The 56,899-nt window shown below is 55.2% G+C and carries 54 protein-coding genes and 5 pseudogenes; 5 read left to right on the plus strand and 54 right to left on the minus strand.

Features of this window, described 5'->3' with window-relative positions:
- Positions 1-103: 103 nt before the first annotated feature.
- Positions 104-475 (minus strand): annotated as a pseudogene (locus H6B51_RS04925) (relaxase/mobilization nuclease domain-containing protein); the annotation flags it as partial.
- A 582-nt stretch (positions 476-1,057) separates the two neighbouring features.
- Between H6B51_RS04925 and H6B51_RS04930 the strand changes: the two are divergent.
- Positions 1,058-1,303 (plus strand): helix-turn-helix domain-containing protein, encoded by a 246-nt coding sequence (locus H6B51_RS04930; RefSeq protein ID WP_335342109.1) that lies wholly within the window; start codon positions 1,058-1,060, stop codon positions 1,301-1,303.
- A gap of 36 nt (positions 1,304-1,339) precedes the next feature.
- Here the strand turns inward: H6B51_RS04930 and H6B51_RS04935 are convergent, their stop codons facing one another.
- The 6 genes and pseudogenes from H6B51_RS04935 to H6B51_RS17615 all read right to left on the minus strand — a co-directional run bounded on the left by H6B51_RS04935 (position 1,340) and on the right by H6B51_RS17615 (position 10,200).
- Positions 1,340-1,555 (minus strand): hypothetical protein, encoded by a 216-nt coding sequence (locus H6B51_RS04935; protein ID WP_204882633.1) that lies wholly within the window; start codon positions 1,553-1,555, stop codon positions 1,340-1,342.
- Between the two features lie 11 nt (positions 1,556-1,566).
- Complete coding sequence (locus tag H6B51_RS04940; RefSeq protein ID WP_204882634.1) at positions 1,567-1,878, minus strand: CD1845 family protein; 312 nt, start codon at positions 1,876-1,878, stop codon at positions 1,567-1,569.
- A 145-nt stretch (positions 1,879-2,023) separates the two neighbouring features.
- Positions 2,024-2,368, minus strand: coding sequence for a plasmid mobilization protein (locus tag H6B51_RS04945; protein WP_204882635.1), 345 nt, complete (start codon positions 2,366-2,368; stop codon positions 2,024-2,026).
- Positions 2,365-3,171, minus strand: coding sequence for a DUF3848 domain-containing protein (locus tag H6B51_RS04950; protein WP_204882636.1), 807 nt, complete (start codon positions 3,169-3,171; stop codon positions 2,365-2,367). The genes H6B51_RS04945 and H6B51_RS04950 overlap by 4 nt, the downstream gene beginning before the upstream one ends.
- A 1-nt stretch (position 3,172) precedes the next feature.
- Positions 3,173-9,832 (minus strand): annotated as a pseudogene (locus H6B51_RS04955) (SNF2-related protein); the annotation flags it as partial.
- Between the two features lie 11 nt (positions 9,833-9,843).
- The gene (locus tag H6B51_RS17615) at positions 9,844-10,200 is read right to left on the minus strand and encodes a TnpV protein (RefSeq protein ID WP_243421142.1); all 357 of its coding nucleotides are present in this window, start codon (positions 10,198-10,200) and stop codon (positions 9,844-9,846) included.
- Between H6B51_RS17615 and H6B51_RS17620 the strand changes: the two genes are divergently transcribed.
- Positions 10,199-11,047: a hypothetical protein gene (locus H6B51_RS17620; protein ID WP_243421143.1), complete on the plus strand. Its 849-nt coding sequence runs from the start codon at positions 10,199-10,201 to the stop codon at positions 11,045-11,047. The two genes, H6B51_RS17615 and H6B51_RS17620, sit on opposite strands and share 2 nt — an antisense overlap.
- On the opposite strand, the gene H6B51_RS04960 is transcribed toward H6B51_RS17620, so the two are convergent.
- From H6B51_RS04960 to rplM, 47 genes and pseudogenes are all read right to left on the minus strand, one after another.
- Complete coding sequence (locus H6B51_RS04960; protein ID WP_118426175.1) at positions 11,019-11,624, minus strand: hypothetical protein; 606 nt, start codon at positions 11,622-11,624, stop codon at positions 11,019-11,021. The genes H6B51_RS17620 and H6B51_RS04960 overlap by 29 nt on opposite strands.
- A gap of 68 nt (positions 11,625-11,692) precedes the next feature.
- Positions 11,693-11,908, minus strand: a complete 216-nt coding sequence (locus H6B51_RS04965) for a transposon-transfer assisting family protein (RefSeq protein ID WP_118426174.1) — start codon at positions 11,906-11,908, stop codon at positions 11,693-11,695.
- Between the two features lies 1 nt (position 11,909).
- Positions 11,910-14,894, minus strand: coding sequence for a YodL domain-containing protein (locus H6B51_RS04970; RefSeq protein WP_204882638.1), 2,985 nt, complete (start codon positions 14,892-14,894; stop codon positions 11,910-11,912).
- 2 nt (positions 14,895-14,896) lie between these two features.
- Positions 14,897-15,178, minus strand: coding sequence for an immunoglobulin (locus H6B51_RS04975; RefSeq protein ID WP_204882639.1), 282 nt, complete (start codon positions 15,176-15,178; stop codon positions 14,897-14,899).
- On the minus strand, positions 15,175-17,274 hold the full coding sequence (locus H6B51_RS04980; RefSeq protein ID WP_204882640.1) for a type IA DNA topoisomerase: 2,100 nt from the start codon (positions 17,272-17,274) through the stop codon (positions 15,175-15,177). The genes H6B51_RS04975 and H6B51_RS04980 overlap by 4 nt, the downstream gene beginning before the upstream one ends.
- A gap of 195 nt (positions 17,275-17,469) precedes the next feature.
- Positions 17,470-18,243 carry a DUF4366 domain-containing protein gene (locus H6B51_RS04985; protein WP_204882641.1) on the minus strand — a complete coding sequence of 258 codons (774 nt, stop codon included), beginning with the start codon at positions 18,241-18,243 and terminating at the stop codon, positions 17,470-17,472.
- A complete protein-coding gene (locus tag H6B51_RS04990) occupies positions 18,233-18,490 on the minus strand; it encodes a DUF4315 family protein (RefSeq protein ID WP_204882642.1) in 258 nt (85 codons plus the stop codon). Before H6B51_RS04990 ends, H6B51_RS04985 begins: the two co-directional genes overlap by 11 nt.
- A gap of 30 nt (positions 18,491-18,520) precedes the next feature.
- A complete protein-coding gene (locus tag H6B51_RS04995; RefSeq protein ID WP_204882643.1) occupies positions 18,521-20,254 on the minus strand; it encodes a C40 family peptidase in 1,734 nt (577 codons plus the stop codon).
- A complete protein-coding gene (locus H6B51_RS05000) occupies positions 20,247-20,627 on the minus strand; it encodes a DUF3851 family protein (protein ID WP_054334883.1) in 381 nt (126 codons plus the stop codon). The genes H6B51_RS04995 and H6B51_RS05000 overlap by 8 nt, the downstream gene beginning before the upstream one ends.
- Complete coding sequence (locus H6B51_RS05005) at positions 20,624-23,077, minus strand: VirB4-like conjugal transfer ATPase, CD1110 family (RefSeq protein WP_418055057.1); 2,454 nt, start codon at positions 23,075-23,077, stop codon at positions 20,624-20,626. The genes H6B51_RS05000 and H6B51_RS05005 overlap by 4 nt, the downstream gene beginning before the upstream one ends.
- Positions 23,037-23,423, minus strand: a complete 387-nt coding sequence (locus H6B51_RS05010; protein ID WP_204882644.1) for a PrgI family protein — start codon at positions 23,421-23,423, stop codon at positions 23,037-23,039. Before H6B51_RS05010 ends, H6B51_RS05005 begins: the two co-directional genes overlap by 41 nt.
- Positions 23,424-23,425: 2 nt before the next feature.
- Positions 23,426-24,733, minus strand: a complete 1,308-nt coding sequence (locus tag H6B51_RS05015; protein ID WP_118426165.1) for a DNA cytosine methyltransferase — start codon at positions 24,731-24,733, stop codon at positions 23,426-23,428.
- Positions 24,734-24,747: 14 nt separating this feature from the next.
- Positions 24,748-25,617: a VirB6/TrbL-like conjugal transfer protein, CD1112 family gene (locus H6B51_RS05020; protein ID WP_118426164.1), complete on the minus strand. Its 870-nt coding sequence runs from the start codon at positions 25,615-25,617 to the stop codon at positions 24,748-24,750.
- An 83-nt stretch (positions 25,618-25,700) separates the two neighbouring features.
- On the minus strand, positions 25,701-25,919 hold the full coding sequence (locus H6B51_RS05025; protein ID WP_204882645.1) for a Maff2 family mobile element protein: 219 nt from the start codon (positions 25,917-25,919) through the stop codon (positions 25,701-25,703).
- Between the two features lie 213 nt (positions 25,920-26,132).
- Positions 26,133-26,957, minus strand: a pseudogene (locus tag H6B51_RS05030) (VirD4-like conjugal transfer protein, CD1115 family); the annotation flags it as partial.
- Positions 26,958-27,044: 87 nt separating this feature from the next.
- Positions 27,045-27,410 (minus strand): hypothetical protein, encoded by a 366-nt coding sequence (locus H6B51_RS05035; protein ID WP_204882646.1) that lies wholly within the window; start codon positions 27,408-27,410, stop codon positions 27,045-27,047.
- A gap of 78 nt (positions 27,411-27,488) precedes the next feature.
- Entirely contained in the window at positions 27,489-27,659 is a 171-nt protein-coding gene (locus H6B51_RS05040; protein ID WP_178627770.1) for a transposon-encoded TnpW family protein, read from the minus strand.
- Between the two features lie 64 nt (positions 27,660-27,723).
- A complete protein-coding gene (locus tag H6B51_RS05045) occupies positions 27,724-28,587 on the minus strand; it encodes an ATP-binding protein (RefSeq protein ID WP_204882648.1) in 864 nt (287 codons plus the stop codon).
- Positions 28,584-29,336 carry a phage replisome organizer N-terminal domain-containing protein gene (locus H6B51_RS05050; RefSeq protein ID WP_110441039.1) on the minus strand — a complete coding sequence of 251 codons (753 nt, stop codon included), beginning with the start codon at positions 29,334-29,336 and terminating at the stop codon, positions 28,584-28,586. Before H6B51_RS05050 ends, H6B51_RS05045 begins: the two co-directional genes overlap by 4 nt.
- A 113-nt stretch (positions 29,337-29,449) precedes the next feature.
- Positions 29,450-29,848 carry a cysteine-rich VLP domain-containing protein gene (locus tag H6B51_RS05055; RefSeq protein ID WP_044992645.1) on the minus strand — a complete coding sequence of 133 codons (399 nt, stop codon included), beginning with the start codon at positions 29,846-29,848 and terminating at the stop codon, positions 29,450-29,452.
- Entirely contained in the window at positions 29,835-30,005 is a 171-nt protein-coding gene (locus H6B51_RS05060; protein WP_204882649.1) for a hypothetical protein, read from the minus strand. Before H6B51_RS05060 ends, H6B51_RS05055 begins: the two co-directional genes overlap by 14 nt.
- Positions 30,006-30,104: 99 nt before the next feature.
- The gene (gene mobQ / locus H6B51_RS05065) at positions 30,105-31,550 is read right to left on the minus strand and encodes a MobQ family relaxase (RefSeq protein ID WP_204882650.1); all 1,446 of its coding nucleotides are present in this window, start codon (positions 31,548-31,550) and stop codon (positions 30,105-30,107) included.
- Positions 31,551-31,850: 300 nt separating this feature from the next.
- Positions 31,851-32,147 (minus strand): DUF3847 domain-containing protein, encoded by a 297-nt coding sequence (locus tag H6B51_RS05070; protein ID WP_204882651.1) that lies wholly within the window; start codon positions 32,145-32,147, stop codon positions 31,851-31,853.
- Positions 32,087-32,626, minus strand: coding sequence for an RNA polymerase sigma factor (locus H6B51_RS05075; RefSeq protein WP_204882652.1), 540 nt, complete (start codon positions 32,624-32,626; stop codon positions 32,087-32,089). The genes H6B51_RS05070 and H6B51_RS05075 overlap by 61 nt, the downstream gene beginning before the upstream one ends.
- Positions 32,623-33,084 (minus strand): RNA polymerase sigma factor, encoded by a 462-nt coding sequence (locus H6B51_RS05080; RefSeq protein ID WP_204882653.1) that lies wholly within the window; start codon positions 33,082-33,084, stop codon positions 32,623-32,625. The genes H6B51_RS05075 and H6B51_RS05080 overlap by 4 nt, the downstream gene beginning before the upstream one ends.
- 10 nt (positions 33,085-33,094) lie before the next feature.
- On the minus strand, positions 33,095-33,547 hold the full coding sequence (locus H6B51_RS05085; protein WP_204882654.1) for a sigma-70 RNA polymerase sigma factor region 4 domain-containing protein: 453 nt from the start codon (positions 33,545-33,547) through the stop codon (positions 33,095-33,097).
- Positions 33,548-33,650: 103 nt separating this feature from the next.
- Positions 33,651-34,064, minus strand: coding sequence for an RNA polymerase sigma factor (locus tag H6B51_RS05090; protein WP_204882655.1), 414 nt, complete (start codon positions 34,062-34,064; stop codon positions 33,651-33,653).
- Between the two features lie 528 nt (positions 34,065-34,592).
- Positions 34,593-35,000 (minus strand): hypothetical protein, encoded by a 408-nt coding sequence (locus H6B51_RS05100; RefSeq protein ID WP_204882656.1) that lies wholly within the window; start codon positions 34,998-35,000, stop codon positions 34,593-34,595.
- Positions 34,987-35,667 (minus strand): ABC transporter ATP-binding protein, encoded by a 681-nt coding sequence (locus H6B51_RS05105; RefSeq protein WP_204882657.1) that lies wholly within the window; start codon positions 35,665-35,667, stop codon positions 34,987-34,989. Before H6B51_RS05105 ends, H6B51_RS05100 begins: the two co-directional genes overlap by 14 nt.
- Positions 35,654-36,916, minus strand: coding sequence for a hypothetical protein (locus tag H6B51_RS05110; RefSeq protein WP_204882658.1), 1,263 nt, complete (start codon positions 36,914-36,916; stop codon positions 35,654-35,656). Before H6B51_RS05110 ends, H6B51_RS05105 begins: the two co-directional genes overlap by 14 nt.
- Positions 36,917-37,447, minus strand: a complete 531-nt coding sequence (locus H6B51_RS05115) for an FtsX-like permease family protein (protein ID WP_204882659.1) — start codon at positions 37,445-37,447, stop codon at positions 36,917-36,919.
- A gap of 108 nt (positions 37,448-37,555) precedes the next feature.
- A complete protein-coding gene (locus H6B51_RS05120; protein ID WP_204882660.1) occupies positions 37,556-38,218 on the minus strand; it encodes a zf-HC2 domain-containing protein in 663 nt (220 codons plus the stop codon).
- A complete protein-coding gene (locus H6B51_RS05125) occupies positions 38,215-38,688 on the minus strand; it encodes an RNA polymerase sigma factor (RefSeq protein WP_204882661.1) in 474 nt (157 codons plus the stop codon). Before H6B51_RS05125 ends, H6B51_RS05120 begins: the two co-directional genes overlap by 4 nt.
- 35 nt (positions 38,689-38,723) lie before the next feature.
- Positions 38,724-39,242, minus strand: coding sequence for a DUF6518 family protein (locus H6B51_RS05130; RefSeq protein WP_204882662.1), 519 nt, complete (start codon positions 39,240-39,242; stop codon positions 38,724-38,726).
- Positions 39,243-39,294: 52 nt separating this feature from the next.
- Positions 39,295-39,468, minus strand: a complete 174-nt coding sequence (locus tag H6B51_RS05135) for a helix-turn-helix domain-containing protein (protein ID WP_204882663.1) — start codon at positions 39,466-39,468, stop codon at positions 39,295-39,297.
- Between the two features lie 123 nt (positions 39,469-39,591).
- Positions 39,592-39,945, minus strand: a pseudogene (locus tag H6B51_RS05140) (TnpV protein).
- 26 nt (positions 39,946-39,971) lie between these two features.
- A complete protein-coding gene (locus tag H6B51_RS05145; RefSeq protein WP_204882664.1) occupies positions 39,972-41,852 on the minus strand; it encodes a recombinase family protein in 1,881 nt (626 codons plus the stop codon).
- A 91-nt stretch (positions 41,853-41,943) separates the two neighbouring features.
- A pseudogene (locus H6B51_RS05150) lies at positions 41,944-42,963 on the minus strand (type IV secretory system conjugative DNA transfer family protein); the annotation flags it as partial.
- Positions 42,960-43,460: a PcfB family protein gene (locus tag H6B51_RS05155; RefSeq protein WP_118426138.1), complete on the minus strand. Its 501-nt coding sequence runs from the start codon at positions 43,458-43,460 to the stop codon at positions 42,960-42,962. The pseudogene H6B51_RS05150 and the gene H6B51_RS05155, both read right to left, overlap by 4 nt.
- Before the next feature lie 58 nt (positions 43,461-43,518).
- On the minus strand, positions 43,519-47,325 hold the full coding sequence (locus H6B51_RS05160; protein ID WP_204882665.1) for an S-layer homology domain-containing protein: 3,807 nt from the start codon (positions 47,323-47,325) through the stop codon (positions 43,519-43,521).
- Between the two features lie 95 nt (positions 47,326-47,420).
- Positions 47,421-48,167 (minus strand): BRO family protein, encoded by a 747-nt coding sequence (locus tag H6B51_RS05165; protein ID WP_118426136.1) that lies wholly within the window; start codon positions 48,165-48,167, stop codon positions 47,421-47,423.
- Positions 48,168-48,201: 34 nt separating this feature from the next.
- On the minus strand, positions 48,202-49,095 hold the full coding sequence (locus tag H6B51_RS05170) for a DUF6017 domain-containing protein (RefSeq protein WP_204882666.1): 894 nt from the start codon (positions 49,093-49,095) through the stop codon (positions 48,202-48,204).
- 289 nt (positions 49,096-49,384) lie between these two features.
- Entirely contained in the window at positions 49,385-49,660 is a 276-nt protein-coding gene (locus tag H6B51_RS05175) for a DUF5720 family protein (RefSeq protein WP_204882667.1), read from the minus strand.
- Positions 49,661-49,672: 12 nt separating this feature from the next.
- Positions 49,673-50,608 carry a ParB/RepB/Spo0J family partition protein gene (locus tag H6B51_RS05180; protein ID WP_204882668.1) on the minus strand — a complete coding sequence of 312 codons (936 nt, stop codon included), beginning with the start codon at positions 50,606-50,608 and terminating at the stop codon, positions 49,673-49,675.
- Entirely contained in the window at positions 50,565-51,386 is an 822-nt protein-coding gene (locus tag H6B51_RS05185) for a ParA family protein (protein ID WP_204882669.1), read from the minus strand. Before H6B51_RS05185 ends, H6B51_RS05180 begins: the two co-directional genes overlap by 44 nt.
- A 454-nt stretch (positions 51,387-51,840) precedes the next feature.
- Positions 51,841-52,245, minus strand: coding sequence for a 30S ribosomal protein S9 (rpsI, locus tag H6B51_RS05190; protein ID WP_204882670.1), 405 nt, complete (start codon positions 52,243-52,245; stop codon positions 51,841-51,843).
- 17 nt (positions 52,246-52,262) lie between these two features.
- Positions 52,263-52,694 (minus strand): 50S ribosomal protein L13, encoded by a 432-nt coding sequence (gene rplM / locus H6B51_RS05195; protein WP_204882671.1) that lies wholly within the window; start codon positions 52,692-52,694, stop codon positions 52,263-52,265.
- 222 nt (positions 52,695-52,916) lie between these two features.
- Here rplM and H6B51_RS05200 point away from each other — a divergent pair, with 222 nt between their 5' ends.
- The 3 genes from H6B51_RS05200 (at position 52,917) to H6B51_RS05210 (ending at position 56,773) form a co-directional block, all read left to right on the plus strand.
- Entirely contained in the window at positions 52,917-53,672 is a 756-nt protein-coding gene (locus H6B51_RS05200) for a tRNA lysidine(34) synthetase (protein WP_204882672.1), read from the plus strand.
- A 208-nt stretch (positions 53,673-53,880) separates the two neighbouring features.
- Positions 53,881-54,492, plus strand: coding sequence for a substrate-binding periplasmic protein (locus tag H6B51_RS05205; protein WP_204882673.1), 612 nt, complete (start codon positions 53,881-53,883; stop codon positions 54,490-54,492).
- A 13-nt stretch (positions 54,493-54,505) separates the two neighbouring features.
- The gene (locus H6B51_RS05210; protein ID WP_204882674.1) at positions 54,506-56,773 is read left to right on the plus strand and encodes an EAL domain-containing protein; all 2,268 of its coding nucleotides are present in this window, start codon (positions 54,506-54,508) and stop codon (positions 56,771-56,773) included.
- Positions 56,774-56,899 lie beyond the last annotated feature (126 nt).

Here is a 56,899-nt window from a genome sequence, read left to right on the forward strand (position 1 = left end):
TTCCCGTGTCAGCTTTCGCCTTTCGGTTAGGCCGGTTGTTTCCCGTGTTATCTTACGGGGCAGTACCTTCTACTGCTTTTCTCATTGCCCTATCCGGGCGTACATTATGGACATGGGCCTTGTCGATGTGGGTGCAGACGATGAAGGCGTGTTTGCCCTTGGTGAACCGCTTGGCAAACTCCACGCCCAGCCGGTTGGCTTCCTCCGGGGTGATCTCCCCAGGGCAGAAGGACTGGCGGACATGGTAGGCGATCACATCGTCCGTGCCCCGGACCCGTCCGGTGGCGGCAATATACTGGCGCTTGGCCAGCATGAACTCAGCGTCAGCCACACGGCTGTCACACTCATAACCAGTGATGAGCCTGCCGTGATCTGTCTTTTGCGGGTTGGCCACATAGTCGATAATTGCGCTGATGGCACGGCTCTCGGTCCGGCCCTTGCCGATGTGCAGCGGCATGATGCGTGTGGTTGCCATGAAGTTTCCCTCCCTTCAAAAAATGGGCAGCCTCAGCTGCCCATCTCGTCACGGTATGAAATAATCTGTTTTTTTTCTGTTTGGCGCACCGCAGCGTTGTGGCAGCTCCACCCCAATCATGGAGAACATACGCTACTACCACATCAGCGGACTCCACCATCCAGCGATTCCTATGAGAAATCGCAAAACGGCGCGGCACAGTTTCCAGCGGCGGGTACACGGTGCTGTCGTAACCAGAAGTGTCTCTCCCGGTGTTGAGATAGGCCAAGACAAGAATCAGCTCGATCTGCGGATACCGCTTTTTCTGCTCTTGCAGAACAGATGCCGCCAAGCTGTCAAAGGCTCCATAGCCGCCCAGGTAAAAGGTAGTCGCGCCTTGCTCGATCAAGTTCTGCGTTACAGAGTACAGCCAACACTTCACATCCTCACACTGCGAGATCTGTGCATGGCCGCAAAAGGTCACGGTCATAAAAACACCCCTGCTTCCATCATAGCGCAAATATCGCCATTAGTACAGTTGCAGGGACTAATTTTCACACGCCTGCCCATATAATACTTTTAGTACAGGGACAGGGACGGTGAGTGCGATTGAAGCTAAATCAGGCGGTCAGCAGACGCCTTTCAGAATTGCTGGAAGAGCGTAAGATGACGCAATATCAGCTGTATATGAAAAGCGGCGTTCCCAAGTCCACCATAGGCAATATCATCAACTGTTCTTACGATTCCGTAAAGCTGCGGATCATCCATGAGATGTGCCAGGGGCTGGAAATTGGAATAGACACCTTTTTCGCTTCACCGCTTTTCAAGGAAGATAATCTGGAACCATAAGACCTCCGACGAGCTTCGCCGGAGGTCTTATGGTTGTTATTTTGGCTTTTCCTGTTTTGATCGAATTGCGGGGCGCTGCTTAACCTTTTTTTCATTCTTTACTCGTTCCAGCGTAAAAACCATATCGCTGGTGCGCTCAAAAAATCCAACATCCTTTTTCCAACTCATTCCGCATTTACAATGCTGCAATCCGTGAAATTGACATTTCATTTTTCGGCCACATACAGGGCACACCTTATTGCTTTTTCCCACTGAACTACTCCTTAACCATAGACCAAATCCTGTATTGCGTATTTCAAATCATGCACTTTCCCGAGCAGCCAAAAGGCCAGCTTGGGAAGTCCAAAAGGACTGATAAGAAACGCAATCGCCAGCAGAATGAGGCCGTTCTGCGGGGAGTATGTCACCAGGACGGCCACGCCCAGCAGGGCGACCACCGTACTGAGAAGTCCCAACACCAGACCGGATACATAAACCAGACCCACACAAATCCAGATGGCCAAAGTGAGAAGCAGTACCACCGGAGCGACCACGATCTTCAAAATCAGCTTTAACAGACCAAATGCGATTCCCACAGAATCATCACCTCCAGCTTTATTCTAAACTCATTATGCAGCCATTTTTGTCAAATGGCAAGGATACGGGCAAAAAGAAAAAGCGGAGGGAAGTGCGGCGAAAAGAACGCCGTTCCTCCCTCCGCAGATGGGATATATACCCCTGTCACGAAAGATTGGCGAGCTGGGTCAGGATTTCCTTCACGCCCTCCCATAGCTGCTCCTGGCGCTGGGCTATATCCTCCAGGTCAGCGTCGTAGACACGCCCGGTCTCATGTACTCGGCGGGTAAGCTGGTTCAGATTGTTGCTGCTCCGGCGCAGCAGGGACACCAATTCCTTCAGCTCCGGCAAGTCCAGCTGCACCACATAACCGTCCAGGGCCATCTTCCGCAGATAGGCTTCCCGATTATTGGTCCCAAGTTGGGACATTTTCTGCTCGATCAGCGCCAGCTCCTCCGGGGAGACCCGGAAATTCACTTGGACATCCCGCTTGCGCTTTGGGGCGTTCACCGCTCCGGCTCCCGTTTCTTCAGCACAGCAGGCTTGCGGGCTGGCGGCTCCTGCTTGAGCTTTTGCAAGACAGAGCCTTTCTCCGGTTCTTGAAGCGTTTTTCGTGCCTGCCGTGTAAACAGATCGGTCAGGCCAGGATTGACCCCATCCACAACCAGATAAGCACAGTGGTGCGAAGTGCCGCTGTCCTCCGGCATGGGAATGGTCTTTGCCCAGGCTTTGTTGTCACGGGAAATGCGACCATCGCTGTCCTTATGCTGAATGGTGTTAGCAAGGATGAACTGTACTCGTTCTGCTCTGAACTTTTCCAGCACCGTCTTAACCGCAAACTCCGTATCCAGCCGGTTATCCGCATAATGGGCGCTGATGGCGTGTTCAATGGCCTCTTTGCAGTCGAGATTTGCCTGATAAGAACGGTTATATTGTGCCATCTCCCCATGCTGGAACGCATAAGCAGCAGAATGGAGATAGAGAGGGGCGCAGTACTGTTCATCCAAATCCCTGCACATATCATCGGCCCTGATTTCGATACAGTCCCGAACCACATCCATGTGGTCAGTCTCCACCTTCTCAAAGTAGTGGTACACATCGGCCAGCGGCGTGGGCGAATCCAGCAGCGCCTGGGCCTGGGCATCGGTCAGCTCCAGTTCCTCCATCGCCATCACGATGTCCTCCCGGACGGTGTATTCGTAGGCGTGGTTCAGGACCTCTGCCGGGGGCTGGCTTTTCAGCCAGTCCCGGTATTTGTCCTGTTCAGCGGCCATCTTCTCATAGAGGGCCGTATTCAGATCGTTGGTATTCATGTTATCGCACCTCCTCATGCTGTTTCGGTTTCTTTTCGGGGCTGCGGGGCGGCACCGGACGCTTCAAACTGTCCAGCACCGAGGGTCGTGCGCTCTTGGCGATCATGGACTCCGGCTGAGAGCGGCCCCTGCCGTCCAGATTCAGAAGCGTGTCCAGCTCCACCAGACGGGCGGACTTTACCCGCAGATCATCCTCATAAGAGAAAGGCTTGCCCACTTCCTCCTTGGCGGCGGCCTGCTGCTGATACAGATTGTCCAGCTGGGCCTTGGCCGCCTCCAGGCGCTGGGGCATTTGAGAGAGCGCATTATCAATGCGGGTCAGGTTGCCGCGTGGGTCTGTGCCGAGGCTTGCCCGGTGGGTCATCTGGCCTTTCAGCAGGAGCGTATATTCCTGTTTCCAGGCCGAAAACTCCACGGACATAGTGAAGCCCCGGTAGCTGCCGATCTGCACAGGCTCGGAGCCTTTGACCTCCTTGCAGGCATCCAGCAGGGCAGCACCGGCGTTCTCCTTGTCTGTCAGGGTATCGCCCCGGATTTCCATACCGGCAAAACCGTCCTCCGGGTGAGGGTGGGTAGCCAGGGTCTCCAGGTCTGTTTCAAAGCCCTGAATAAAGCCCTTGTGCTTTTCGATTTCCTCCGGGAAGTATTTCAGCAGCTGGTCCTCCAGACGGTACTGTTTGCTCTGGTGGTCGGCTTTCATCAGCTTCAGCTTAGAGACCTCCAAATCCAGGTCCATGCGCTCCTTGATACGGGGGTCTCCGGCGCACAGGGCCTTGATCTCGGCAAAGGACAGCGCCGTTTCGTCCACATCGTCGCAGCTTCTCACCGGCGATTTGGAAGTCATAATCTGGCTGATGAATTTCTGCTTGTTCTCCACCGTCTGCCACAAATAAGCGTCAAAGGTTCCCTCAGTCACATAGCGGTACACATGGACCAGTGGATTTTGGTTGCCCTGGCGCTCAATACGACCCTTGCGCTGTGCAAGGTCTCCCGGCCGCCACGGGCAGTCCAGGTCATGGAGCGCCACAAGCCGATCCTGCACATTGGTGCCAGCGCCCATTTTGGCGGTGCTGCCCAGCAGGACACGCACCTGGCCGGTGCGGACCTTGGCGAACAGCTCCTTTTTCCTGACTTCGGTATTGGCCTCATGGATAAAGGCGATCTGCTCGGCTGGCATCCCCTGGGCGATGAGTTTTTGCCGGATGTCCTCGTAGATGGTAAAGACCGGCTCCGGCTTTTCCAGCGGCACAGCCTGTTCCAGCGCATGGAGCGTGGGATTGTCCAGCGCCTTGGCCGCCTTTTTCGCAGGGGCCGCCTGGGGTGTGGAAATGTCGCAGAATACCAGCTGGGTCAGCTTGTCGGCCTCGCCGTCCCGCCAGATCTGCATGATGTTTGCGACACATTGGTTGACCTTGGTGCCGGGTTCGTCCGGCAGCAACTGGTTGATGATACGCTGGTCCAGCCCCAGCTTGCGGCCATCGCTGGTGATCTTGAGCATATTGTCCTGGGAAGGGTCCACCGTGCCGCTGTGTACCAGGGAGGCCCGCTCAGAGAGGGCCTTCACCATTTCCTGCTGCTGTTCAGTGGGCTGTGCCACAATGTTGTGGTACTCCACCTCCGGCGTAGGCAGGTGAAGCTGATCGGCGGTTTTGATGTCGGCAACCTCGCGGAACAAAGTCATGAGTTCAGGCAAATTGAAAAACTTGGAGAAGCGGGTGCGCGCCCGGTAACCGGTGCCTTCCGGTGCCAGCTCCAGCGCCGTCGTCGTTTCACCAAAGCGCGACGCCCAGCAGTCAAAGTGGGTCATGCTCAGTTCCTGCAAGCGGTCATACTGGAGATACCGCTGCATGGTGTAAAGCTCGGTCATGGAGTTGCTGACCGGGGTGCCGGTGGCAAAGATAACCCCTCGGCTGCCGGTGATCTCGTCCATGTAGCGGCACTTGGCGAACATATCGCTGGACTTTTGGGCATCGCTGGTGGAGAGGCCCGCCACATTCCGCATCTTAGTGTATAAAAACAGGTTCTTGTAGTTGTGCGCTTCATCGACGAACAGGCGGTCCACACCCAGCTGCTCAAAAGTCACCACATCGTCCTTACGGCTCTCGGCCTGGAGCTTTTCCAGTCTGGCCTCCAGGGATTTGCGGGTCCGTTCCAGCTGCTTGACCGTGAAACGCTCACCGCCGCTGGCCTGCACCTCGGCAATCCCCTCGGTGATCTCGTCGATCTGCTCGTAGAGGAGCCGTTCCTGGCGCTCCCGGCTGATGGGGATTTTTTCAAACTGCGAGTGGCCGATGATAACGGCGTCGTAGTCGCCGGTGGCGATCCGGGCGCAAAACTTCTTTCGGTTATGGGTCTCAAAGTCTTTCTTGGTCGTGACCAGGATTTTGGCGGAGGGATAGAGCCGCAGAAACTCCGAAGCCCACTGCTCCGTCAGGTGGTTTGGCACCACAAAGAGGGACTTCTGGCACAGCCCCAGGCGCTTGGATTCCATCGCAGCGGCCACCATCTCAAAAGTCTTGCCCGCGCCCACCTCGTGTGCCAGCAGCGTATTGCCGCCATAGAGAATATGGGCGATAGCTCCCAGCTGGTGATCCCGCAGGGTGATGGATGGGTTCATGCCGCCGAAAGTGATGTGAGACCCGTCGTATTCACGGGGGCGGGTGGAGTTCATTTCCTCGTTGTACTGGCGCACCAGGGTCTGACGGCGCTCCGGGTCTCTCCAAATCCAATCGCGGAAAGCGTCCCGGATGGCCTGCTGCTTTTGGGCGGCCAGAGTGGTCTCCCTGGCGTTCAGCACCCGGCGTTCCCTGCCGTCCGCGTCCTCCACGGTGTCGTAAATGCGGACATCCCGCAGGTTCAGGCTGTCCTCCAAAATCTTGTAGGCGTTGGCGCGGCTGGTTCCGTAGGTGGTGTAGGCCGCCACATCGTTTTCGGATACAGAGTTTTTGCCAGTGACCTGCCATTCGGCGGTGAAAGAGGCGTAATTGACCTGGATGGCGCGCTGGAGGTAGTACGGGGTGTTGAAGGTCTCATACATGAATTGCTGGATGTACTCCTTGTCGATCCAGGTAGCGCCCAGGCGCACCTCAATCTCCGAAGCGTCCAGGTCTTTGGGCTGCGCGGCGGTCAGGGCCTCCACATTGATGGCAAAGGATGGGTCCTGCTGTGCGGCCCACTGCGCCTGCCGCAGCTTGCGCCGCACATTGCCGGACAAATATTCATCGGCGGTCACATAGATAGGCCGTTCTCCCTCCGGCACCGGCCCAGGCAAGCGGAAGATCACGCCTTGCAGCTCAGCGGCCAGCTCGTCGCTGGTCTTGCCGGTAAGCTGTTCCATGTACTCCATATCCACACGGGCCTTTTCCGCAATGGATACGGCCAGGGCTTCGCTGGCGGTATCCACGGAAGTCACCGCCTCATGGGGCTTGATGGTTCTCGTTGTGAACATATCCGCCTTGCGCTCCAGCCTGCCGTCCTCGTCCACGATCTCCAGCGCGCAGAGCAGATAATAGCTGGAATCGTCGGCAAAGGCCAGCCGGTTTGCCCGGTCATTGATAAGGCCGTACTTGGCGGAGAAATCGTCATAGCGGCGGTTCAACTCGGCCATCTGCGCCTGGATGTCGGCATCCGGCGCGGCGGCATCCATCTCCAGGTCGATGAGCTGCTGCACACAATCCCGCAGCCCCACCAGCCCTTTGACACGGGCTTCGGCGGTGGCGTTGAGGTCAGGCCGCACCATGCGGCTGTTTTCACGGTAATACACATCGCCGTCCACAACGGTGTAGGAGTAATTTTTCACATTGGGGTCAGCAGGGATAGAAGTGTCGATGGCTTCGCCCTCGCCCAGCTCCGGCAGCTCAGCCTCCTGGTAGGTGCCGCGAATGTACTTCACGGCATCATGCAGCTGATCGGCCAGTTCCAGCCCCTCGATGGGGTTCACGGTGTAGTCCATGCCATGGGCGGTGCTTTCCGGCTCCTGTCGGCCCAGCACCATCTCCGCGTGGTCCAAGAAATAGCGGTTGATAGTAAAGCCATCCTCGGTCTGGCCAGTCTGCGTCCACTCCGGCACAATGTCCAGCGGGCGATCTCGCTTTTGGAGGAAGATGATGTCCGATACAACCTCGGTCCCGGCATTGGCCTTGAACGCATTGTTGGGCAGACGGATAGCCCCCAGCAGCTCGGCGCGCTGGGCCAGATACCGGCGCACGGTGGAATCTTTGGCGTCCATCGTATAGCGGCTGGTGACAAAGGCCACCACGCCACCAGGACGCACCTGGTCCAACGCCTTGGCAAAAAAGTAGTTGTGAATGCTGAAATTCAGCTTGTCGTAGGCTTTGTCCCGAACCTGATACTGGCCGAAAGGCACATTGCCCACCGCCAGATCGTAGAAATCCCGTCTGTCGGTGGTCTCAAATCCTGCCACGGTGATGTCAGCCTTGGGATAGAGCTGCTTTGCAATACGCCCGCTGATAGAATCCAGCTCCACGCCGTACAGACGGCTGTTTCGCATTTCCTCCGGCAGCATACCGAAGAAGTTGCCCACACCACAGGACGGCTCCAGGATGTTACCGGTATGGAAGCCCATCCGCTCCACAGCCTCATAGATGGCACGGATGACGGTGGGGCTGGTGTAATGGGCATTGAGGGTGGACCCTCTGGCAGCGGCGTATTCCGACCGGGTCAGCAGCTCCTTCAGCTGGGCATATTCCTTGCTCCAGCTTTCCTTGTCGGGGTCAAATGCGTCGGCAAGGCCGCCCCAGCCCACATACCGGGAAAGGACTTGCTGCTGCTCCGGCGTTGCCTGCCCGGTGGTTTCCTCCAGGTATTTCAGCAGCTTGATTGCCTCAATATTGGCTTGGAACTTGGCCTTGGGGCCGCCTTCGCCCAAGTGATCGTCCGTGATACGGAAATTCTCGGCGGTGCGGCGCAGGTTCTCCTTGTACTCCCCATAAGCGGCTTCCTCGGCGGCCCTGGCATTGGGGAAAGTCTGCCACTCGCCGTTGACCTGGATGGAAATGGGATGTTCGTCCAGCACTTCATCCAGGGTCTTTTCCGGTTCGATGGCAGGTGCGGGAGGCTCCGGTTCATCGGTCCGCAGGGTCTGAACCACAACATCATAGGGCAGATGGTTCTTGTCGCCTGGATAGACGGCTACAGTCTCGGCGTGGTAAGCCGGGGTTTCAGCAGCCGGTTCCGGGCGTTCCTGTCCAAAACCGTCCAGCTGACGGGCATACAGCCCGCGCAGCAAAGGTACAGCCTCGTCCCAGCGGAAGAACAGCATAGCCAGACGCTTTTCCTCTGCGTCCAGCACTTCCAGCTCGATACCTTCAGGCGTAGAGCGGTAATCGGCTGTTTCTCCGGTTTCCAGCTTCATCGTTTCCACGCTGTTGGGATAGGTTCGGCTGAGCCAAAGGGCGATCTCCCGATTGCTCTTGCCGTTGCGAAGAAGCTCGGAAAGCTCCGCCTTGTCCGCCTCACCGATCAGGCCGTGGGCCAGCACATCCCGCAGGTCTTGGTCTACCGCATCCGGGTTTACCGGAAGAAACTCGGTATAGAAGTCGTTGCGGTTATCTGCCCGAAGAAGCTGCTCAAACTGTTCCTGACGCTCGACCCGGTAGATGGGATAGCTCATGCCGGTGGGCAGCAGCTCCACGGTGTCATCCCGCAGCTCTGTGATCTGGTGAGCGCGGTCATCCAGATAGACAATATCCCCCACATGGTAGGGAGGGACTGTTGGATCATAAGAAGTCCGCTCCCGGACCGTGCCACGGGCCGCCGCATATTCTTCGTCTGACACAGGAACACGCGAATCACCGGAAGAAGGCTGTTCCGGCTGGTCTGCTTGGCTGGTCTCCCTGGATATGGCCTCCACATCCCGCATGACCTGCTGAATAAAGGGGTCGCTGTCCAGCTTTTCCGGGTCCACCACTTGGCCATCCACAATGCCGCGCTGGGCCAGGGCCTCCCGGATGGCGATGGGGTCCACATCGTCCAGATTGTCCTGTTCGACCTGGGTGTAGAAACGGTCCTCCTTGATGAGCTGGGCGATCCGGCGCTGTACCTTGGGCCAGGGCAGCGCCGTTCCTTCAGGGCTTTCTGGGCGTACTGCAAACGGGGTCTTACCGTCGCCGCCGTCAAATTCACGAGCCAGCCATGCAGCGGTGTCTTTTTCCCGCGCGTGGTCTTTCATGTAGCGGGCAACGGCGTGTTTGCTCTCGATCCTGCCGTTCCACTTCTGGATAGCCCGGTCAATGTCATTGTCCGAGAGCGGGCGCAGCAGTTCATGGAGCTTGGGATAGGTTTCGTCTGCCACTTCCCGGTGCAGCCGCTGGCGAAATTCCGGCACATCAGAGAACAGGCGGATCAGCTCTATATCGTGGGAATCAAGAATGGCGTGGCGCACAGCAGCATTACACTCGATCATAGCGTTTTCATAATCACTGTGACCGCAGGCGTTGCGGTATCGGATGTCCTGGGTAACGGCCTCCAGCACCATGGGCTTGTATTGCTCATGCAGCTCCCGGAGAGTGGGTTTTGCCGCCTCCGTCTCATGGCTGCCAGTTTCCGGCTGCGGCTGTTCCTGGGCAAAAGAAAAAGCAGAGGATGTTTGCACATTCTCTGCTTCGTCTATTCTTTGGATTTGTTCCGCTTCGGAGAGGAACAGGTTTAAGGTCAGCTGTTGATAAGCTCCGCCATCAGAATCTCCTCGGCCTGGGCCTTGCAGGTGTTCATCAGGCCCACCCAGCGCATCGGATCGCGGGCTTTCAGCTCCTCCGTCGCGCCCGCCGACTCCGCCAGCTGGGGCATCATCTGCTCCAGACGGCTGTTCGCCGTCTCGTCGATCTCGATGAGGTGCGGGTACAGCTTCTCGGTCAGCAGCAGCTGGTTGTAGATCAGGGGCCGGTGTTCCTTCAGATACGCTTTCCGCAGCCGCCCGTACTTGCCCAGGGGCTTCTCCGGCTGTTCGCTCAGGCTCAGGTCGGGAATCAGGTAATCGCCGTTCCTCGTGTAAGTCAGGTTGTTCTCCATGTGTAACGCTCCTTTCCGCGAGTTGTTCGCGCTCATAGTTCTGGATAGTGACGCCGATCTGCCGCAGCACCTGCTGGTTGATTTGGCTGACCGCCGCTCCCAACGCCCCAACCGTGGCCGGGGTATTGAAATCGAAAATCGGCATGAAGTCCTCATGCTGGAAGTATTGTTCCGTATCCAGCCCACAGCGGGACATCAGGGCGTAGGCGATGCTGACGGTGGCGGCGGACTTAAATTGGACTTCGATGTTGAGATCATCGTACTCCTCCAGAAACGAACCGTCAACGATATAGCGGAAGTCCTGCTGATGCTCGTCCCAATACTCACTGGCCAGCTTTCCGGCCACATCGGTGAGCTGCTGGGCGAGATCGTCACCGGCAACGCCGTAGCTGCGCTCCAGCATAGCCGACACAGGCCCGATGTGTTGTTCCTCCAGCTGCCACAGCCAGGGGGTGCGGGAATGTTCACGGGTCCCGGTGTCGGAAATATCGAACACATAGCGCAGCCGGGGCCTGTCGCCGGAATCGTCCACCAGGGCAATCCCCTTGGAGCCACGGCGCACATACCGTCCCATTTTTTCATTCCACAGGTCATACTCGGCGCAGGCGGTGGCGTCCGGGCGCTGGGCGTAAATCATCATCTGTTCATGGAACGGATATTTGTAGAGGCGGGCGGCAGTAGTGAGAAAGGCCGTCCATTCCTTCCAGCTGCCCACAAGCTGGGTCGATACCTGCTCGGCCATCTGCCGGTAAAATTCAGCTTTGGATGGCATGGTTTTCTGTCCTCCTTTCGTTTTTTAGGTAAAAGAAAAGAGCGGCTCAATGCCGCTCTTTCAAGTAACTACTAATAAGTGTTCGGATTTTCTGTCTAAACTCGTTTAACAATTCTTCTGTTTCTTGAAGGCTCTTTTTTGTCAGTTCAGCATCGCTCAACAAGTATTTCATGTATTCAAGACAGTCATTTGCTGCCTCAACATCGCACAAGAGAATTTCCATTTCAAACATGATTCGTCGGGGTTTCTCTGTGGTAGCTCCTAACTCAATTTTTTTCTCTGCATCAATACTTTGCCCTTGTGCTTGATTATATAGCATTTTCCATTTAGACCGATATGCCATCAACTCAATACAAAAATCGGAGGATAGCGATGCGATGTGATTGCATAATTGACGCCGTTCATCTCTGCGCTGTAATTCTTTGCTGCTCACAAGTGTCTTTTGCATTACAAGGAGTGTAATAATGCCTCCGAGTATAGAGCCAAAATAACTTCCTAAAAAACCAATCCAGTCGTTGCTGGTTTCAAGACATGGGAAAAGCGACACAGATACAATTATAGCTGTTATAGCGGGGATGATGATGAACAATGCGACTGCAAATCCGACACCTTTAATTACTTTTATAACCACTCCATTTTTATCTTTATCCAAGCCTGTACGCCCCTTCATGTAAGATTAAAACCATTATAACACATCTTGTACAAGGGGGAATATTGAATTTACTCGTCGAAGTCCGGGTACAACTCCAGCTCGGCAAACTCGGCGTCGCTCATGGCCTGGAGCTTGCCCAGAGTGCTGTCGGTCAGCTCCCGCAGCTCGGCTTCCTCCGGCGAAAGCTCACCGCGCATCTCCGTCAGAGCGGCGATCAGCCCGGTGCGGCTGCCGGTGTTGTAGATACAAAGCAGGTTCGTTTCCTCAAAAGTGAAGTTTCCCATATCAAATCTCCCTTTCCGCGCTCTTTTTGGGCGCTGTCTTTTTGTGTTCCGCCTTGGGCTGGCTTTTCAGCTGCTCCATGACGGACTTTTTCTTTTCCCGGTCCTCCCGGTGGGCGGCGGCAGCCAAATCCATGAGGGAAATCGGCTGGCCGCTGCGGGCCTGCTGTTCCAGCTGGGCCACTGTCGGCTCTTTGGGGCCGTTGTTGATGATACCGTCGATCATGCCATAGTCATCCTCCAACATCATCTCCGCATTTTTCAGCGGATTGTCCGGCAGGAATCCGGGAACCTGCTGAAAGCCGAAGCTGTCGCAGTAATGACAGGATACCTTGCCGTCCCGCTTGATGGCAACGATGTCGCTGACGCTCATGGACGGATGGCCGTAATCGGCGGGATGTTCATTGTTGAAACGGTAAAAGAGCTGTTCGGTGGTATCGCCTTTCAGGTCAAAGGGCAGCAGCGGAGCAGTGTAAACCAGCTCATAGTTATCCCGCTGCACCGTCCGCCCGATGGATTGGAGCCATTCCAGGCCCTCGTAGCGGATGTCCCGCAGCTCGTCGGTGTGCTTCACCTGATAAATGGCGAAGCAGTCCCCCTTGTGGGAGAGAAACGCCTGCTCCCGTTCCTCCTGGTGGTCCATGCGGTCCTTGACCAGCTTATCAAACTCCGGGCTTTCCTCCCATTCCTCGCGGGACACGGCGAAGATGCCGTCATGGGCGTCCAGATCGGCGGTATCAAAGGCCATAGCCGGATTCTCGCCCTCCTGGATGATATAAACGGTCAAATCGCGCTCCATCAGCTCATAGGCCCGCTCTTTGGAGAGGGGCAAAAGGTCGCTGTCCAGACAGCCGCATTTCTCCAGATCATCCTGGGTCAGCACCGGGTCCGGCATGGGATACTCGTCCAACGCCTGTTCCTGGGCATCCGGCAGCTGGGCGGCTGCGGTTTCTGTGGTCTGCTGGCTGACCTGTTCCTGCATCTGCTGGGAGGCTGCCTCCTGCAAAGTCTTGATCATGGACAGCGAGGCATACTTGATGGACTTGCCGCCCAGCCCCAGGTCCTCGCAGATATGGCTGACTGCTGCGGAACGGCCCATGTCGGCCCCGTCCAGCTGGCCGCCGTCCAGCTGCTTCATGGTTGCCACATCATAGAGCGTGTAGTCCCAGCCGGTGTCGCAGGGCTGAACATGGAGATAGGCGGTATCGTCCAGCACCAGCAGGGCCTCCCGGTACTCGGCGCTGGGCTGGGATACTTCTTCCGCAGGGGCTTTTTCCTCCACAGCCTGCTGGGGTGCCTGCTCCGGCTCCGGGGCGGCGGTCAGGTCAATGCCGCGCTCCTTACAGATTTCCTTGTAGTTGCGCTCGATGTCGTTAATCAGCTCGCAGGAAGTCTTGTTGATGGTCTCCAGGCTGGCCCGCAGCTCCTTCAGTTCCTTGTCCTTGGACCAGGAAGCGATGTATCCGAAGCTGTTTTCGCCGGTCTGGATGCCGAAATACTGGCAGACCGCATAGGAAATGCTCTCGGCCTCCACTTCCTCGGTGTTGCGGTTCTTGGCGGCCTGTTTCACCGCCGTCAGATCTTCCTGTACTTCCAGACGCCACTCGAAGCGATTTTCGTCCACAAAGCGCCAGTTTTCCTCAGCAGCAGCCTGTTCAGCCTCCGCTTCGGTTGCAAAGTCCAGGCGATAATCGTGCTTGACACCGCCCTCACTCACCATCACAATTTTCCAGGTCGGCTCCGCTTCATACTTTTTGGGGTCATGGAGCTTACTGTGCGCGGTCTCATGGACAGCGGCGGAAACAGTCTGCACCTCGCTCATGCCTTCCCGGAGGGCGATCCGCTGCTGCTCGGAGGAAAAATAGCCGTCCATGTTCGCGGCCATCGGCTCAAACTCGATGGGAACCGGGGCGGAGCGCCGCACCGCCTCCAGAAATGCCTCATAGTGCGGCACCGTCCCGGACAGGCTGGAGGCCAGCTCCGGCAGAGGCTTTCCGTCCGTCTGCGAAACATCAAACACCTTGACTGGGCGGAACATGGGGATTTCGATTTCCTTTTCCTCCATGACCGCCTTGTCATCCGCGTCCAGGATGAGGGCATGGGTGTCCGGGTCGCGCTTCATTTCCTCAATCTTCTTTTTGTAGGGCGTAGGGGCGATGATGGTAATGCCATGCTCACCCTTTTTCACATGGCGTTCAAACTGGTTTTTCCATTTGTTGAACCCGGCCACCAGGGTGGCGTCTGGGCGCTGCATATAGATGAGCATGGTGTTGTTGACGGAGTAACGGTGGAACTTGGACATGACGGACAGGTAGCGCATATACTTTTCACTCTCGAACAGCTCCTTGATACCCTGTTCAATGCCTGCCGTGATTTCCTGCAACCGCTCCCGGTTGGTGGGCTTATCAGCCATGATTTTCACTCTCCTTTCCAAATTGGCGATTTCTGATTGATGTTCGGCAATCCACAGCTTTTGTTCCTCCGGGCCGTCCTCCAGAAAAAAATCCAGCAGATAGCCCGTATAGTCCTTTTTCTGGATTGCCTCCATAAAACGGGGATGGGGATTTTCTTCCGGCGTTTTGGGGGAATAGTCGGTTTCCCACTTTCTCAGCAGATGATAGTAGTCAGCCAGGACCTGAAAGGCATGGTCCCGGTCCTCCTTGAATTTCTGGGCCTCGGATTTCTGTCGGATATAGCGCCTCCGGGGAGGGGCATGACTGTCATAAGCCAGGCCAAAATCCTGGGCCAGCTTTTCGGCGGCCTCCTTGGGAGACAGATTGTAGAGTTGGGCGGTGAAGTCGATCACATCGCCGGTAGCTCCGCAGCCGAAGCAGTAGAAGTATTCCTCGTTCAGCTTCATGCTGGGATTTTTGTCATCGTGGAACGGGCAGCAGGCCATGCCGCTCCGGTTGACCTCGATCCCGTACATCTGCGCCGCTTCCCGGACGGTGATGGACTGCTTGACGGTCTCAAAGACGCTCTCGGCCATGCTTACTCGCTGCCCTTCTTGGGGGTGGGCGGCCTGTACCCGGCAGCCTTGGCCCGTTCACTGGCTGCCTTGCGGCGCTGGTTGCTGTACGGCTCCCGGACCGACACGCAGCGTTTGGGAACCGTGAAGGTCTGCCGGTCCTTTTTCACGATCTGGTCCGGATATTTCTCCGCCAGCCGCCGCAATTTCTCCAGCAGCCGGGAATCATGGGTATAGACCTCGGCGGCGGCCTCGGCCTGGTTGTAGAGGATAATGGTTTCCTGCTCATAGAGGGAAAGCTTCATCGTTTGCCGCCTTTCTGCCGGTCAAACGCCAGCTTGAAATTGGCGTACTTCCCATCGTCCTCCAGCACCACGGTGGCGTCGTAAGTCTTGCCGGTTTTCTCGGAGTACAGGCCGGTCACATGGGCGCGGCCATCCTTGAGCAGCGCCGTCACGATGGCCTTGGTGGGCTGCTTGCGCTTCAGCTCCCACCACTTGTTGTTTTTCCAAATGGCAAATTTACAGCCCTCGTTCTGGCAGAAGAAGCCTTTTTGCAGCTCCGCCACATCGCCACCGCAGCGGGGGCATTTGCCCACCACTTCGCGGGGCGGCGTGAACAGGTACTCGGTCCCCTTGATGACCTGATAGGTCCTCACTAGCTCCTGGAGCATGGCGCTGATCCCGGCCATAAAGTCCTCCGGGGCCAGCTCGCCGCGCTCAATCTCGCCCAGCCGGTACTCCCATTCAGCGGTCAGCAGAGGCGATTGCAGCTGCTCCGGCAGCACGGTGATAAGGGACACCGCATCATGGGACGGCAGGAGCTGTACTTGCTTTTTGCTCTTTTTGCGTTCCAGAAAGCCGGTGGACACCAGCTTTTCCAAGATACCGGCGCGGGTGGCCGGAGTTCCCAGGCCCTTCCGCTCGGCGTCCTCCGGCATATCGTCCTTCCCGGCAGTCTCCATTGCGGAAAGCAGCGTATCTTCGGTGAAGTGCTTGGGCGGGGTGGTCTTGCCCTCCTTAACGGCAACACCAGAAAGGGGCAGCGTCTGACCTTCAGACAGCTCCGGCAGAGCCTTGTCCTCGGTTTCTTTGTCCTGCTCCACATTTTTCAGCCCTGTGCGGTATGCAGCGTCCAGCGTCCGCCAGCCGTGATTTTTCACCGTGCGGCCCTTGGCGGTAAACTCCGCACCGGCGCACTCGACAACAACGGCGGTTTCCGCAAAGGTATAGGGCTGGGCTACGGCGCACATCAGCCGCAGAGCCACCAGTTCCAGCACAGCCTTTTCACCCACCGGCAGGCCGGACAGGTCTACACCCTGGAGGTTGCGGGTAGGGATCACCGCATGGTGGTCGGTCACTTTCTTGTCGTTGATGACCTGGGCCGCATCGCAGGAAATGACGATCCCTTTCCGAAACGGCATAGCATTGGCGACCAGATTCACCAGCACCGGCAGGCTTTCAGCCATGTCAGAGGTCAAGTAGCGGCTGTCCGTCCGGGGGTAGGTGCAGAGCTTCTTTTCGTACAGATTCTGCAAATAATCCAAAGTCTGCTGGGCGGTGTATCCTAGTAGCCGGTTGGCGTCCCGCTGGAGGGTAGTCAGGTCATAGAGGGCGGGCGGCTTCTCGGACTTGTCCTTGCGCTCCACCTTTTTCACCGTGGCAGCCGCACCCTGGCAGGCTGTTTTCTGCTGCTGGGCGGCGGCTTTGTCCGCCATGCGCTCCCCGGAAACGGTGAAGCCGGGCAGCTCCAGCGTGACCGTGTAGAACGGCACCGGCTTGAAAGTGTCGATCTCGGCCTCCCGCTGGACGATGAGGGCCAGCGTCGGGGACATGACGCGCCCGATGTTGAGGGTCCGATGGTACAGCACCGAAAACAACCGGGTGGCATTGATCCCCACCAGCCAGTCCGCCTTGGCGCGGCAGAGGGCCGCATCCCGCAGACCATCATAGTCCGCACCGGGGCGCAGGTTTGCAAAGCCCTCCCGGATGGCGGAATCCTCCATCGAGGAAATCCAGAGCCGCTTCATAGGCTTCTGGCAGCCCGCCAGCTCGTAGACGCTGCGGAAGATCAGCTCCCCCTCGCGTCCGGCGTCGCAGGCGTTTACCACTTCGGTCACATCCGGGGCGTTCATCAGCTGTTTCAGCACATCAAACTGTTTCTTCTTGTCCTTGCTCACCACCATCTGCCAGGGTTCCGGCAGAATGGGCAGATCGTCATAGCGCCACTTGGCGTAGTCCGGGTTATAAGCGTCGGCGTCGGCCAGCCCAGCCAGATGGCCCACACACCAGCTCACTCGCCAGCCGCCGCCCTCCAGGTAGCCGTCCTTGCGGGCGGTGGCCCCGATCACGGCGGCCAGACTTTGGGCAACGGACGGTTTCTCAGCGATCACCAGTTTCATGGTTTTTCATCCTCCTTTCCCGCAGCCATGCGGTCAGCTGCCGGTGGCAGAATCCCACGCAGGGCTGACCGTCACGGTAATTTCCGCAGCCATAACAGGGGTGGCCGGGAGATAAAGAAGGAGAGCGGGAAGTTTCCTTCCCGCCCTCCGGCCTGCGTGTCATCATGCGTTCATAGGGGCTGTCGGTGAAGCGGGTCAATCCGCCTTGTCCTCGCTTTCCTCATCGCCGCCCCCGTCAGCGTCCGGCTCGTCGGATTCCTCGGTCTCCCAGGGGTCCTCGTCCTCCTGGTCGGTGTCGTCCTCGCCGTAGTCGTAATCGTCTAAATTGTCGTTGCCCTTGGTCTTGGGCTTATTCCTGATGAATTTGAAGTAGGCAAAGGCACCGCCGCCGCCCAGCAGGGCCAGTACCGCCAAAAGCAGGGCCGGATTCAGCCCCGTGGTTTTCTGTGCCGTTTCCTCCGGCTCCGGGGTTTCCTCCGGGGTCTCCGGTTCCGGCTCCTTGCCCGTGCAGGCGCTCATATTGGTGGCGCACACCGGGCAGGCCGTGTTCACCGCACCGGCCACACATTTCTCCGTACAGGTACAGGTGGCGGGCTGCTCCTGAGTGGTCTGCTCGTCCTCCATCAGCGCCTCCAAATCGGCTTCATCCACCTGGTTCAGAAAATGTACGGCAGTTTCCTTGTCCTCATTCGCCCTGTCAATGAGGATGTAGAAGTAGTTGCCCGCCTTGGTGGTGACGGTGATGAGCTGCTTGTTGCCGCCGAAATCATCTACCAGGGCAGCGTTGCCCTCCGGGGTCAGGGCCGGACTGTCCTCGGTTTCCTCCACCACCACATTGGCGTCGTTGGTGGCGTCCTCTGCCGGGGACTGATCCGTCCCCTGGGCAAAGGCAGTCACGGAAAGGCCCATCATCAGCACCAGGGCGGCGCAGAGGGCCGAAAAGGTCTTGAAAATTCTCTTATTCTTCATGGTCGGTGTCCTCCTGTTCGTTGTAGTCGGCGGAGGCAGCGGCCATGCCGGGGGCCGTGCCGCCGGAAAGCATGGCGTTCAGCTGCTCCGGGGTCAGCCGCAGGGCGCGCACCATCTGGACGATCTCCAGGTTCTCCGCCTCGGTTTTCTGCGCCTCCAGGGTTTTCAGCTTGTCCTGGTACTCCGCGATCTTCTCGCGGACCTTGGCAATCTCCTGGTCAATGCGCTGGATTTTATTCTTAGCCATAATCAATCACTCCTTCTTGAAAAAACTCTGTTACCAGTTCATCAGGCCGTAGCCCTTGATACACTCGTAGGTCAGGGAATAACTCTTGATCTTGCAGGCGTCGCCGCTGTTACCCTCGACCGTATAAACTCGGCTGCCATCGGTGCCGACAACGATGCCCACATGGTCGGCGCTGCCGTCCAGGTCCCAATCGAAGAAGATGGCGTCGCCGGGGGCGATGTTGGCGTAATCCCGCCCGCCCCATTGTCCGTGCGACTGGAACCAGGGGATGCCCTGGGACTGGCAACCCGAAAAGCGCGGCTCCGTCAGCCCCATCTGGCCGTAGCACCAGGACACGAAGCAGGCGCACCACTCCACGCGGGAGGTAAAGCCGTACCAGCTCCAATAGGGCTGGCCGCCCACGTTGCCCACCTGGCTTTTGGCGATGTCCACCACCGCCTGATTGCCGGGCCGGGTGCCGTTGACAAATTCCACACCGGCCAAACTCTCGGAATCGCTGGTGTCGGCGGACCCGCCGCCGAAGATCAGGGGCTTGTTGCCCAGCGTCTGCCGGTACACCTGGTACATCTCCAGCTGGTCCGGCGTCAGCAGTTCTGACGCCACAGAGGAGATGGGCTTGCTGGTGAGGGTCACATTTAAGATGTAATAGTTGTAGGGCACTTCCACATCATACTCGTTGCCCTCGCTGTCCGTCCGGGTCTCGGTACGGTAGCGCACCTCCACTTCCTCGGTCAGCGTCAGCAGGTATTGGGCTGCGAAGATGTGTTCCAGCTCCGCCTGGGCGCTTGCCCGCGTGTAGCCTTGCAGCACAGCGGACAGGTAGGCCGCCAGCTCATGCGGGTCGTGGCCGATCATGTCCAGGTCATAGCGGTACTCGTCATAGCCGGGGTGGCTGCTCTCGATGTTGTCGATCTCGGCTTGCAGCGCGGCCTCCTTGGCGGCGTAGTCGGCCTCCACCGCCACCAGCTCCGGGTCATCCGAGGGGTAGGTGGTGCCGGAGATCATCGAACCGATGCTCTGCGCCATCATGGAACAGGAGGACATGGTGTTGAGCAGCAGGCAGACCAGCAGGAAAATCGCCAGCACGATGCCAAAGCCCTTTTTGTGGCGCATCACATAGGCCCCGGCCTGCTGGGCTTTCTCCTTGACCGTCTTGGCCGCCTTGCCGGTCTTTTGGGCGGCACCGGCGGCGCTCCCGCCGGACTGTGCGGCCCGTTTGGCGGCGGCGTACTGTTTCTTGATTTGCTGTTTCTGCTGCCAGCGGGACAGTGGATTACTGGTTGCCGCAGGGTTTTCATAGACGGATTTCTGGAACAGCGCCTCGATGTTGGCCTTTTCCAGCTTCCGCTCGGCCTGGGCGGCCTTGCGGTAAGGTTTCAGTTTGTGGCTGCGGTAGCCCTCCCGGACCAGATGCACGCCGGTCTCTACGGCTTCCTCGGACTTGTGGGCGCTCTCCACGCCCACGTTATCGTCCTCGGTCTTGCGGATCTCCTGATGGAGCTTACCCGCCACCGCGTTGCCCGGCGCGTCCCGCACCGTATGGGACAGTTTGGAGGGCGGCCGGGGCTTATCCTCCAGCACCAGCTTGGTCGTGACCTTGCCGGTCTTGGGGTCCACCTCGGCCCGCTTGACCTGCTTTTTCGGGATTTTTGCCTGCGCCTTGTCCGCTTTGGCGGCGGCCTTCTCCGCCTTGCGGATGGGCTTTTCCAGCGCCGGGTCGGCCCGTTCTTCCTCGGTGAAGCGCAGGCGCGGTTCCTTAATCAAACCATTCCCCCAGCATGAGGGAGGCCGCCATGCTGGAAAGCTCCGCATAGGCCGCCAGCCCCAGCGGACCCACAAAGCGGCACTCGGTCAGGCAGGCGTAGAGCTGGGCCACCACGTCGGCCAAAATCTGGACCTCGGTGCCCTCCAGCACGGCACCTCCGGCCTGCCCGCGCTGGACCTTGGCGGCGCACAGAATCTCCACCAGCCGCAGCAGGCCAATTTCGCCGGTTTCAGTCAGTTCAGCGGCCTGGTCCGCCGCCGTGCGGCACTCGGAAACGGCGTCCGCCATCGCCGTCAGCAGCGCGGTGCGCTGGGTTTCCAGCGCCCGGTCCAGAAACATCATGTGGTCGTTATGCAGAATTTCGGGTTTCATCGTCCATCAGCCTCCTTCATTTCCTGGGGTTTGGTCGTCATAATGCGATACAGTTCGGTATTCTTGGGGAAGTGGTCCACAAAGGGCAGGATGGTGGAGCCGTAGAACAGCAGCCCCTCGCCCTCGCCGGAGTGGGTCACATAGGACAGCTGGTGCGGGGAAATACCCAGCTGCCGGGCCAAAATCTGCCGGTCACCGCCCGCCTGGTTGAGCATATACACGAAGTCGGAGTTTTCAAAGATGTTCTCCACCTCGCGGGAAGAAAGCAGGTCCTTCACGTTCTGGGTGATGCCCGTGGGAATGCCGCCCCACTTTCGGAACCGCTTCCAAATCTCCACCGTGTAGGCGGCAGTCTGTTCCTCTTTCAAGAGCAGGTGCATCTCGTCGATGTAGTAGCGGGTAGACTTGCGGGCGGCCCGGTTGATGGTGACGCGGTTCCACACCTGGTCCTGGACCACCAGCATCCCGATCTTTTTCAGCTGCTTGCCCAGCTCCTTGATGTCGTAGCAGACAATGCGGTTGTTGATGTCCACGTTGCTGCGGTGGTTGAACACGTTGAGGGAGCCGGTGACGTAGATTTCCAGCGCCGTTGCGATGTACTGCGCCTCTTTCTCATCCTGCGCCCGCAGCAGGTCGTACAAATCCTCCAGAATGGGCATATTCTCCGGGCGCGGATCGTTGAGGTAGTCCTGATACACCAGCCGCACACAGCGGTCAATGATGGTTTTCTGCACCGGCTGCAATCCGTCCTTGCCGCCCACAATCAGTTCACACAGCGACAGGATAAAGTCGGATTTCAGCGACAGCGGGCTTTCATCGTCCGAATAGTCCAGGTTCAGGTCCATCGGGTTGATGTAGTTGGTGGAGGTGGGCGAAATCTTGATGACCTGCCCGTGCAGGCGCTCCACCAGCGGCGCGTACTCGGCCTCCGGGTCGCAGATGATGACATCATCCGAAGTCAGCAGGAAGCAGTTGGCGATCTCGCGCTTGGCGCTGAAGGATTTGCCGCTGCCCGGCGTACCCAGAATCAGGCCGTTGGGGTTTTTCAGCAGTTTGCGGTCCACCATGATGAGGTTATTGGACAGGGCGTTGATGCCGTAGTACAGCGCCTCTTTGCCGTTCTGAAAAAGCTCCTGGGTGGTGAACGGTACGAAGATGGCGGTGGAGCTGGTAGTCAGCCCGCGCTGAATTTCCACCTGGTTCAGCCCCAGCGGCAGAGAGGACATCAAGCCTTCCTCCTGCTGGAAATCCAGCCGGGTCAGCTGGCAGTTGTACTTTTGCGCGATGGAACTGGCCTGGAAGATGTTGTTGCCCAGCTGGCGGGGATTGTCGGCGGTGTTCAGCACCAAAAACGTCACCAGGAACATCCGCTCGTTGCGGCTTTGCAGGTCCTGCAACAGCTTCTTGGCCTCGTTGCCGTAGGTCGCCAGGTCGCTTGGAATGATGTCCATGTCATACCCGGCGCGGACGGCCTTTTTCTGCTCCTCGATCTTGCTTCTATCAAGGTCGGTGATTTTACGCTTCACCGTCTTGATGGCCTTCACCTGGTCCACCGACTGGATATGCAGGTTCACGATGAGGGAACTTTCCATATCGAGAAAATCCGCCAGCATCCGGTCGTTCAGCTCCGGGGCCAGAATCTGCACGAAGCTGACCGCTCCGTACTTCCTGCCCATGCGGAACTGCTTGCCGGTGCGGAACTCGAAGCCGGACGGCGCGATAAAGTCCTTGGTGGAAAGGCCGCTGGGAGCCAGCCAGTCCCACTCGAACTGGAACGGCGCCTGCTCGTCCATGTGGAAGATGGCGTGGAGCTGGGCCAGCCGGGCTTTGCCGTCCAGGACCTCGGCGGCCACGCCCAGCCGCTTGAAGTTGTTCAGCACATCGGTCTCGATACGCTCCAGCCGGGGCTTGGCGGAACGGATGCTGTCGGCCTCGATGGAAAAGGTCAGGTACTTGGTCTTGATGAGGCCGTTGTTGCCCCGCGCCAGCTGGTTTTGCAGCATCTGCGTGTACTCCACCCGGATGGGGTCAAAGTCATCCCCCTGGGCCGGAATGGTGATACTGTTGGCGAAGGTCTCCTGGGACGCCGCCAGGTTCAAAAAGGACAGCTGGAAACGGATGGAGCTGTCGAAGTAATTGAGGAAATCGCACCAGCCTTCAAAGATGGCGGTCTTGTCCTCGTTCTGGCTGAGCTGGTAGTTGATGTCCTGGAACTGGATGGTTTTCGTGTAGCGGCCATCCGCCACCTTGCAGATGCCGTCCGGCCACATCCGCTCATAGGGGATGCTGTCCTGGGCCGACTTTTCTTTCCGGTCCGTGCGATTGGCGCGGGCGATGGCAGCCTCAATCTGTTTTCTGTCTGCACGGGATAATCGTTTCTTCATGGAAACCGGCGGCTGGTTGCCATCCTTATCGGCCTGCCGGTTTTTCTTTGCGGTGAACAATGTCATACACCTCCTTGTCGAGTTTTTCCTGCCGTTCCAGAACGGCATAGAAATTGTTGGTCTTATACGGGCGCTCCTTGGGCCGGATGACGGCCACCTTGATGATGTTGCCCACGATCTTCTCAAGAGGCTGGCCGTGCTTCTCATACATCGCCATCAGAAAGAAAGGCAGCATGACCAGCATCATACACATGGCAGCCACGCTGTTTCCCACAGGCCCCCGGAGCAAAAAGAAAAGCGGTACGCCGATGAGCGCCCCGCCGCCGAAGCAGACAAGCTGCCTCTTGGTTAAGTTGAACGCGACCTTGGTTTTGACTTTCGTAAGGTCTTTGGGAACCGGAACATAGGCCAAGTTTAGCACCTCGATTCTAAAACTAACGCCGCTCCCTGCATGATGTAAGCCACGCAAGGAACGGCTACACTGTTGCCAAGCATTTGAAAGCGGCTGGAATCACTGATGGACTTCCCATCCGACCCATACTCGGTCCACCCGTCAGGGAAACCTTGCAGGCGCTCCGCCTCCACTGGGGTGATCCGCCTGACAAGCAGGTTGGTGGACATCAAATAGGGTATATCATGGGCAGAGGTCAATGTCGGGGACTGTTCCTCCAGGCGCGCCGCATTGGCCTGCCCAGGAGAAGCACAGATTACATGAGGATTCCCCGCACCGCAAAGGGTGGGTTGAATCGGCTTGAGGGTGGAGCGGTTGGCCCGGCTGGTAATCTGCTGAAGATCGAAACCCAATGCTACGACGGGAAGATTTCCGTGGACTTGACTGCGGAGAGTGGGTGAACATTCTGTTTTTTCAACGCTGATCGAGCATCCGCCTTGGTCGTTCAGAACTTCGAGGTGGATGTATGCAGGAATTTCCAGTATTCCGTTGCGTCCGGTAGAAGTTCCGCAGTTTGTCCCCAGGGTTGCCGCAACATGGCCGGTTATCTGACCGTTGTAGCCGTCAACCCCGATGCCTGCCGCTCCAGCGCCATCTTCAGCATAGGCGGCAAGTCCTTGCCTCGGCGTTCCGCCCGCCTCAAAATACCCGCGCAGGCTTTTGGGGACAAATAGTATTTCTCCGGCACTATGGCCTGTAAAATCTGCCGCAAGGAACAGCCGCCGGCGTCGCTGTGCCGTTCCGAAATATTGGGCGTCGTACACGCACCAAGCGAGGTCAACGCCTCGGCCTCGTACCATACCGGCGTTGGCCCATCGTCCAAAACCAGGCATTGGAATTTGGGCTTTTGTGAACGCCGCAAGCACGGCCTTAAAGTCACTCCCTCCGGCTGATGATAGGGAGCCTGGCACATTTTCCCATATGGCCAGTTTTGGGTATTCACCATGGGTACTTTCCCTCATTTCGTCTATAATTCGGATGGCTTCAGTAAACAGGCCGCTCCGGGGGTCCGCCAGCCCCAGGCGATGCCCGGCAATAGACAGTCCTTGGCAGGGAGAGCCAAAGGAAATAATGTCCACTGGCGGGATGTCACCACCCTGTAAGCTGGTAATATCCCCCAGGTGTTCCATCTCAGGAAAATGACGCCTGGTAACGCTGATACAGTTGGGGACGATTTCACTGGCCCACAGGGGACGGATATTGTAAAAAGAGGCGGCATAGGGGAATCCGCCAATCCCATCAAACAGGGAGCCCAATGTAAACTGTTTCATTGGCTGCACCTCCGTCAATGGGCATTGAAGATGGAACGGGCCATGCTGCCAGTTTTGAACAGGGTGAAACATAACAAAACCGTATAGCCCACGCAGCTCCAGATGGCCATGATGATGTCGGATTCGGTGGCGATACTCTGCACCAGCACAGCGTAAATCGCCACACAGACGATGATGAGAAATGCCTGAAAGCCCAGGGCAAGCAGGGAACGCAGATAGTTCTGGCCCATGCCGCCCCATTCCTTGCCCATCATGGTGGCCATAGGGATGGGGGCCACCGAGGTCACAAGGTAAATCTCAATCATACGGCCATAAATCACGATGAAAATGCAAATGTAAAGCGCCCACATGGTAATGCCGATAAAGAGCGACTGGAACCACAGGCCAAACAGCGGCCCCAGGTCCATATCCATCAGCCGGGACTCCATATCGGTCAGGACAGAGGAGATGTCGATGGAAGCGTCGGAACCGATGATGCCCGCCGCCTGCGTCACCACGCTTTGGGCTGCGTCAAACACGCCCATCACGATGTTCCAGGTGTTGGAGACAATGAGGATGGCGGCGGCAGATTTGAACACCCACTTGAAGATCATCCAGGTGTCCACATCATGCAGGTTGTTCTTGTCGGTAATCATCTGAATCAGCTCCAGCGTCATCACGATGGCCAGGATCACGCCAGCAATCGGCACCATGATGGAGTTGGAGAGGTTTTCAATCATGCTGAAAATGCTCCCGTTCCAGCCCTGGGGGGTCTGGCCCACCTGTGTCGCAATGTCTGCGACCTGCTGGTTCACGCTATCGAACATCCCCGATAAGTTGCTCATAATGCCGCCTACCAACATTTCTTTGAGCCAGTCAGTAAGAGCATTGAGTAAGAAATCCATACGGTGTCAACCTCCTTTCAGCCGCCCCCGCTTGAGGGCAGGGGCGGCAAGGATTTCTTATGACAGCTTAAAGACGGGAGCAATCAGGCGGGGAACAGACTGGAGAGCAAGGGTACGAGGATAGTGCCGACCACGGCGACGCCAGCGCCAGCCATGAGCTGCTTCATGCCCTGAGACTTCGCGCCGGGGTTATCGTTGCCGTAACCTTCCAGCAGATTGATAACGCCCCACACGCCCAGGCCAGCGCCGAGGGCGATCACGAGGGTCTGAAGAACGGTGATTGCCTGAGTAAAAAATGCCATATACAGAATGAGCCGGAATCATTGAATCATTGCTTAGTCATAGTTCATAGGCATACAAAAGCCGGAACAATCCGCACCCGGTTTCCGGGGCCTGATTCCGGCTGTCCTCCTTTTTTCATTATTTTTTGGTGATTGTCCGCTTTGTACGCCAATGGCCCCAAAAGGGCAGTTGCGGCGAATAGATAAAATCACTCCCTTCTTAGCGGAACAGATTTACGCGCCCTCTGCGTCCACCGAATACACATCGTAGACCTCGTTGGGCTTGAGTTTGAGCCGGGTGGACAGGAACGCCTCAATGTCAAAGGCATTCTTGGGGTCCGCGTCGGCGGTGTATGGGTAATTGGGGTGCTTGGTGATGTCGTACTTGTCCGAGAGGAAAGGCCGCACACCACGCAGCTGGAGGATGCACTTGCCGCCGTCCATGACGGCCAGTTCATCCTGGCTCATAAGCTCTTTGCCGAGCTTCTGGTAGTTGAGCGAGTGGGAGGTTTCCCGCCCACGGCTCTCCCCGGTGTTGTAGGTGTCGATGGTCTCCTTGCCCAGCACGGCGGCCAGCTCCTTGAGGGTGGTCGGCTCCTTGCCGCCCAGGAAGATGGAGGTATCCATGTTGCCGATGATGGTATCGGCGTTGTCCTTGTAGATGGCTTTCAGCTGGGACTGTGCTTGCAGCACCAGGCAGGCGGAAATCTCACGGCTGCGGATGGTGGCGACCAATTTCTCCAGTTTAGGAATCTGGCCGATGTTGGCGCACTCGTCAATGAGACAGCGCACATGAACCGGCAGCCGCCCTCCGTACACATCGTCCGCTTTTTCGCAGAGCAGATTGAACAGCTGGGTGTAGCACATGGAGATCAGGAAGTTAAAGCTATCGTCCGTGTCGCTCATAATGAGGAACAGGGCGGTTTTCCGGTCTCCCAGGGTGTCCAGCTCCAGCTCGTCGTAGGAAGTGACCTCCCGCAGCTCCGCAATATCGAACACGGCGAGGCGCGCACCGCAGGAAATCAGAATGGATTTTGCGGTTTTGCCCGAAACGAGTTGTCAAGGACTTTTTAATCAAATTCACAAAAAAGCTACAAAAAAAGTGCCAGAAGCACTTTCATGCTCCTGACACTCAGGTGGGTGAGGTTACTTGCATCTGCTTAACAGTTCATCGCAAAGATACGCATATTCTGGCAACTGGTCGATATAGGTTTTCCAACGCCGTTTGATTTCGGCCAGTTCCAGCGGGTCGGCTTCTTCTATCGCGTGGTCGTTGCCTGTCATATACAGAACATCCATCGCAACATCATCCAGGCACTCGTGACAGAGATCGGCGGCAGACTCTATCCTCCTTCCGGTATCAACATAAAGCGGGTTTAGGCCAATCGCCAGCCAGACAAAGCCCACTTTATCAGACCATAGCAGTTCAAAATTAGTGCTTTGTTGAAGATGCTCGGCAAACACCTTTCGTACCCGTTCAATCTCAGTTTTCTCTTTTTCTGTGTACAGCATTTTCATGTCCTCCTTGGCTAAAAGTTTTGGTGTGTACCATCATCAGTTTAACACAAGGCGGCTGGCTTTATCAGCCGGTCACATCTGCTGTATCTCGTTTTTGAGCATACGCTTGATTTTGTCGCTCATGGTTTCAGTGCTGGTCTGGCTGAAATGGACGCGCACTTTGTAGGTGGTCTTTCCGATTTTCTTTACCAGCGCGGGGGCGTCCTCCGGTGCTCTGGCCGGGGTGGTGTCTGCGGTCTGCATGGTACGGATTTCTTCGCTCATGGCGCTCCTTTCTCCGGGCGGGGCTGCACCGTCCGGCACAAAATTACTCATGCTTACGGTTTACAATGTCTTTTGCCGCCTGCTTGGTGGCTCCGGCATTTTCCTCCCGGAAGTTCTTCCCGGCAAAGAGGATCGGGGCGCACCGTTCCAGGATACGGTCATAGATACGGGCGTGGGCCAGGTCAGGCGGGTTCTTGAGTTCGGCCAGCTTCAGGTTGGTGGTGATAATCATGGGCCTGCGGCTGCGGTAGCGGCTGTCAATGACGAAAAACATCTGCTCCATCGCATACTCGGTACTGCGTTCCACACCCAGATCGTCAATGATAAGCAGGTCGTACTCGTCAAAGCTGGCGATAAAGTCGGCCCTGTCCTCGGAAAACATTCCGGTCAGGCGGTTCAGGATGGTGGGAAAGTTCGTCATCAGCACCGGCACATCCCGGTCAAGCAGGGCGTTGGCGATACAACCGGCGAAAAAGGACTTGCCAGTTCCCACATCTCCGAACAGCAGCAGGCCGGTGTTGTTTTTGTATGCCTCCTTCCAGTTCTCCACATAGGCGCGGGCCTTGTCCATCAGCGGATTTTGGCCGTTGTCGTTGGCAAAGGTGTAGTCGTACAGATAACGGTCTTGCAGGCCCTGGGCCTTCCGGCGCTTGATACGCTCCATGCGGCGCTGCCGTTCCTCGGCGGCCTTGCGCTGTTCCTCGGCCTCCCGCTGGCACTGGCAGATACAGCGGGGCATGAAGTAGCCCGGTTTTCCAAAGCATGGCACAACGGTCTGCCTCTGGCCGCCGCACCTCTTACAGTGAATGAGGCCGTCTGCCGGGTCTATGTACTCGTCCCCGGCCAGCTCCACACCGGCGGCTGCCTTGTCGATCAGCGCCCGGATTTCTGCGGTAATCTCCATCATACGGTTTCATCCTCCTTTACGCTGTAATCCCGGTTTCGGGTGGGCGGGGCTGCTTTCTTCGCGTCCTCACCGGCCCAGCGCCGGATGGTGGCGGCATGGCTCTGATACCGCTTGCCGGTAGAGGCCATGTACTCGGACAGCTTTTCGATGTACTGGCCCCATACCGTGGGAAAGCTGGCCTGCAAGTCTGCCAGTTCCTCGTCTGTCAGGAAAACATTCTGGTAACGGCCATAGGCGCGGGCGCTCTCACTCTCTCTATTCTCTATACTCTTATCTCTAATATCTAATCTCTTATCTCTAATCTCTGGTGGACAAATGTCCCCCCGGCTATATGGTGGACAAATGTCCGCCCCTCCGGATGGGAGCAGTTTTTGGCGCTTCAATCGCATACGCTCTTTCTTTTTCCGTTCCCCCTCGGTAGAGGACTGGCCGATCAGCAGTTGGATGTCGGCCATGTAGTAGGCCCCGTCGGTCAAAATTTCCACAAGGCCAAATTCAAGGAACACCTTCAAGGCCCTCTCCACCGTCCCCACCTGATGGCGGGTAAAGGTGGCGATGGTCTGGGGCGTGTGGGGCAGATGGTCGTTGAGCATGAGGATACCGCCGCTTTTGAGTGACATGAGGTACATTTTCAGCAGCAGATTGGAGTACAGCAGACCATCCTGCATACTCTCCAAAATAACCATCGTTTCGCTGTTGTAGAAGTTTTCTTTCAGCTTGAGATAGTAATATTTTCGATTGTCTGACATGGGTTCCTCCTTGGGGTTCGTTTTGGGCTTCTGTACGCATTTAGAAGGCCGTTTTGGGGGCCAGAGGATAAATCTATCAGGCCCCCAGCGACACCCTCGAAAAAGTCCTTGATTTACAAGGGGTTTTCGGCCCCTAAAGCGTGACATTTAGCCCTCTGTTTGCGCTTACGCTGGGCGGCCTTGATACGCTTCATGCGTCCGGCACATTCCGGGCAGTATTTGGCCCGGTTGGAGCCTGGGGTGAACAGCGCCCCGCAGACGGCGCACCGTTTGGCGTCCAGGCGGTGGAACAGGGCCGTTTCCAGTTCCCTGTCCAGCGGCAGCACCGCCGCTCGGAACCACCGGCACAACAGGGAGTAGGAAATGGACTGGACGCAGACACATTCCTCCCCATCATCCAGCGCGATACAGTTGCCGCCGTCATAGTTGCAGCACTCATGTACCAGCCGCCGCGCTCTGCGGTACTGGCGGTAGTCCATGACGGGGACGGGTTCAGGCTTACTTTTCTTCATGCTGGCACTTCCCACACCCGCCGCAGTTGCCGCAGCCCTGGCAGGCATGGGCCTCCGGCTCCGGGCCGGTGGGCGCTGCTGCCGGTTCCGGCTGCAAGAGGGCAAGGGGCAGGCGGATATTCAGATAGACAGTAACGGGTAAAATAATCTGCTTCATAGGGCAATCTCCTTCCGTGAGTGAATGTTGACAGTTCTGTGCAAAGGGGTGTCGTGAAACGCGACGCACCTAAAAGGGGTCGCCAAAACGCCGTACCCTTTACCGTTCCGGTCCCCGGTCATGGGACTTGTCCCGTTCCTGCCGGGCCAGTTGGTCGGCGGCCTTGCGGAGCCGTTCCACGGCTTTCAGTTCCTCCCGCATGGCCTTCATGTCTATGGTGTCCACCTGCTTCTGGGCGGTCAGCAGGTCAATCTCGCGCTGCCATGTTTTGGGGGTAAGTTTTTCACCGCTGTCCTTCAGTTCCTTCAGATACCGGGCCGCCGCGTCATAGAGGATCAGTTCCCGGCTGTGGCGCTGCTCGAACAGTTCCCGCTTCTCCGGCTTCACCTTGGCAAGCTGCTTATGGACAGCCTTGTACTCGTTGTACTGCGCCCACATCTCCCCGCGCTCGGTGAGGACAGCGATCCGGCGCTCGGCCTGGACAATCTTCCCCCGCAGGTCATAGTAGCTACTGTTCATGTCGGAGATTTTATCATGGAGCTGCTGCATGGTCTTAATTTCATTTGCCTGCATAAAGCTGAACAGGGCGGCGCTCTCCTGCAAAGCCCGGATTTTGCCGGTGCGGGTGTCGGGCCGCTTGAGCTGCTGCTGGGCCTCCCACAAGTCCATCATGCTGGGCTGCTGGCCCTCCGGCTTCTCCGCCTCGGCCTTAGACCAGTTGTAGAGGCGGGTAATGCGGGCCTTGATTTCCTTAAGCAGCTTGTTGTCGGCGGCGATCTGCCGGTTGACTTCTCCCTTGTCGGTGCGGATGCCGCGCTTCTCCATCTGGCTGGCTGCTGGCCCCAGGTGGACAGAGGGGATTTTATCAATGCCCTGTCGCTTGTAGCTGCGGTGGTCTACTAGGGCAGGCTGACCGGCGGCCTCCAATGCCCGGTTGGTATAGGCCGCCCATGCAGCCCGCCAAATCTCCACATTCCCTTTGTCGTTCCAGTCGGTGGTGTCCTCCCGGTGGTTCTTCCAGCCGCCTTTCCCGTCCGGGATACGCTGGCCGTTCTCGTCCAGGTCGTATGCCTTGCGGCACTTCGCGCCCCATGCGCCATTTTCTTTCAGGGGCCGGACGGTCAGCATGATATGAACATGGGGGTTGCCGGTTCCCTTGTCATGGATGGCGAAGTCGGCGCACATCCCCTTGTCCACAAAGTTGTCCTTCACATAGGCCCGGACAAGGGCAAGCTGCTGTTCCCTGGACAGTTCGCGGGGCAGGGCCGCCTCAATCTCGCGGGCAAGCTGGCTGTCCCTGGCTTTCTCGATCTGCTCCACACTGTTCCAGAGAATGGAGCGGTCTGAAAACTCTGGCGGGGCGTGGGCGGGCAGCATGATTTCCGCATGGACAACGCCGCCCTTCCGGGTGTAATCATGGGTCAGGCCGTCCCATTCATTCGTCAGCTTGGTTCCGCTGCGGTAGGCGGCTGCGGCAACAGCGGAACGGCCCTCGCTGCGCTTGATGATACTGACGGGGATATGGCAAAAATCTATGAGTGGCACCTCCTTTCGGTGAGGGGTATTCAGGCTCCGTGGAGCCGGACAGACGCGAAGCGGGTGTCTGGCTGCGCGGGGCGCACAAGGGGTTTGGGGAGTGTAGCTCCCCATCGCGCTCGGAGAGCGCAACAGCCCAAACATGGGGCCCCCACGGAAACCCAGCGGAGCGGTTTTTGTGGGGAAAGGAGGAGCAAGGGAGCGTGTGCAGTTTTCGCCGCAAGGCGGAAACGGAACAAAGCGGACTTTGCGACGACGCGCGCACGACACCGGCAACGGTGTATAAGTGCGCCCTTGTAAACAAGGGACTTACAGCTTGTCCCCGGATTTCGGCAGTTTTGCGGCCAGTTCCGCCGCCCCCGGAAGATGGGACAGGGCAATCAGGAACGCCTTGACCTCCACGCCGGAAAGGTCTGGGGCCAGAGGGAAAATGCCCTCCAAAATGGCCCCGCGCTCAATCAGGCGGCGGGTGCGGGCCTTGCGTTCCTCGTTGCGCTGCTTGTTCTCCAAAATCTTCTGGCGGTTCTCAAGCTGCCGGATCTCCTTCAGGACTTCTGCGCGCTCGTCCTTTTTCGGTTTCTCTTGGGCGGTGTGGTCTTTGTGCATATCGCTTTCTCCTTTGGCGGCTCCATCCAGCCGCGCTTGATATAATATTTCTGTAACTTGATGATGGCGTTGCGTACCGTGACAATGGCCGCCGATGTGGTAAAGCCCTCGGCTTCTGCAATCTCCTTAAACTGCTTGCCTTCCCAAAACCGAGCGTGCAGGCAGCTTGCCTGCCGGGGCGTCAGGGTGGCAAGGGCCTCCCGGAGCCGTTCCATCATCAGGGCATGGGCGGCCTCCTGTTCCCGTTCCGTTTCCTTCTCCATCAGAATATCCTCCGGGGAAACGGCCTGCTCCGGGAAATGGTTTTCCATGCCGGGGGATGCGTCCAGAGAGTAACAGTGATAGTGCTGCTTGGCGTCATTGGCTTCCTCTGCGCGGCTTTTCTCTACAATGGCGTCTGCCACCTCGTCCGGCACTTCCACAAAGGTGTCTTTCTTACAAATCGGGTAGTAGTATTTTTTCAGATTGATGGTTTTCATAGGCCGCTTGTCCATTTCCGGTGTATGAAGTACCGGCGCAGCCGCCGAAGCGCCGCATGGATGGACTTCCCCGCCTGGGATGGGGTAATACCTTCCATCGCGGCAATGTCCTTCACTTTCATCCCCAGCATATACCGGGCATGGACGCGCCGGGCCTGCGTTGGGGTCAGAGAAGAAATGGCCTCATAGAGCCGCCGGAGCAGTTCGGCATATTCGGCCTGCGCCTCCTTTTCCATCAGGCAATCCTCCGGTGATGGCTGTGCCCAGCCAATGGCGGCGTTCTCAATCCCATCATCGCAGTCAAGGGAGTAAAACGCCTTGTAGCGGTACATCTTGCGCTCCCTGGCGGCCTCGGCCCGCTTGTCCAGCAGGAACGCTTCAACGATTTCATCCGACACCTCCACAAAGGTGTCCTCGGTGCAGAACGGGTAATATTGCTTGAGGTTGATCGTCTGCATAGGCCCGCCCTCACTCTGCCGGGAAAAGGCAGTTATAGCAGCGGCGCATATTCCGCAGGCCCCGCCGAATGGCAACGCTGACCTTGCTGCTGTCTACGCCCTCCATCCGGGCAATTTTCGGCTGGTTGATACCGGCGATGTAGTAGGCCCGGACGCGGCGGGCCTGTGTAGGGGTAGCATGGGTCAGGGCCTCCGGCAAGGCGGCAACCAGCCGCAGGCGGGCGGCCCGTTCCTCGCGCTCCAAAGGGATTTCCTCCGGCGATCTGCTGTGTTCCAGCGCATAGTTCTCTGTCCAGCTATATGCGTCCAGAGAGTACCAGGCGCGGTGGTAGACCTTCCGGCGCTCATAGTTGTTCATCTCGCGCTGGGCCTGCCGCATGACTTCCCAAACCTCATCGCTGACCTCCACAAACTCGTCATGCCGGTAGTGGGGATAAATCCACCGCAGATTGATTGTTTTCATAGGCTTACCTCCTGAAAATGGGAGAGGCGGGCAGCTTGTCCGCTGTCCGCCTCCCGCTGGGATAAGGGAAACAATCCCTTTCACTTGGTAGCCCGAAAACAGGTCATTCGTGGGGCCTGTTTTCAAAAAAATCTTTGAAAATTTTTCTGACCGCGATAATGGAGTCCCGAACAGAATACTTTGAGCAGCCGCAAATCGTTCCGATCTCTGCATAGCTCAAACCGTCCAGGGCATAAAGAAGGAACCGGCGGCGCTGGGCCTCGGTGCAGGTGTCCAGGACGGCCATCAGCTCGCCCAGCGTTTCCATACGGCACAGGTAATCCTCCGGCGTTTCGCCGTAGATACCCACGCCCTCGGTGGCAACTATGTATTCGTCAAACTCCCGGCCATCCCAATGCCGCCGCTGCTCATGGGACAGGTTCTCGGCTTTGTGGTCGGCCCGGTCAAGAAATTCATAGACTTCCAGCGTGACCTCCACGGCCACAGCTTGTCCGTTATAATTGATGGTGACTTCCATCGGCCTTTCCTCCGTTCAGATTTTTGCGGGAAAATCTGAACGGGGCGGCGGGGAACGACACCGGGGACAAGGTTCGGGCCATGTTGGCCCGATGTTCCGGCCCCATAGGTATGAAAAAACGCTCGGACAGCATGAAGCTATTCGAGCGCAAAAAACACGATATTCAGTTACATTGTGACAATTTTCGCACTGGCTGCCAGACGGGGCCGGTTCGGTGGCTGGGCTTTTTTTGACGGTAGTGCAAACATCGTCTGAATTTGTCGGCGGTCAGTGTGCTTCATGGCGGCTCCCTCCTAAAGCCGCCGTGTCAGCGTATGGGCGTCACTCCTTTGTCGAGGGCATAAGAAACGGCGGCCTTGATTTTCTCAAAGCCGCCGTAGGTGTATTTAGGGCATGGCGATTACCTGCTGGACGACGGCTTTTTTTCTTTGCCGTCGTCCGGCAGGTTATTAAATTATTATGTTTCTTTGTTTTGTCCCCCAAAAGTTCAAACAGCGGTTAGTGAATAAACTGCCCGATTATCTACTATTATCGCGTTAATACTTCTACTGCAACATCACCTTTGGTTTCGGGAACAATAGTGATCGAAAAGCAAGCTGTTTCCGTTGTATTTGCAGGAATGTTTATTTTATCATTACATGGAGCAGAGGAATTGACGATATACATTTTTTCTTCCGCGTTCTCATAGGTAAGACTGATTTCTATTGTCCCACTTTCACAAGTTGCGTCTACTTTGAATTGATAATCTGTATCGGCTTCAAGCGTAATCACCTTTTCATACTCGCTATATTCTTCCTCATATTCTTCGGGGATAAAGTGATATTCAAAACTTCGTAAAGAAGTAAACTCGTCGGCTTCACTGTCATTACAGGCCGTAAGAGCAAAGATAAGGCAAATAGCAAGTAAATAAACTCCGATTTTTTTATATTCCTTCATCACTTAAAATCCTCCCGTCTTGAATGGTAATTAGTCTTTTGGCGTATGACGCAACATTTTTATCGTGTGTGATAAGAATGACAGTCTTTCCCATGTTGTTTAATTCCGAAAATACTCGCATAATTTCATTTCCTGTCTTGCTGTCTAATGCGCCTGTTGGCTCGTCCGCAAGTATTGTTTCGGCTCCGCATACAATCGCCCTTGCGATTGCTACTCGTTGCTTCTGACCGCCGGATATATTCGACGGTTTCTTTTTGGCTAAATTAGATATGCCTACAAGTTCCAATGCAGATAAGACCCTTTTCTTTCGTTCAGCTTTTGATAGCGGCTGCTTTATCAATGGGATTTCTACATTTTCCAATACGGTATAATCCCCGATAAGGGCAAAGTTTTGAAAGACAAATGATATTTTTTTGCCGCGAATGGAAGATAAGCGTTTTTCCTTTGCACCCCCTAAATCTTCGTTATCAAGCAAATATGTACCACTGGTAGGAACGTCCATGCAGCCTATAATGTTTAATAATGTTGTCTTGCCGGAGCCTGAAGCCCCCATTATCGCTACAAACTCACCAGTGCCTATTTTTAAGCTGATATTTTTCAAAGCCGGAGTAATAATTTCATCACTCCTGTATTCTTTTGTTATGTCTTTTAATTCAATCGTTGTCATTTGTATCTCCTCCTATCAACTCGCAAGGCTGATACTTCAATAATTTTGTTATAGGAATTAACGCTGCAATTCCCGTCAAAATAAAAGTAAGTACAATACAGATTGGAAGCGTGTATCTGATATGCGCTGTTAGCAAAACAGTTTTGAATAGATCTGTACTTCGAGCAAACTCTATCCATTTCATTCCCCAAGCAAAAATACCCGAACAGAAAATGATGATGAATATTTCAATAGCTATTTCAGCCGCTATATCGGAGAGAGTAAAGCCGTTTGCAATCCAAATGCCATATTGTTTTTTCTTCAATAAAGCATTGGTAGTAAATACTGCAACAACGGAACTAATTGCCATAATAGAAATAAAAATCGCAAGTATCATTTGCCGTATAGTAAATGTTGCTGTTTCTGACTGATATACTTTATATTCGTCCGATAAAAGCATAGCCGACGCTTCAAATCCATGTTGTAACGGATATGTAGAAATCTGCTCTTTAAGAAAATTTATATCCGCACTATCGGAAAGGAGTATATAGGTGTTATGCAAAGAAGAAAGCTGCGTCATAATATCATTACGGCTTTGCTCCGTAAAAGGAGCAATAAACCAGCCTTTTAATGAAATCAAGGGAAAGCGGATTAAATCATCTTCTTCAACCCATTTTGCACCTGTGGGAATATACCCAACAATTTCGTACTGATCTCCTGTGCGCTCATCGGTAAGTATCTGCCCCTCTGATAAAATGTCCTTGAATATTTCGCTTACATAGAGAGGAAGCAAACCGCTTGTAGTAGTTGCATATTCTGTAATACCGCCTTTGACAAATGACAACATTTCTTCGTCGATACTCAATAGCTGTGATATTCCCGGATAATTTTCGTATTTTTGACCTTTTAATAACTCACCATTGATTGCTCTATATTCGTCCATGTTTTCGAGTTCGGAAAAATACATACCTGTTGCGTCAAACTGGCCTACTGCTTGTACGCCCGGAAGTTCTTTGATATAGTCAAGATATTGCCGGATCACATTTGCAAACTCCGGGCTTTCTTCTGTATATTGGTAATCCAAGTGCAATACCTGTTCCATGTCAACGCCTATATTGCTTTCAAATATTTTTTGCTGATAAGCTGCGCTGGTCGCATTTGTGATAGCAGATAGAACCGTCTGCATAGCAATAACACATACAAGTAATATCAATATTGAAAAAAACTTCTTTTTTCTAATTTCCTTGATAGATAATCTTAAAAGTTTCATTTATGAAATCGCCTCCGCTGGGTGTATTTTCAAAATGCGAATAACAGGAATGATAACGGAAATCACCAATGTAAAAAGCAAGAGCAGAAGCGTACCACATAGGAAAAAAGGTGTTATATGAATGGATATGATACCCTCTGTCATGCGTGAAAACACCTCGATTAAAAGAAACCCTATGCAAAGGCTGACAAGCAATATTTCTGCCATTTCTGATACCACCGCGCAAATGAGGTTATAATTTGACCAGCCGAACGCTTTACGGATTGCCATGTCTCGACGCTTCGTAATAATCCAATAGTTTGTAACCACAAGGCAATTCACAATCGAAAACAGATAAATTGAGAGTGCAAGGGAAATCCCTGTGTTTTGCATGGTATTAAATATGGGGATTTCTTGATCGGCTTCTGCTAAAGACGTTAGAATATCATTGGTTGCGCTAATGCCGACCAATACGGACATTATGGAAATGGAAAAGCCTATTGCTAATAAGATTGTGGTAGGGCGGCACTTCCGCTTTAATTTCTGAAACATAGTAAACCTCTCTTTCCTCTTTTCTCTATGACTACGCAACTTGCAATTCGTTACAAAAAAAATGGCGCACTTTTTTGTGCGCCACTTTCCAATCTCTGATATGAACTACTATTTGCTCCAAAGCAAAACGGAATTGTCAATTATTTTCTGCAAATCACCTATATCCATGCTTTCTATTCCTGTATAATCCCCTGTATAGTAAAACACACGGTCAATGCGTTCTGCACCCTTATTAGCAGCACATAACACATATTCGGAAAATACATCATCGTTTGTAAGAATATCGTCCCACTTTGTTCCCGACAGATAGAAGAACAAATAGGTGTCTTTCTGCCCGTTATTCTCGATTTCCACTTGCTTTATTTTAAGATAATTTGCTTGATTGCCTTGTAATCTGCCGATCAAGCTGTCGTCTACCATTGATACAGAGATATTATCCTTATAGGAAATTACCTGCTCGGATTTTTTCAAAAGGCCGACAATCGAAAAAGATACGACCGCAAATATGGCAAATGCGAGTACAACAACAAATATTTGCTTTTTGCGTATTTTTCTTTTTATCGAGCGAAAAGACGCTGCTTTTTTCATTTCCAACTCGGCATTTTGTGGAGCCGCAAAGATTTCATCTGCTTCACAAAGAGAATTGTAGTAGTCCTTACAAGAAGAACATTCCGACAAATGAGCTTCAATAATTTTGTTGCTTTCTTCGCTGCAAACCCCGTCATGGTATAGGGGCAATAAGTCCTGTATCAAACTACAAGGATATTTCATTTTATGCCCTCCTTAATCTTTAATTTTGCTCTATGATAAGTTACCCTCGCCCAGCTTTCAGATTTTCCAAAAAGGCTTCCGATCTCTGCAAAGGAGAGTTCACCAAAAGTACGCATCCAAAATACCTCTTTATAGGGATCGTCTAACCGATGAAGCAATCTGTGAAGTTCAAAAGCAGTTTCTTTATTGAGTAATTGCTGCTCTATGTTTTCAGTAACCGGGATAGTATCTAAAGGATAGTCAGTTTGTCTTTGTTGCCGTTTGACCTCTGTATAAAATGTATTTTTTGCAATCTGGCAAAGCCAAACACTTAATCTACATTCCCCGCGAAAAGTGCCAATATTTTTTAGAGCCTTAAAGAAAGCCTCTTGAGTGAGTTCCTCTGCCCATGCCTCGTCTTTGCAAAGGGAAAGTGTATATTGAAATACTGTATCGAAGTATTCCGAATATATCTTTTCAAAGTCTTTCACTCCACCACCTCGCTTTCTTTATCTTTTTGATAGCCTTATTTTTTGAATAAGATGAAGCCTGTTAAAACTGCAAATAGAATGTCTGATACTCTGATTTTATCAAACAGTACGATTGAAGCCACAAGCATTACTATAATAATTCCAATAGAGATTATCCTTGAAACCCAGCTTTTCCCTTTCGAGTACCAAACGCAAAATCCCATAAGCGGAGAAAATAAAGCGAATATCGTCCACCCATAAACAAAGGTGAGTGAATAAACGCTTGCCGTCATTTCTGCTGTTATGTAATAGGTTAATAACATTCCCATGCAAAAACCAAATACATTAACCGCGGCTCTTATAGCGGAATTGCTATATACGGAAATCAATGTGCAAAGAAAAATCCAAACAGATACTTGCGAAAAAATATTTCCGAGATTAGTAGTATAAATATCGAGCAGCTTAATCAATACTCCCGTCATTAGTCCTAAACAGGTAATAATGGCAGTATGGAGAATTGCTTTGGATAGAGGAATAGGCTGCTCGGATTTTCTGATATGACTAAATAGGCTCATTTGCACTCTCCTTTCTTTTAAGACTAACGATATTGAAAAACGTTACAATCATTTATAAGATATTCTTTCTTCTTCCGTCAATCGGCTTCTCCGCGTCTTTGGGTATCAGCCAAACACCGGCTATCTTCACAGCGCCAGGGATACGGCCCTCAACGCAGTAATAGTTGACTTGACGAGACGAAATGCCCCATTTTTCGCTTGCTTCTTTAAGTGTCATGTAGTCCATATTTGTACCTCTGACAACATTTTTTATTATATTTCATTTGCTTAAAGGACACAAGGCAGAAGATATGTCGAAAGCGTAAAAACAGACAGAGGCCGCAAATAGCAGCCTCCGCTTGTAAAAGAGCTATTGATAAATCAGCTCTGTCAGCACAATTTCCTCCGCCTGTGCTTTCAGCGTGTTCATCAGCCCCACCCAGCGCATAGGGTCACGGGCTTTCAATTCCTCGGTGACGCCCGCCGCCTCCATCATGCGGGGCAACATGACGTCCATCCGTTCACGCGCCGCCCGGTCAATCTCCAACAGGTGCGGGTACAGCTTTTCACTCAAAATCAAGCTGCTGTAAAGGCCGGGCCGGTGTTCCTTCAGGTAGCGTTACCGCATACGGCCATACTTGCCGATGGGGGCCTCCGGCTGCTCGGACAGCTTCAGGTCGGGGATGTAGTAATCTCCGCAGCGGGTGTAAGTCAATTTGTTCATGTTCGTCCTCCTTTGCACTATGATGGTTAAACTGCGGCGCTGGCCGATAAGGCGGCCTTGCGCGGCTCCTGCCTGGGTAACTGGCTGACAGGGATAAAAATGCCTTTTGCCATGTCCTCGGCCCGGATCGCAGCCTTTGCCGCCTCCATTTTCGCCTTGCGCTTGGCGTTGTAGCGTTCTTCCCATTCCTTCTGCTTGCCATTAGCCTTGCGGCGCAAGTAGTTCTGGTGAAGCCTGTCCTTGCGTTCCTCCTTCTTCCGCAGTTCTTCCTGTTCCTCCGGGGTCAGGGGAACCGGCTGCAAGGCAGGCGGGATATACCGGCCCACAAAATTGAAGTAGATTTCAACCTCCTGTGTGGTGTCCTGGCTGCCTTTCCGGGCGCGCTCATGGACAAGGATTTTCTCTACAAACTCGTTAAGCATGGTGTTTGTCAGCGTGTCAAAATTCTCATACTTGTCAATCAGGGCAATAAACTTCTCCGCAGATTTCCGGCTCTGCTCATAGCCGGTAACAGCCTTTTCCAGTTCCGTGATTTCCGCATTGAGAGCGTCCTGCTCTTTGGCATACTGTGCGTCCAGAGCCTCATACCGGGCATCCGGCAGCTTACCCAGGGCGTTGTCCTCATAGATTTTGCAAATCAGCCGTTCCAGTTCCCCGGCCCGCTTTTGGGCGGCGGCCAGCTGTTTCCGCTTCTTGGAGATGTCGGCGGTCTGCTGGGCGGCCTGCGTTTCCTGGACGGTGCGGATAAACTCGGCCCGGTCATTCCTGGAATACTCCGCGATGGCCCGGAGCATATCGGCAATCAGGGTCAGAACAGCTTCGGCCTTGATACGGTGCTGTGTAGGGCAAAGGGAGCCGATAGGGTACTTCCCATACTGGCCGCAAGTGTACTGCGGGACGCGCTTACCGTTGTAGGTACGGTGAACATACATCTTGCCGCCGCAATCGGCGCAGTACATCAGACCGGTCAGGGGATGGGCCTCCCCAAAGCCGTCCGGGTAGCGTCTGGCGTTTCCCCGGATACGCTGCACATTGTCAAAGGTTTCCTGGTCGATGATGGCCTCATGGGTATTCTCGAAAATCGTCCATTCGCTTTCGTCAACATAGTGGCTTTTCTTGTCCTTAAAGTGCTTGCGGGTCTTAAAATTGACCGTATGACCTAAATACTCACGCTTTTTTAGGATTTCAACAACGGTAGAGGCACTCCAACGGTAAATATCCGCAAAGGTCTTATTTTTGTTCACTCCCTCGCCATAGCGGGCAAGGTGAACGGCGGGCATTTCGATTTTTTCTTCTGACAGCTTGGTTGCAATCTGATAGGGGCCGTAGCCCTCCATCGCCAGCGCGAAAATATGTCGCACTACTTCGGCGGCTTCTTCGTCAACAAGCCAGTGTTCCCGTTTTTCGTCCCACAGGTAGCCATAAATGACGGTGCCGGTCAGGTGTTTGCCACTCATGCCTTTGGACTTAAACACGGAGCGGATTTTCCGGCTGGTGTCGCGGGCGTAAAACTCGTTCATAATGTTGCGGAACGGGGTAAAATCATCATCGCCTTTCAGACTGTCCACACCATCATTGATGGCGATCAGCCGGACGCCGCGCTGCCGCAAAATCTCCATAACCTGGCCGACTTTTAGATAGTCACGCCCCAGGCGGCTCATGTCTTTGATAACAATGGCCTCCACCCGTCCGGCCTCGACTTCCTCCATCATCGCCAGAAATCCGGGGCGGTCAAAACGGGTTCCCGATACGCCATCATCGGTGAAATGGGTGGGGTTCGGCAGCCCATTCCGGCGTGCGAAGTCCTCTAACATCTTTTTTTGGTTCGATATGGAGTTGCTTTCGCCCTGTAACTCATCGTCGCGGCTCAAACGCTCATACAGAGGGGTGATTTTCTCGTTTCTCATGGCTGTACCTCCTGAAATGAAAATGCTCTAAGTGACTGCTTCACTAACCATGACAAAAACCATGATTAAGAAGTCACTTAGAGCATACATCTCCCGCAGCCAGCTTGTATTTCTTGTACTGGCGGACGGCGAAGTGGTTGGGCTTCTCCGCCTCCAGCGCATCAAACATCAGGTCCACGGGGTTTTTGAACTCCTCGTCATCCTCCCGGACCTCCATCGCGTTGATGAACTCGATGAGGGTGGAGAAATTCTGTTCCTCCACCGGGGCCTCGTAGTGGATGTACCCGATGAGAGCGCAATACAGTAGCGTTTCCGCCTTGACCCAGAAATCGTCCCCGGCCTTGCCCTCGCCCTTGGTGTTGGCAATCAGCGTTGTGACCAGCTTCAAGATGTCCTTTTCGGAGTGGATGTAGGCAAAGGGGTTATAGTGCATGGATTTCTTGAAGTTGATGGTATTGAGGACTTTGATCCGGTACGGCTCATAGATGACCTTACCGTGCTTATCCTTTATGGGCTTGCCGTCCTTACCCGGCTTGGGCGTCCCGCGCTGGAGCATTTTGCCGCACTCCACCAGGATGGTGCCTTTGGGGTCTGTCACCACATAGGAGCTGTGCATCTGCATCAGGTTCGGTTTCAGCCAGAAGCGGGTCTTGCCGGAACCGGAGCCGCCGATCACCAGCACATTTTTATTTCGCGCCGTTTTTGGGTCCTTGGGGCGGCTGTTCATGGTCAGGCTCTCGGTTTTCGTCAGAATCACATTGTTCTGAAACACCGGGTCGATGTAAGGAGCGATGTCCTCATGGGTTCCCCATCGGGCGGAGCCGTACTCCATGCCATGCCTGTATTTCTTGGCATTTTTACTCTTGAGATAAACCGCCAGCCGCAGGCCAGCGCCGCAGCACAGGCCCACCAGCAGGTCCAGGGGGTGCAGGCTGGGCCACCAGCTGGCCAGCGCCACCGGCAGCGTAGAGAAGAACGAGAGCATTTTTGCCGAAGCGTCCGCACCCACGGCCATCCGCCACGCCTCCCCGAAGTTGGTGGCGAACAGCCCCATCAGGATATACGGCAGGTTCAGCAAAAGGAGATTCTTGATGTCCAGCTGCTTTTTCATCGTTCCAGCTCCCTCCGCTTGTTCCGGTCCACGACGGCGTGTTTCACCAGCTCTTTGAACTGGCTTAACTTTGCCAGCACGGACGGGCGCTCGGATTTCTCCGCCTTTCTGACCTTCTTGCCGGTGTACTCGGTAAAGGCAGCGGTCAGGGCATCCGCATCCCGGCCCTTGAAAAAGATCAGGTATTTGGGCGGGGAGCTGCTGCGATCCTTCTTCACCGCATAGTCCACGCCGTATTTCCGGGCGATCTTCTCAAACTCCTTGATAGAGGGGTCGGTGATCTCAATGTTGGAAACGCCCTGGTTCTGGCCGATCAGCTGCTTCACCGTCTGCTTGCCGTGGGGAATCACGGGGGTATCCCGGCTTTTCTGCTTTTGCAGTTTCTTTTCCTTGCGGTGGGCAAGGTACTTGGTGATGGCAGATTTGAACAGCCTGCCGGTGAATTTGGAGCCACTGACAACCAGCGTCAAAGTCCTGTTTTCCACTTCTTCCTGCATTATATTTCACCTCACTTTGCACCAAAGGGCGGCCCTGATAGGCCGCCCTTTGGCAATCTCACTTTACTTTATGCCAGGCTTCTTCCTCAGCGCCAGACACAATCGTGTGCCCGTTGGCAGCCTCCATCAAGTCATAGTAGGCCCAGTAGTGGGGATTCTGAAGGTCGCTGAAAGTGATTAGGTTGTCCTCGTTACGGCGGATAAAGGTCTCGTCCGCCGTGCGGCCCAGCATCCGATTGATGATCGTAACTACCTCAGCGCGGGTGATTTCATCCTCGCCGTGGAACTTGCCGTCCGGGTAGCCTACAATCCAGCCATTCCGAGTGGCGGTATGGATATACTCCGCAGCCCAGCTGCCTGTTGCATCCGGGAATCCAGCTTGTTCACTCTCATAGATAGTAAGTGCCATCCAATCGTTCAGACGGACACACATGGTGACAAACTGTTCGCGGGTGATACTGGTCTCAGCGTGGAATTTCCCGTCATCGAAGCCAACAACTACCCCCAGCTTTTCCAAATATGCCACATAGTCCTCATACCATGCGTTTGCGGCAACATCCGGGAATTTGCTGGTATAGCCATCCTCCAGCGAATCCCCACGGTATTCTGCCAGAATCCGGGCAAATACAGTGGCAGCTTCTCCACGGGTCATGTTGCGGTCCGGCCCAACGGTTCCGTCCACATAGCCAACGATATAAGCAAAGTGGTACTCGTCCGGCAGCGTAACAGCGCCGTCCTTTCCTGTCTCACCGGCAGCGGTGGTGCCGGTGCCATCGGTGACGGTGACGGATACATCGGGCTTGGCCTCGCCCTGATTGTCTGTGACAGTGACGGTCACAGGGCCGTCCTCGTCAAAATCAAAGTCATCCGGCAGGGTGACGGATACTGTACCGTCCTCGTCCACGGCAATCTGTGTGCCATCTACGGGCTTGCCGTCTTGATCTGTCACATCCACATTGACCGTGTTGGACTTATCCTCGTTACCGGTATCCGTGCCAACGATCTCACCAGCAGAGCCGGTGGCCTGCGGGACGATAATCTGACCGTTCTTGTCGGTGTCTCTGGCGGCGTGGTTGTCCTTGGAATCGGACACTTCCACATTCAGTCCCTTGGCAGGATCGGTGCTGGGCAGCAGCACCGTCACTACGGTCTGGTCGTTGCCGTCCAGCAGGCGGCCATCCGGCAGCAGGACAGTAAACGCATCCGCTTCATCGTCCTCACCGGGCAGCAGCGTCACCAGCGCACCCTTGATGGGGGCTTTTTCGGTATCTGTGACAATCACGGTGTACTGGCCTACCACGGCGGTGCCGCTTTCATCGGTGTAGGCGCTATCCACAGAGGGGACTGTCAGCTTGCCGTCCTTATTGGTCTGACCCTGAGCCGTACCGCCCAGATCGGCCTTGACAATTACGGTTTTGTCAGGTTCGGGGGCTTTCTCGTTGTCGGTGACAGTGATGGTGACACGGTTCTTAGCGTCCATGTCCTGTCCCTCCGGCAGATTCACGGTGATGTTGCCAGTGCTGCCCATGCTGACCTCGCTGCCCTGAATGGGCCGCCCGGTCTCGGTGCGCTCCACCTTGACGGTAAGGGTATGACGGTTGCCGTCAGCGTCCTCCCAGCCTACGGTAGCATTGCCATCGCCATTGGTGGTACCGGTAGTGCTGGGGACGGTAATCTGACCGGCAGCGTCGGTTTTTCCGCTGCTGAAATTGTCGTTGCGGTCAGTGACGGAAATGCCCATGCTTGCCACAGGGGACTTGTCCTTGACAAGCTGAACCTGGATGGTGGTCTGGTCGGCATAGTCCAGCAGGCGGCCAGAGGGCAGACGGATGGACAGGGACTCGTCCTCATGGAGCGTGACCGTGGCTCCGGCAACGGGGTTTTTGCTATCCGTATCGGTGACGATCACCAGATAGCCGCCCACAACGGCCTCGCCCTTGCTGTCCGTGGTGGCCTGATTGTAGATTTTCTCGATTTCTTCCGTTTCCAGGGTTTCGCCGCACGCGGTACATTCCTTGTGCTTGCTGCCCTCGCTGTCAGTGGTGGGTTGCTGGTCGATGATCCAGTCGCCGGGCTTGTGTCCGGCGGCATCGGTGTAGTCACCCTTGTAAGTGTCGCCGCAGCGTGAGCAGATATAGGTGGTGTAGCCCATTTCCGTGCAGGTGGGTTCGGTGACTTCCTTCTGGTAGTCGTGGCCCAGGGCATTGACGATCACAGCGCCGCACTTGGTACAGAGCTGGGGCGCGGTGCAGGTGGCCGCCTCGCCGGGAACATGGCCCGCCGCTGGGTCGCCCTCCAGCCGGTGATAGCCGCAGCGGATGCAGCGATACTCGATCATGCCCTCGCCGGTACAGGTGGAGCCGGTGATCTCAGCACCCTCGTCCCAGCTATGGCCCAGAGGGTCGGTGTAGTCGGTGACAAAGGAACTGCCGCAGCCCTCGCAGAGATGGACAGTCTTGCCGCCGCCCTCACAGGTGGCCGGGGTGGTCCTGGCAACATAGTTGTGGGGCAGGGCCGCCGTGATGTCCTCAATGTGGCGCTCTCCACAGACAGCGCACTCCCGCAGGGTATAACCGGGGCTGGTGCAGGTGGCCGGGACAACAGTGGTGGAGAACTCATGCTCCCCCTTGGGAGTGGTGCTTTCCTGGGCGGTGCCGCACCGCTCACAGATCTCCAGAACCTTTCCGGTGGTTTCACAGGTGGCGTCCCGGATAACAACACGCTGGAACGCATGGCCCAGGGCAGCCTCATAGTCCCGCTTTTCGATCTTGCCGCAATCTACGCACAGATAGCGGTCATAGCCCAGGGTCAGGCAGGTGGGGTCCACGCTGTCCAGCAGCGTCCAGTTGTGGTCCTCGCCGCAGGTGCCGTCACCTTCTGTTTCCTCGGTGCTTTCGTCACGCAGATGGACATAGGCCACGCCGTCCTCCACCATGTCGGTGTTCTGGAAAGTGTAGGTGATCTCATAGTACACCGCATAGTCTCCGGCCTCGGTGTAATTGGGGGCGCTGGTCAGGGTGCAAGCGTCGGCGCTATGGCCGTAGCGGATGGCGGTGGTAACGCCCGCCTCGGAGAGATCGGATACAGTAACAGTGTGGGGCTGTCCGTCTACCACGCCGAAATAGTCCGCCACAACAGACTTGGCGGCGGTATAGTCGGTTTCAGCATATCCGCAGTCGGCACAGGTATCCATTTCCACAAAGCGGTCATGGGCCAGTTCGGGCCGAATGGCCGTTTCCATGTTGTGTCGCTCCAGGGAGGAGGAAGTTTCCTTGTAGGTGCCGTAGCAGAACCCGCAGTATTCACCGCTGGTAATGGTCACACGATGGTAACTGCTGTCTGATTGCTCAATGGTCTTTGTTTCCGGCAATTCCTCAAAGAAGTTGCTGGCGCAGTCGTACAGCCAGTACACATTGTTCTGATAGCAGTAGTCGGTTTTGCCCATATTGGTATTGATTCCGCCGCAGGTTTCACAAACTGCTTTGGTCCAGTGATACCCGGTATAGTAGGCATCCTTACCAGGAACACCGTCCAGGATAGAGCCTTTCCCTTCGCCGCCGATCATCGTGCCATCCGAATAGCGGACATTTCGGGTCATAGCCGTCTGTCCATCACGGGTATATTCAGGAGTGCGGAAGGCTAAAAATGAAGTTGCCTGTCCGCATTCTCCACAGGTGAAAGTTTCATGGGTCACGGTGGCGTTGGCATCCAGCTCGTTGGTTCGGTTGTTGGCCTCCTGCCAATGGTCAGCCGGATCATGGTAGCTGTTTTGCTGGGCGGCAAAGGCTGTGGGCAGAGCGGAGAATAATGTCAGTACAGCCAGTGAAAGCGCCACAACAGATTTCATAGTTTTTTTCGGTTTCATAGCGTTATCCTCCTATCATCAAATTTTTCAAAGCAAATCAGTTCGAGTGAGTGGCTAAGGCGGGACCACCAGCCGCCGCAAAAGATAACGGGTCATCATATCACCAGCAGGATGCTGTCCCGCAGCTGGGCAAAATGTAGCTTGCCTTGGGGCGTTACCAGCGTGTAGGAACCGGTATGCCCGTGGTTGCAGTAGTCTTTGACACAGAACAGGCCATTATTGGAGGGCTTGGCGTAAGGAAGTACATTCCCGGATGCCGTGCGGTAAACAAATCGCCGTTCCAGTAGAAATCGGACAAACTGGCGCTCCGGCACAACCAGCTCTTTGGCAGTGGTACGGAGATTGGTGCTGTGCTTGAGGTCGATGAACAGGTCATAAAAAGCGGCCTTGCCCTCCAGCATGGTATTTTTCTCCCGCAGCGCCGCATTTTCTTGCCTTTCAGCCAGCAGATCGGAACAGAGCTTCAGCAGCGCCTCCGGGGAAGTTGCTACTTCCCACAGCTTTTCCTTGGTCATATAGGCTCCGTGCTTGCGGATGATGGGTAGCACCTCGTCAAACACCCATCGTTCAAACCGTTCCGCAGAGGGCAGTTTGCTGTGGACGATCAAGCGGTACACATCACCTTCGGGGATGAAAGTCATACTGATTTTGCGGTCAGGGCTTTGCGGATGAGGTGCGTCGCGTTTCACGACGCACCTACAATGGCGGATAATTGCGTCGCGGGGATTGCTATATCCCAGCGAATTTGCTACATCCAAACCGCAGAATAGGTATTTGTCGTTTTCCTCGATGACCCGGATAGACCCAAACTCCGGGCTTTTGAAAATTTCCATTTGATTCATGTCATACCTCCTTTGGCATGAGAAAAGGCGGCTCTTACCAGCCGCCTGCGTTCATGTCGTGATTCACTTGTGCGGTGTAATAATTGCTGATAGTGGTGGGCGCATTGAACAAGACGGTCAAAAGGTACTGCTTCATGTTGCGGACTTCCGTGGTATTTTTCTGCATACAGTCCATGACAAAACGGATATGCTCGCTATCCAGCTTCAGTAATCGGGAGCGAACCACCTCATGGGGAAAGTCGCTGCCAGCAATCCGAGTGGTCTGCCGCTTTGCACAGACAGTTTCCACCATCAGCTCCACAATCTCGTCCAGGTTCTCTTGGTAGGGGTCAACCTCCTGACGCAGATAGTCATACTCAATGTTCTCCAGAATTAAATCCCGATAGCTTTCCATCTCTGCGAGAGACATCGCATCCCTTCCTTTCCGTTCCGGCGGTCTTACCGCCGCCGTCTCCCGGAAGGGAATGGAATCGGTACTTGATCCATGAGTATTTTGTTTTTGAGTATTTGATTTCTCTATATTTAATTCTGCGGGCTTTTCCGTATCCGGTTTATCCAGATACGGGTTTTCCGTATCTGGTGAAGCCGTATCCGGTACCGCCATATCCGGCTGGGGTGTTCCAGGCTGCCGGGGCTGGGGCTGCTCATAAATGACATACTCTGTGTCGCTGATCCGTCCTTGCCGGTCCCGCAGCTGGTGGCGCACGATGTAACCGGCGGTTTCCAGCTCCCGCAGCGCATTACCGATGGCGTCCACGCCCTCCTTGCAGATTTTCGCAAGGCCACGGGTGGTATAGTTCCAGTCATCCGGCAGGGACAGCATCATGGAAAGCAGTCCCTTGGCCTTGAGGGACAATTTTTCGTTCCGCAGGTGATGATTGCTCATTACCGTATAGTCGCGGGTTCTTTCAATCCGAAAGACCGCCATTGACTTCACTCCTTCCTGATCTCAGGGCATGAAAAAAGCCACAATCCTGTAAAAAGAATTGTGGCAGTTACATTTTTTCATATTTTCTTGCGTGGAACCAATACAGCGGCCTTTGCGATTTCGGCTTAGAAAATGGTCCCGGTTCCTGAGAAAACGGGAGGGTTTGCAAAACCCGGTCAATATCGGTGGATTCCATGTTAAATTGGGACTGACAACTTTCCCGGATGGCGTCCTTGATGTTCTGGACAGTACACATATTCATTCCTTTCCTTTCGTAGTGATGATGGGTTTACAGGTGGCGGCGGCGCTTGCCCGGTTTGAAATCGAGGACATGACCCTCGATCACATGAGCATACCGCTTGATTTTGATTTCCCGGTCTCTCTGACTGGCGAGAGCGGCCTGATACCCGTCCTCGGTAAGAAACAGCCGCATTTCATCGCCGGGACTACCGTAGGAGCAGGGACGCAGGATGGAAAACTCGATCATCCAGCGGGTGTCGTCCTGAAAACGCTCCACGGCGAGAATGTTATGCCCTTTCAGCTCACGGGCTGAAAAATCCCTCATAGGCGGCTCCTTTCATCGTTCCAGGTCTCTTTGGTGCTTTTTCTGCCAACCCTCCAGCAGCTTGATGATGGTCTCCTGCATCCGCTTGGGTGTGTAGCTCCTGGGAAAATACTTCCGTAGGGTGTCAGTGGTAAAAGTCACCCGGTCCAGATCGCTTTTCTTTTCCTCACCCATGATGACGCGCATCATATCGAGGGTCAGATGCCCCTCCTGGCTGTATTTCTTGAGCCGCTGGGCCTGGGAGAGAGAGGGGGTAGCCTGTTCGCTGTCCATCGCGTCCAGCAAGTCCCGCTGTTCCTCTTTTTTGAGGAAAGACAGCTCATAAGCCGGATTGAGCGCAATTTTCTTTTCATCGACCATATCCAGCAGTTCGGGGATCAGCTCCGTCAGGCGGATATAGCGTTGAATTTGATTTCTGCTCTGACCAACTTGCTCGGCCAAAATATCCCGCGACTTCTTTCCATCTGACTTGTGCCCAACTTGGGCACAAGTTAAATCGGATCGTTCCCCTTGGTGCTTCATGGCCTCCAGCTTCATCTTGTAGGCAAAGGCCCTCTCGCTGGGGAGCAGGCTTTCCCGCTGCAAGTTGCTGTCTACCATGATGATGGTCGCGGCATCGTCGTCCAGGTCCCGGACAATGACCGGCATGGTTTCTTTCTCGGCCAGCTCACTTGCCCGGTGTCTCCTGTGACCGGCCACCAGCTCATAGCCGCCCTCCGGGTCCGGGCGGGCAATCGCCGGAACCAGAACACCATACTGCCGAACGCTGTCGGCGGTCTCCATCATGGCCTCGTCATCCTTGACTTTGAAGGGATGGTTCTTGAAAGGATGCAACTCGGACAGCGGGATCTCCCTTACTTTTTCCAGCTTGGCATCCTGGCGGCTTTCCTCGGTGGAAAACAAGTCATCGTATGGAGCCAGCTCTACTTTTTTCGCGCTGCTTTTCAAGTTTTATCACCTCCTGGGTCAAATTTTTGTACCCCTCGGCTACCTTGCCATTGGGGTCGTGGGCAAAAATGCTCTTGCCCTCGGCGCTGATTTCCTTGGCCCGGACGGAATGGGGAATCTCGGTGCCGAACACCTTGATTTTGCTGCCGTAGGTCTCCCGCAGCAGAGCGGCGATCTCCTTGGCAAAGTTGGTGCGGTTGTCCACCATCGTCAGCAGGATACCGTCAATCTGGAGCTTGGGGTTGATCTGCCGCTTCACCTTGTTTACGGTCTGGAGCAGCTGTTCCAGACCCTTGGCGGGCAGATACTCCGCCTGAACGGGGATTATGACCCTGTTGGCGGCGGCCAGGGCGTTGACCGTGAGCATACCCAGGGAGGGCTGGCAGTCAATCAGGATATGGGAATACTGTCCCTTGAGCGTGTCCAGATACTGCCGCAGGATGGTCTCACGGCTCATGGCGTTCACCAGGGAGACCTCCATGCCGGAGAGCTGGATGTCGGCGGGCATCAGGTCAACGCCCTCCGGGTGGTGCAGGATACCTTCGCCGGGGCGTAGCGGCTCGTCCATCAGGATATGGCCCATTGCGTCGGACAGGGTAAAGGGCAGCTTGTCCGGCTGGGGGTGGCCCAGGCTGATGGTCAGGCTGCCCTGCGGGTCCCCGTCGATCAGCAGCACTTTCTTCCCGGCCTGCGCCAGCCCGATCCCCAGGTTCGCGCAGGTGGTTGTCTTGCCAACGCCGCCTTTCTGGTTGGCAATGGCGATGATTTGCGTGTTCAATAACTTCACCTCATTTCTGAATTGTTCTATGGCTTCTGGAAATAGAAAAAGCCGCCACTTCAAAAAAAGAAAGTGACGGCTTTTTCTGATCCCGGAATAAAATGCCCCGGAAACGCCAAAAGCGCCCAGTAAAAAATACTGAGCGCTTGGCGATTAGATTTATTTTCTTTTGTTCAAATTAGGTCAGATTCAGACAAACCGTTTTCACGAAAAAGGTATCTTGGAGATGTATAAATAAACATTCCCTTGGCAGCCCCAAATCGCGTCTCGGTTGTCCTATTTTTTAACCCATAAGCCCTCTTTTTGGGGTGGTTGTCCACCATTTAACCCATAGAAAACGGGTTAAAAGAGGCTTCGCTCGGTCAAATTGCGTCAAACCATATCAAACCGTTCAGACACGAAAATCCCCGAAAACCAATGGTTTTCGGGGATTTTGAACACTTTTGAGGTTGAATCAGCGCTTGGAGAACTGAGGAGCGCGACGGGCAGCCTTCAGGCCGTACTTTTTGCGCTCCTTCATACGAGGATCACGGGTGAGGAAACCGGCGGCTTTCAGAGCGGCGCGGTACTCAGGGTTGACCTGCAGCAGGGCGCGGGCGATGCCGTGGCGGATGGCGCCGGCCTGGCCGGTGACGCCGCCGCCCATGACGGTGGTCTCAATGTCCACTTTACCCAGGGTGTCGGTGGTGGCCAGAGGCTGACGCACGATCAGCTTCAGGGTCTCCAGGCCAAAGTAGTCGTCGATGTCCCGGCCGTTGATGGTGATAGCACCAGTGCCGTTGGGGAAGAGATGCACCCGGGCCACGGAGGACTTCCGGCGGCCGGTGCCATACAGATAAGGCTTCTTGCTCTTATACATTCCTTTGTACCTCCTGCTTAGTTGGCGGCCCAGGCTTCGGGCTTCTGGGCGTTGTGGGGATGCTCAGCGCCGCGGTAAATGTGCAGGCGGGACAGAGAATCCTTGGTGATGATGTTGCGGGGCATCATGCCGCGGATGGCCACGCGCATGGCCAGCTCGGGCTTCTGCTGCATCAGCAGGCGGTAGGGGGTCTCCTTCAGGCCGCCCACCCAGCCGGAGTGGGTGCGGTAGTACTTCTGCTCAAGCTTCTTGCCGGTGAGGACAGCCTTCTCGGCGTTGACGACCACGACAAAATCGCCGCAATCGGCGTGGGGGGTATACTCGGGCTTGTGCTTGCCCCGCAGCAGGGTGGCGGCGGTGGCAGCGGTCTTGCCCAGGGGCTTACCGGCCGCATCGAGGATATACCACTTGCGGACGATGTTCCCCTTGTTGGCCATAAAAGTGGACATGGTGAAACCTCCAATTTTGATGTTATCTAAAAAATATGTCTAAACAGAATACAGGCCCCAATCTTTACGATTGGAGCGTTTTGTATTATAATACCGTCGTTCCAAAGTGTCAACATGTTTTCTGATTTTTTTCAGCGGAAAAAGAGAATGCTCTTGTTTTCGCCTGTATACTCGCTGATGCTTTGATTTTCTCTTTTTCAATTTTTGAATTTTGAGGTGCCTATGAACAAGATCCTGAGCTATGTCCGCCGCTGTGTGGAGGATTACGACATGATCCAGGCCGGAGATCGGATAGCGGTGGGAGTGTCCGGAGGGAAGGACTCCCTGGTGCTGCTCACCGCCCTGGCCCGGCTGAAGGAGTTTTACCCCAAGCCTTTTACCGTGGAGGCCTACACCCTGGACATGGGCCATGTAGACGGGGGAGAGGGGATGGACTTCGCCCCGGTGGCGGCCTACTGTGAGCGGATCGGGGTGCCCTTCACCCTGCTGCCCTCGGAGATCCACCACATTATCTTTGACCTGCGAAAGGAGAAGAACCCCTGCTCCATGTGCGCCAAAATGCGGCGGGGGGCCCTCCACAACGCCATCAAGGAGCGGGGGATCGCCAAGATCGCCCTGGGCCACCACTTTGACGACGCGGTGGAGACCTTTTTCCTCTCCCTGTTTTACGAGGGGCGGCTGAGCTGCTTTCAGCCGGTGACCTGGCTGGACCGGATGGGCATCAGCCAGATCCGGCCCATGCTCTACTGCGGGGAGGGCCTCATCCGCAACGCAGCCCAGCGCAACAACTTACCGGTGGTATTCAACCCCTGTCCCGCCGACGGGTATACCAAGCGGCAGGAGGTCAAGGAGCTCATCCGCACCCTGGACAAGCAGTACCCCGGCCTGAAAAGCCGGGTATTCGGAGCAATGCAGGGCCTGCCCCTTCCCGCCTGGGGACCGGTGGAGCACCGGCGGGTGCCTTTGCCCGAAGGGTAAGAGAACTGTGAAGGGAATGCGGGTGCGGTTTGGGCCGCGCCTATGCAAATAGCAATGATTTAGAGGCTGCCACAAATGCTGTGGCAGTCTCTTACCGTGTCTCCGGCGGTGGACTGTCCCTTGATTTTTGCAGAAGAGTGAGTAAAATAGAATATAGTATCTATACCATTATTTTAGTCTTTAGGACGAAAGTCAGGCGAATATGCAGATGCCGCATTTGAAAAAGACGTGTTCCATCCTGTTCATCGTGCTTTTGCTCTGGGGCAGTCTGAGCGTCCGTGCCGCCAACAGCCGGTCGGACCAAGTGGTTCGGGTAGGCTTTCCCATCCAATCCGGCACTTCCTACATTGATGAACACGGTAATTACGCCGGTTACCTGGTGGATTATTTGCACCAGCTTACCATGTTTACCCACTGGGATATTGAATATGTACAGGTAGAGGGCGATCTGAACGCCCAGCTGGAGACCCTGATGGACATGCTTCAGCGGGGCGAGATCGATATGCTGGGCACCATGAACCGCAATTCGCAGTTGGAAGAGCTTTTTCTCTATCCCAATTACAGCTACGGCACCCGATACACCACCCTGGCGGTGCTGAAGGAGGACCCCGACTGGATCCAGGAGGATTTTTCCGACTGGGATGGTATCCTGGTGGCCGCCTACGCCGGCAACCAGGACCAGATCTCCCAGTTTGACTATTACGCCACCGTCAACGATTTTTCTTATCAACTCACGGTCTACGACAGATATGATCAGATGGTCGAGGCGGTGAAAGACGGCCAGGCCGACGCGCTTATCCAGTCTGACATCTCTCTCTGAGGACTTTCGGGTAGTGGGGCGATTTTCACCTACTCCTTACTATTTTGCTCTGGCCCACGGCCAGACTGCCCTTCTTCAGGAGCTCAACGTAGCCATGCAGGGTCTCCAGACTGCCCAGCCCAATTTGCAGAACGAGCTGTACGACCTCTACTTTACCTACACCGACAGCTTCCTGGTCTCCCAGGAGCACCGGGATTATATTTCCTCCCTGGGTACCCTGAAGGTGCTCTTCTTTTCCGGGGACGCGCCCTATCAATATGTGCGGAAGGGGACCTTGACCGGCTTCGCGGTAGAGTACCTGAACCGGTTCGCGGCGGCCACCGGTCTGCAATATGAGCCAGTGGTGGTGGACACCTACGAGGAGGCCTTGGCGCTGGTGGAGGAAGGACAGGTGGATCTGGTGGCCTGCGTGGCCTCCAACTCCAGTCTGGCTTCCCTGGAGCATGTCAGGTTTACGGTTCCCTTTTTCAACAGCTTCAGCGTTACAGCTTGCGCCAATTCCGTCCCCCATGAGCACGGGGCCGATCTGCCCTTCCAGATCAATACCGAGCAGGCGCTCCGGGAGATCCAGGCTCAGGAGAACGACGGCGTGCGGGCGGACTATTACTCCCTGACCTACTACCTGCGGAAAGAGGCCGTCTATGACAAGGTGGTGGTGGACTGGGCCAACATCAAAAATTTCTCCTATACCGTGGGCGTTACCGACAGTGTCTCTTCGGAATTCGTGGCCCTGCTGAACCAGTATGCCAGTTCCCTCAGCAGCGATACCCGGCAGGCTATGCTCTACCGCTATTCCGGCGACGATATCCAGTATACCCCACTGGAATGGCTGGAGGCCAACCGGTTTGTCATTCTGGGCTTTTCCCTGGTGCTCCTGCTCCTGGTGGCCGCATTTCTCATCTATTTTCGGAACCGGAAGATCCGATACAAGGCGCTGCTGGCGGAAAACCGCTTGATGTACATAAAAATGTACGATCAAAACACCGGCGCCTATAACGAGGCATACTTCCGCAAGCTGTTGGCCGACTGCTGCGCCCGGCGGGAGCCCATGGCCCTGGTAGCCTTTAATATCCGGGGATTCAAGTACATTAACGATACCTACGGTACCAAACAGGCTGACAATATCCTGCTGAAGATCAAGACCATCCTGGAGTCCGGGATACAGGACGGAGAGTTTTTCTGCCGTCCCTCTGCAGACCTTTTTTTCATGGCGCTAAAGGTATCCTCTCCTGAGCGACTGATCGCCCGGACTGAGGCGCTCTTCTCCCGAATTACCGGCACGGCGCCCACTGAGCTTAACGGCCATCCCCTGTCCCTCTATTCCGGAGCGGTATTTACGAAGGAGTCCCCCTCGCCCTACCAGGTAGACCCCAATATCAACTATATGATGGTGGCCCTGGCCCACGCAAAGCAGATCAATGCCCGTACCGTATATATCTTTGACGAGCCCCTGTACCGTGTGGAGCGGCTGCGGTATTATATCGAGACCCATATGCACACCGCTCTGACCGGGGAAGAGTTTCAGGTCTATCTCCAGCCCAAGATCGATTTGCGTACCGGTTGCGTGGATGGGGCGGAGGCCCTGGTCCGCTGGCTGCCGAAGGACGGAGAGATGATCTGTCCCGACCAGTTCATCCCTCTGTTTGAAGAAAACGGGTTTTGCAGCCAACTGGATCTGTACATGGTGGAGCATGTGTGCAGTCTGCTGCGGAGCTGGATGGATCAGGGCATACCTCCTATTGTGATTTCGGTGAACCAGACTAAGTCCCTGTTTATGAATGAGGGCTATGTGGATAAGCTGCTGGCTATCACCGGGAAGTACGGGATCTCCCCCCGGTATATCATTCTGGAGATTCCGGAGGGGCTGTCCTTTGAAAACGTTGCCGCCCTGAACCGCACCATCCTGCGGCTGAACGGCGTGGGATTCCGGGTTTCCATGGACGATTTTGGAAGCGGCTATTCCTCCCTGAGCACCCTGGGTAAGCTGAAGATCGACGAACTTAAGCTGGACCGGATGTTTTTGATGGATGTGGTCAACGAGCAGAAGGGAGCCCAGAGCGAGGTCCTCGCCGCTGTGCTGGCCCTGGCTAAAAAGCTGCGGATCAAGACTGTGGCCGAGGGCATCGAGACTAAGGCCGGGGAGGATCTGGTGCGGGCCATGTCCTGTGACTACGGCCAGGGATATTACTACAGCAGGCCCGTTCCAGCCAGGACGTTCCTGACACGGTTTCTGATTCGGCGGGACCTCTGCCCGGCCCCGGCGGTCTCAAACGAGCTGTGACGGCAAGACGGCGATCCTTGGTAAGCGCTCAACGACCACCCACCTTCCGTATCCCTCGAAAATGTGAGACAATATCCCAAAACTCAAAAAGCTGACAGTCAGTTTTTTAAGACTTCACATCAGGAG

Origin of the sequence: Pseudoflavonifractor phocaeensis (assembly GCF_016901955.1) — a bacterium.
In the GTDB taxonomy this organism is placed as follows: domain Bacteria; phylum Bacillota; class Clostridia; order Oscillospirales; family Oscillospiraceae; genus Flavonifractor; species Flavonifractor phocaeensis_A.

Bases quoted from the DNA above. Each gene is read 5' to 3' on its own strand.
- H6B51_RS04950 (WP_204882636.1), bottom strand. From the start codon at position 3,171: ATGAATACCAACGATCTGAATACGGCCCTCTATGAGAAGATGGCCGCT.
- H6B51_RS05040 (WP_178627770.1), bottom strand. From the start codon at position 27,659: ATGCAGACCGCAGACACCACCCCGGCCAGAGCACCGGAGGACGCCCCC.
- H6B51_RS05060 (WP_204882649.1), bottom strand. From the start codon at position 30,005: ATGAAGCAGATTATTTTACCCGTTACTGTCTATCTGAATATCCGCCTG.
- H6B51_RS05105 (WP_204882657.1), bottom strand. From the start codon at position 35,667: ATGACAACGATTGAATTAAAAGACATAACAAAAGAATACAGGAGTGAT.
- H6B51_RS05100 (WP_204882656.1), bottom strand. From the start codon at position 35,000: ATGAAGGAATATAAAAAAATCGGAGTTTATTTACTTGCTATTTGCCTT.
- H6B51_RS05025 (WP_204882645.1), bottom strand. From the start codon at position 25,919: ATGGCATTTTTTACTCAGGCAATCACCGTTCTTCAGACCCTCGTGATC.
- H6B51_RS05045 (WP_204882648.1), bottom strand. From the start codon at position 28,587: ATGATGGAGATTACCGCAGAAATCCGGGCGCTGATCGACAAGGCAGCC.
- H6B51_RS05115 (WP_204882659.1), bottom strand. From the start codon at position 37,447: ATGTTTCAGAAATTAAAGCGGAAGTGCCGCCCTACCACAATCTTATTA.
- H6B51_RS05085 (WP_204882654.1), bottom strand. From the start codon at position 33,547: ATGAAAACAATCAATCTGCGGTGGATTTATCCCCACTACCGGCATGAC.
- H6B51_RS05000 (WP_054334883.1), bottom strand. From the start codon at position 20,627: ATGAAACCCGAAATTCTGCATAACGACCACATGATGTTTCTGGACCGG.
- H6B51_RS05015 (WP_118426165.1), bottom strand. From the start codon at position 24,733: ATGAAACAGTTTACATTGGGCTCCCTGTTTGATGGGATTGGCGGATTC.
- H6B51_RS05020 (WP_118426164.1), bottom strand. From the start codon at position 25,617: ATGGATTTCTTACTCAATGCTCTTACTGACTGGCTCAAAGAAATGTTG.
- H6B51_RS05075 (WP_204882652.1), bottom strand. From the start codon at position 32,626: ATGAAAACCATCAATCTGAAAAAATACTACTACCCGATTTGTAAGAAA.
- H6B51_RS05135 (WP_204882663.1), bottom strand. From the start codon at position 39,468: ATGGACTACATGACACTTAAAGAAGCAAGCGAAAAATGGGGCATTTCG.
- H6B51_RS17620 (WP_243421143.1), top strand. From the start codon at position 10,199: ATGTGTAACGCTCCTTTCCGCGAGTTGTTCGCGCTCATAGTTCTGGAT.
- H6B51_RS05155 (WP_118426138.1), bottom strand. From the start codon at position 43,460: ATGCAGGAAGAAGTGGAAAACAGGACTTTGACGCTGGTTGTCAGTGGC.
- H6B51_RS05035 (WP_204882646.1), bottom strand. From the start codon at position 27,410: ATGCTGTACACAGAAAAAGAGAAAACTGAGATTGAACGGGTACGAAAG.
- H6B51_RS05145 (WP_204882664.1), bottom strand. From the start codon at position 41,852: ATGAGAAACGAGAAAATCACCCCTCTGTATGAGCGTTTGAGCCGCGAC.
- H6B51_RS05050 (WP_110441039.1), bottom strand. From the start codon at position 29,336: ATGTCAGACAATCGAAAATATTACTATCTCAAGCTGAAAGAAAACTTC.
- H6B51_RS05080 (WP_204882653.1), bottom strand. From the start codon at position 33,084: ATGCAGACGATCAACCTCAAGCAATATTACCCGTTCTGCACCGAGGAC.
- H6B51_RS05165 (WP_118426136.1), bottom strand. From the start codon at position 48,167: ATGAATCAAATGGAAATTTTCAAAAGCCCGGAGTTTGGGTCTATCCGG.
- H6B51_RS04965 (WP_118426174.1), bottom strand. From the start codon at position 11,908: ATGGGAAACTTCACTTTTGAGGAAACGAACCTGCTTTGTATCTACAAC.
- H6B51_RS04990 (WP_204882642.1), bottom strand. From the start codon at position 18,490: ATGGCTAAGAATAAAATCCAGCGCATTGACCAGGAGATTGCCAAGGTC.
- H6B51_RS05160 (WP_204882665.1), bottom strand. From the start codon at position 47,325: ATGAAACCGAAAAAAACTATGAAATCTGTTGTGGCGCTTTCACTGGCT.
- H6B51_RS05200 (WP_204882672.1), top strand. From the start codon at position 52,917: ATGAACAAGATCCTGAGCTATGTCCGCCGCTGTGTGGAGGATTACGAC.
- H6B51_RS05090 (WP_204882655.1), bottom strand. From the start codon at position 34,064: ATGGAAGTCACCATCAATTATAACGGACAAGCTGTGGCCGTGGAGGTC.
- H6B51_RS05170 (WP_204882666.1), bottom strand. From the start codon at position 49,095: ATGGCGGTCTTTCGGATTGAAAGAACCCGCGACTATACGGTAATGAGC.
- H6B51_RS17615 (WP_243421142.1), bottom strand. From the start codon at position 10,200: ATGGAGAACAACCTGACTTACACGAGGAACGGCGATTACCTGATTCCC.
- H6B51_RS05120 (WP_204882660.1), bottom strand. From the start codon at position 38,218: ATGAAATATCCTTGTAGTTTGATACAGGACTTATTGCCCCTATACCAT.
- H6B51_RS04980 (WP_204882640.1), bottom strand. From the start codon at position 17,274: ATGAAACTGGTGATCGCTGAGAAACCGTCCGTTGCCCAAAGTCTGGCC.
- rpsI (WP_204882670.1), bottom strand. From the start codon at position 52,245: ATGTATAAGAGCAAGAAGCCTTATCTGTATGGCACCGGCCGCCGGAAG.
- H6B51_RS05205 (WP_204882673.1), top strand. From the start codon at position 53,881: ATGCCGCATTTGAAAAAGACGTGTTCCATCCTGTTCATCGTGCTTTTG.
- H6B51_RS05110 (WP_204882658.1), bottom strand. From the start codon at position 36,916: ATGAAACTTTTAAGATTATCTATCAAGGAAATTAGAAAAAAGAAGTTT.
- H6B51_RS05175 (WP_204882667.1), bottom strand. From the start codon at position 49,660: ATGAGGGATTTTTCAGCCCGTGAGCTGAAAGGGCATAACATTCTCGCC.
- H6B51_RS04975 (WP_204882639.1), bottom strand. From the start codon at position 15,178: ATGAAGCTTTCCCTCTATGAGCAGGAAACCATTATCCTCTACAACCAG.
- H6B51_RS05005 (WP_418055057.1), bottom strand. From the start codon at position 23,077: ATGACATTGTTCACCGCAAAGAAAAACCGGCAGGCCGATAAGGATGGC.
- H6B51_RS05070 (WP_204882651.1), bottom strand. From the start codon at position 32,147: ATGCACAAAGACCACACCGCCCAAGAGAAACCGAAAAAGGACGAGCGC.
- H6B51_RS05130 (WP_204882662.1), bottom strand. From the start codon at position 39,242: ATGAGCCTATTTAGTCATATCAGAAAATCCGAGCAGCCTATTCCTCTA.
- H6B51_RS05055 (WP_044992645.1), bottom strand. From the start codon at position 29,848: ATGAAGAAAAGTAAGCCTGAACCCGTCCCCGTCATGGACTACCGCCAG.
- rplM (WP_204882671.1), bottom strand. From the start codon at position 52,694: ATGTCCACTTTTATGGCCAACAAGGGGAACATCGTCCGCAAGTGGTAT.
- H6B51_RS04985 (WP_204882641.1), bottom strand. From the start codon at position 18,243: ATGAAGAATAAGAGAATTTTCAAGACCTTTTCGGCCCTCTGCGCCGCC.
- H6B51_RS04970 (WP_204882638.1), bottom strand. From the start codon at position 14,894: ATGGCCGAGAGCGTCTTTGAGACCGTCAAGCAGTCCATCACCGTCCGG.